This window comes from Rothia sp. HMSC072E10 (assembly GCF_001813965.1).
GTDB classification, from domain to species: domain Bacteria; phylum Actinomycetota; class Actinomycetes; order Actinomycetales; family Micrococcaceae; genus Rothia; species Rothia mucilaginosa_A.
This window is the reverse complement of the sequence record NZ_KV814491.1, coordinates 505,020-548,121: the sequence shown is the minus strand read 5'-3', so window position 1 is coordinate 548,121 and position 43,102 is coordinate 505,020. Positions and strand designations below refer to the sequence as shown.

The window sequence follows — 43,102 nt, the reverse complement described above, 5'->3', positions numbered from 1 at the left end:
GGGGGGGGGAGGAGAGAACCTTGACCGGTTACAGCTCCGCGCCGTTGCTGGCAATCACCTCGCGGTACCAGTGGAAGGACTTCTTGCGGTAACGCTCCAGGGTGCCGGTGCCGTCGTCGTTGCGGTCTACGTAGATGAACCCGTAGCGCTTGGACATCTGCGCGGTGGAGGCGCTAATCATGTCGATGCAACCCCAGGTGGTGTAGCCGAGCACGTTCACGCCGTCCTCAATCGCCTCGCGTACCGCGTGCAGATGCTGGCGCAGGTAGTCGATGCGGTAGTCGTCTTCCACGGTGAGCTCACCGTTCACCTCGACCAGCTCGTCGCGGGCGCCCAGGCCGTTCTCCACGATGAACAGCGGCTTCTGCCAGCGGTCCCAATACTGGTTGAGGACCACGCGCAGGCCGGTCGGGTCAATCTGCCAGCCCCATTCGCTCGCGGGCAGGGTCGGATTCACCACGCCGCCGAGGATGTTGCCTTCGCCGCGCTCGCCTCGTGCCGGGTCGCCGGTCGCGCAGGTGGACATGTAGTAGCTGAACGACACGAAATCCACGGTGTTCTTCAGATCCTCGCGGTCCTGTTCGGTGATGTTCAGCTCCACGCCCTTCTCACGCAGGGCACGCAGGAAGTAGCCGGGGTATGCGCCGCGCACGTGCACGTCACCGAACGCGAAGTTCGCCTGTTCCGCCTGCATGGCGGCGAGCACATCCGCGGGATCGGGGGTGAGCGGGTAGGTGGGCATGGCAAGAATCATGCAGCCGACCTGGGCGCCGGGTGCCAGTTCGCGTGCCGCAGCGGTGGCGCGCGCGGAGGCGACCAGCTCGTGGTGCATCGCCTGGTAGAGGTCGGCGTCGCTGAGCTGCTCTGCCGGGGTGTTGATGCCGCCGGACATGAACGGCAGGTGCAGCATCGAGTTGATTTCATTGAAGGTCAGCCAGTACTTCACGCGCTTGCCGTAGCGGGCGAATACGGTGCGGGCGTAGCGTTCGTAGAAGCCGATGAGCTCGCGGCTGGTCCAGCCGTTGTACTGTTCGACCAGGTGCAGCGGGGTTTCGTAGTGGCTGAGGGTGATGAGTGGCTTCATGCCGTGCTTTTCGAGCTCGTCGAGCACGCGGTCGTAGAAGGCGAGGCCCGCCTCGTTCGGGGTTTCTTCGTCGCCGCGGGGGAAGATGCGCGACCAGGCGATGGAGAAGCGGAACACCTTAAAACCCATCTCTGCGAGCAGGGCGATGTCTTCACGGTAGCGGTGGTAGAAGTCGATGCCTTCCAGCTTGAGGTTGTCCTCGGTGGGTTCTGCGGTGCGCGGGTACAGGCCGCCGGCAGGCAGCACATCCTGCAGGCTGGGGCCCTTGCCGTCTTCGTTCCAGGCGCCTTCGAACTGGTTGGCGGCGGTGGCGCCTCCGAAGAGGAAGCCGTCAGGGAACGCGCCGAGCGGCTGCGGCTCGGTCAGTGCCGGGCTGTTACCGGGCAGGTTGGTGGTCTGGGCGGTGATGTGCTGGTCCTGATGCACGGCGTCCTCCAAGGTGCTTTGGGTCTTTCTTCTACCCTAGCGGAGGGGGTGGGGGATTGCTAGGTTTTGCGCTGTTTGGGACGCTATCGGGCATGCGAAAGCCCGGCGTCCTCACACGAAAATTCACATGAGAATACCGGGCTTTTACGCGGTGCTGCTATACAGCGCTTTTACGCTGAGCTAGGCTTTTACGCTGAGCTAAGCCGCCGCTGGGCCTGAGCCGCTAGTTGGCGAAGCCGAGCGCGAACAGCCACGCGGTACCGACCGCACCCCAGACGACGAGGTTCACGATAGCCGCCATGAAGCCGATCTTGAACCATTCGCCCACGCTGAAGTAGCCGGAACCGTAGTACACGCCTGCCGGGCCGGAGGCGTAGTGGGTGATGCCGCCAATCAGGTTACCCATGAAGCCGAGGAACAGAGCCGCAAACATCGGCGGAACACCGGCAGCAACAGCTGCGCCGAGGAACACGGCGTACAGGGCCACGATCTGGGCGGTGTTCGAAGCGAACATGTAGTGAATGAAGAAGTAGGCCAGAACCAGCACGGTGAAGGCCAGGGGCCAGGCCATGCCGCTGACGCTGTGGGCGGCCTGCTGGCCAATCCAGTCCACGACCTTGAGCTTCTTCAGGTGGTCGGCCATGCCGACGAGCACGGCGAAGAAGATGAGGGTGGACCAGGCGCTGGAGTTCTTCGCCATGTCCTTCCAGGTCAGAACCTTGGTCACCAGCAGAATACCGATGCCGAAGAAAGCGGCGCTGGTGGCGTCAATACCCAGTGCGGTACCGGTCACCCACAGGATTAGCAGCAGCATGAAGGTGCCGAGCATAATCCATTCCTTCACGCTCATGGGGCCCATTTCGTGCAGTTCCTGGCGGGCATGCTCGGGTGCGTCCGGGGTCTTCTTGATGGTCGGCGGGTAAATCTTCGACATGATCCACGGTATGACAATCAACGCGGCAAGACCGGGAACGATGGCGGCCAGGGCCCAGGTACCCCAGTCGAGGTTGATGTTGTGGTCGTGCGCGAACTTCTGCGCCAGCGGGTTACCCGCCATAGCGGTCAGGAACATGGCGGAGGTGATGGTGTTGACCTGCGCCTCGGTCATGAGCAGGTAGGAGCCGAGCTTACGACGCGATTCGGGGGTTTCGTTGGTGGAGCCGTTGACCTCGGAGAGGGAACGGATAATCGGGTAAATCACGCCACCGGCACGCGCAGTGTTGGAGGGAGTGGCGGGGGCGAGCACCAGGTCGGTGATGGCCATACCGTAGGACAGGCCCAGGGAGGACTTGCCGAGCGCACGCACGAACAGCAGCGCGATGCGCTTGCCCAGACCCGTAATGAGGAAGCCGTCGGCGATGAAGAAGGCGGCCACGATAATCCAGATGGAGGAGTTACCGAAGCCGGTCAGCGCCTCATTCTTGGCGGCCATCGTGCCGGTAATCATGGCGACGGCCAGGCCCACGAGAGCCACGGACGGGGTGGGCAACGGCTGGAAAATCAGGCCGAGAATGGTACCGACGAAGATGGCGAGCATGTGCATGCCGCGCGGGTCGACGCCTTCGGGGGCGGGAACGAACCAGATGGCGAGGGTGACGGCTACGATGATGGCAACCTGCACGATAAGTTTCGTGCGCTTGGACTTCGCCGCCTTCACCTCCTCAGCGGATGCGGCGGTGGGCGCCGCTGCGTTGGCGGGGGTGGACTGTGTCATGGTCCGATCTCCTTTGCGAAACGTACAGGTTGGCGCGCTCGGGGAGTGGTTCTCACCGGGCGCGGAGTGCGTTTCTTCTGCGTTGTCATGCTGTGTCTATGTGCTCGGTGCGGCAGTGTGGGGCACCGCACTATAGCACCTTTAATCTTAGCGTTTGGGGGTGCCATGCTAAAGGGGTAAGCCGGCGCATTTGAACAGGTGAGCATTTTTCTGCGCGGGCGTTTTCGCCGCCGCCGGTAAGATAGAAAACGTGCAGATTATTCGAGAAACCACACCCGAGTCGGGTGATATCCTCATCCACCACGAGCAGACGGTGCAGATGCTCCGCGAGGTCGCAAGCGGTCAGCGCGAAGCGACCCTACGCATGTACCAGCCGAACCCCACGGTGGCGTTCGGTCGCCGCGATGAGCTGAACCCCGGATTCGCCGATGCCGTGGCCGCGTGCGAGGAGCACGGCTTCAGGACCCTGGTGCGCAAGGTGGGCGGTCACGCCGCCGCCTACCATCAAGGGTGCCTGGTAGTGGACCACTTCCAGCCGGCCTCCGACGCCCGCAGCGGCAACACGGTGCGCTATCGGCTCTTCGGCTCCATGTTCGCTCAGGCCCTGCGCGAGGTCGGCGTGGATGCGCGCGTGGGCGAGATCCCGGGGGAGTACTGCCCCGGCGAGTACTCGGTGTACGCACAGCTTCCCGAATCCGCCGGCGGTGGGCGCATCAAGCTGGTCGGCACGGCCCAGCGCGTGGTGAGCGGTGGCTGGTGGTTCAGCACGGGCATCGTGGTTTCCGATTCGGCTTCGCTGCGGGCGGTCACCGCGGATGTGTACCGCGCCCTCGGCATGGAGCTCGACCCGGCAACGGTGGGCGCGGCGCAGGATGCGAACCCGAGCCTGCTCATGGAGGACCTTGAGGACGCCATCGTGGAGGCCTACGCGAGCCACGGCTTCAAGTAGGCGGCCCGAGCGGGAACCCCGGAACATCCGTACACAGTAAACGCACTAGAGTAAAGCAAAGGAGCGCATATGCGTTGGGCACAGATTAAAGACGAGAAGGGCAGCCGCGCCGTCTGTTTCTTTGAGGAAACGGTCTACGAGCTGCCGGCCAAGTTGAGCCCTCTGCTCAATTTCTACAGCCGGTTCCGCCTGAACTTTGGCGACCCGAAGAACGCGCTGTCGATTCTGAAGGAGAACGGTGCGACGGTCATGGGTCACGGCGAGCAGCTCTGGGAATCCCTGCCCTTCGTGCGCCCGCTGGATAAGCCCGGCAAGGTCGTGTGCGCGGGCCTGAACTACCGCGACCACGCCGAAGAGATGAACCTGCCGGTGCCCGAGTACCCGGCGCTCTTTGCGAAGTTCTCGAACGCGCTCATCGGCCCCGGCGAGCAGATTCGCATGCCCGCCGACGACGGCACGGGCAGCACGAAGGTCGACTGGGAGGTTGAGCTGGGCCTGGTGGTCGGGGTGCGCCTGCGCAACGCCACCGAGGAGCAGGCGCTTGAGGCGCTGATGGGTTACACGGTCATCAACGATGTGTCGGTGCGCGACTGGCAGGGGCGTTCTTCGGAGTGGTTCCAGGGTAAGAACTGGGATGCGATGACTCCGTTCGGCCCGGTGATTGTGAGCCCCGACGAGGTGGATCCGCTTGCCGGCCTGGAGCTGACCTGCGCGGTAGACGGTGAGGTGCGTCAGCGCGGCTCGACCGCGGACATGCTGTTCAGCCCCGCGTACTTGCTGTCGTATATTTCGCGGTTCATGACCCTGGAGCCCGGCGATATCGTGGCCACGGGTACGCCCGCCGGCGTGGGGCTTTCGCTGCATCCGCGCCGGTGGCTGAAGCCGGGGCAGGAGGTGCGCACCCGCATCGAGGGCATCGGCGAGCTGGTGAATGTCTGCTCGGAGGCGGGCGCGCTGTAGGGGAGTGCCTGCAGGATAGGGACGATGCGGGATCGGTTCGGCCGATACGGTTTCGTGCCGGTTCCTACTGGAAGGCCCGGATTGCAGCCCTTCGCACGGGTCTCTCGAAGGCCTTCAGAACCGAATACTTATGCATCCCATCCGTGTCGGCAGGGCGCGGGTGGGATGCCTTTTTATGCCTTATCTGCCTAGTGGAAACCGCGCAATAGAGATTACATTTCAGGGTAAGAAAAATTGCAGGGATGAATGATTAATCTGTGCGCAAGAGCGGGATTAGGGTGTAAAAACCCTCAACCTTTACCCCGATTTCACCCTCGCGCGAAGGGGTTCGAGGTGTTTGTGGCGGGGTGGCTGCGGGGGTGCAATGGGGCAGGAGTCCCAGGATGTGGCCAGGTGTGAGAAATTCAACATTTGTCATGTCGGGGGTCACAGTGGGCTTGTTTGGTGCACCATTTCGGGGAAGGGTGCGGATTTTTTGTTTTTCGTCGGGAGTTTCCTCTGACTAGGAGGAAGGCTTAGGCACTCCGGTGCAAATTCTTTTGAATCGAACACCGGTAAGTACATTACAGTGCAGTGATAATTCACCCTGAACCTGAACCTTTAGCGACTATATGAGTGGTTGTTATCACATTCTCGTTTTGCGCTTACCCCTCGGGAGTCGGTAGGGTATGGGGATTGTCTGAGAGTTTCCTGGGAATTCCTGCCAGTTTCTCGGGGGCGTCGCAACGCACTCGCAGACGAATATTTCACTCACGTCCGTGTTTGTTCATACAAACGCACTCACTCAAACAAGCCGACACGAACGGAAGAAAAACGCATGACCATTACTGCACCCAAAAACCAGGTACAGAACCCCGCGGTAGCCACTGCTGAGGCCGCCGCGCAGAACTTTACGCAGGCCCTCGCGCTAACCTCCGCGACGGGTCTGGCCGCCGGCTCGGCGCAGAACGCGAACCCGCGCTTTGCCGGCCGCCGCCGTGCATCCCTCGCCGTTACCGCGGCACTGGCCACCGCCATCACCGGCGCCAACCTGCCGGCGACCTTCGCGGCTCCCGCCGCTTCGACCACCGAGTACGGCGCCTCCGGTGGAACCACCTGCGTTGAGGCCGGCCAGAAGAACGTGCCGACCCTCGCAACCCTCACCTCCGTGGCACCCGGCCCCATCTGCTACTGGAACGACGACCCGGCCGCTCAGACCATCAACACCCTGGCACCGGTGAACTCGTCCCTGACTCGGGAAAACCTGATTACCACCGAGAACACCTCGCCCCTGAGTGGCAAGCTCGCCAGCGACTCCTTCGCCGCGCAGAAGCTCACCGGCACCGAAGCCGTTGCCCCCAACAGCAGCGAGATTAGCCGCACCTTCCTCGAGTACAGCGCAGACGCCGGCAACCACCCCGTCACCACCGCCATTAACGCGGGTACCGTCCGTAAGGACCGCTCCCAGACCGTTGGCGCCCACGAGAACATCCCGACCCTCGCGGTGAACTCCGCCAACCCGCACCAGGAGTACGTCGAGGTCGTCTCCCGCGATCAGCGCGTTAACGCCAAGGCCGAGAACAAGCGCATCCTGACCGGCGGCGTGCCGATTCCGGGCTGGCTGGCCGAAGACCACGGCCTCTCGGGTGACCAGTCCCTCGCCCTGTACGACGAGGCGACCGGCATCTGGCGTTCCTACTTCAAGTTCGTGAAGGACGCCGACGCCCAGACCTACACCAGCACCGCCCGCGTACAGGTTGGCGGCGGCAACGCCTCCACCCCCAAGAGCGCCAAGATTCAGTACGAGACCGTGGGCCGCGGCAACGCCGGTCAGACCGTGACTATCAAGGCCCCCGTAAGCATCGACGTGAAGTCCGGCAACGCCCGCACCTCGTACCCGATCGCGCGCGGCGCCAAGTTCCGCCTGGCCAAGAACGTGCCCGGCGCGTCCATCAACGAGACCACCGGCGAGATTACCTACAAGGTGCCTGCAGGAACCCGCGGCACCGTGGATATTCCCGTGGCAGTGGACTACCCTGCGACCTACCACGTCTCCTCGGGTGGCTACATGCTCGCCAAGCCCAACTTCGAGGGCGTGGGCGAGGACAACTACTGGCTGACCCTCAAGAACGGCACCTCCTCGGTCGTGGGCATGGCCAACGAGCTCACTCAGATTGGCGTGGACGAGCTGAAGGCCGGCAAGATCAACCACATGGTCTCCATTACTGCCGCCGACTATGCCGCCATGAGCGCCTCCTTCCCCGCGAAGGGTACCGACGGCAAGCTGGACCTTTCCAAGTACCCGAACGCACCGCGTGCCGGCCAGCGTGGCTTCCTGCCTGCCAGCTTCGACGTGGAGGAGTTCCTGGCCAACACTGGCCACGCGGACGACCAGCTCACCCGCATGATTCTGACCGCGATGAAGGAATACGGCTTCATCCTGACGGACCACAACCTCTTCACCAACGCCTTCAACCTGGAGGCTCCCAGCTCCTACGCGCCCTACGCGCGCCAGGGTAAGAACGTGTACAAGGAAGACCCGCAGCTGGCCGCCATGTTCGCGAACTTCGTGCCCAGCGGCTTTACGGGCAACCAGTTCCCGTGGCAGCAGGTGCAGTGGATGCCGGTGAACTACACCGAGTCCGCAGAGAACGCCGCCCGCCGCGAGGGCCTGCAGGTTCCCGAGACGAACGCCGCCGCCGATGCGAAGGCCGCCACCGACAACGCAGCGGATAACGCCGCCGATAAGGATAAGCAGGGCGCCGCGGAGAAGATTGCACGCCCCGTGACCGCACGTAGCCTGCGTGTTCGCCGCGCCACCGTGCGCACCCCGGATGCGCCGCGCATCAGCGACGCCGACAGCCAGGCGACCGCGGTGAACCAGGCCTCGGGCGCCGTGAAGTTCAGCTTCCCCGCTGACTCCTACGGCAAGACCGGAACCGGCTCCGGCGTGATTTACCAGCCGGCAGAGCATCACGCCACCGTCTACTCGGGTGAAACCGCCGTGGCGCAGAGCGTGCACCAGAGCCACAAGGTCTCCCCGAACTACCGTTACGCCCGTGACTACAATTTCCAGGAAATCGAGCAGACCCCGAACTTCCGCCCCAGCCGCTGGGTGAACAAGGAGAAGGTCAACACCGCTGGTGGCCAGTTCTCCAGCGCCGAGACCGGTATTCGCTTTGCCTCCAACGGCAAGACCGGCACCTACTCGATTGATCTGAACACCCACGAGGTCACCGGCACCACCTGGGACCTGCGTCGCGATAATGGTTCGAAGATTACCGTGAACCGCACCGGCAAGGCACCCGCCCGCATGTCCGACGTGAAGGCGAAGAAGGGGGCAGCCGCGCAGCTGTACTCGATCCCGCTGAAGGTGCACGTTGTGGATAAGAACAGCCCGATTGCCCGTGAGGATTCGGTCTCGCTGTACTCGGGTACCACCCAGAACGTGGCGGTGCTGAACAACGACGAGGCATCCTTCGGCGCATACAGCCGCGGTGAGACCGTGAAGAAGCTGGAGCTGCTGAACCAGCGCGGCCAGGTCGTCAGCTCCTACAGCGACGAGTACGGCACCTACCGCGTGGTGAACCTGCCCGACGGCACCCAGGGCATTGCGGTGACCGCCAAGTCGAAGCAGGGCTTCGCGCCGCTGGTTCGCTACCGCGCGGTGACCGACAAGGGCGTGAAGTCCTCCGAGGGTTACCTGCAGGTGGCAGTCGCTAACCGCTAGCCGGACGCACCAGCAGTATTAGCGCACATAGGGGAGAGGGGCACGTCAAGAAAGCACGCCGCGCAGGCGTAACTTCCTTGACGTGCCCCGCACCTGTACATAAGGTGAAAATACTATGACTAGCCACCACGAAGACCACCACGAAAATTCCGCCGAAGCTAACACCCACCACGCCGACCACTCCGCACAGGCGCACGAGGCGCCCGCCTCCGCACCTCTTTTCGAGGGGAGCGGCCCCAAGGATTGGGAGGAGCAGTTCGGCCCGTCCGTGGCAATCTTCTCGGCGCTCGCGAACCCGCTACGCCTGGCCATTGCGCACCACCTGGTGCACCGCCCGCACAGCGTGAGCGAGCTGCACACCTGCCTGGGCATTTCTCAGCCGCTGGCCTCGCATCACCTGCGCATCCTGCGTGAGGCGCACGTGATTGACCGCGAGCAGCACGGCCGCACCACGATTTATCGCCTGAAGGACCATCATATTAGTCACATTGTGACTGACGTTCACGAGCATACGCGTGAGCATCATGCGGACTAGTCCGCCCTCAAGCTGAGCGTTGCCTGGGAGCCGTTGTAAGATGGTGTGTGTCCGTGCACCAGTACAGTGCGGAATAGTATGCGCACCGGCGGCGCCCCGAGCGGCCGCGAGCGCCTGAGTTAAGGAGACTTATGTCTGCCGCTGATTCTTCAGCAATTGTTATTAGCGTTTCTGGTGAGGAGCGCGAGGTCACCGCGAAGACTGCCGCTGAGCTGTTCGCTGACGACCCGAAGATCGTTGTGGCACGCGTGAACGGCGTGCTCGTTGATCTCTCCCACGAGCTGTCTGCTGGCGATTCCGTTGAGCCGGTTTTCATTCACGAACCGGACGGCCTGAACGTGCTGCGCCACTCTGCCGCGCACGTGATGGCGCAGGCGGTGCAGGAGTACCGCAAGGACGCCAAGCTGGGCATCGGCCCGTACATTACTGACGGCTTCTACTTTGACTTTGATGTTGCCGAGCCCTTCACCCCGGAAGATCTGAAGAAGATCGAGAAGTCGATGATGAAGATCATCAAGTCCGGTCAGCTGTTCCGCCGCCGCGTGGTCACCCACGACGAGGCTGTTGCCGAGATGGCGAACGAGCCGTACAAGCTGGAGCTGCTCTCCCTGAGCCAGGGCCCCGGTTCTGGCGCGGATGCTGCCGAGGGCGCATCCGTGGAGGTCGGCGAGGGGGAAATCACCATCTACGACAACGTGCACCCGAAGACCGGCGAGACCGTCTGGAAGGACCTCTGCCGCGGCCCGCATCTGCCGAACACCAAGCTGATCGCTAACGGTTACGCCCTGATGCGTGCCGGTGGCGCGTATTGGCGCGGTTCTGAGAAGAACCCCATGCTGCAGCGTATTTACGGTACCGCTTGGCCGAGCAAGGACGAGCTGGTCGCCTACAAGGAGCGCATCGCTGAGGCGGAGCGCCGCGACCACCGCCGCCTGGGCCGTGAGCTGGACCTGTTCTCCTTCCCGAAGACCATTGGTCCCGGCCTGCCGGTAATCCACCCCAAGGGTGGCGTGATTAAGCGCGAGATGGAAGACTACGTGCGCACCCGCCACATTCAGGAAGGCTTCCAGTACGTCAGCACCCCGCACATTTCGAAGGAAGACCTGTTCTACACTTCCGGTCACCTTCCGTACTACGCGGACGGCATGTTCCCGCCCATGGAGCTGGATAACGGTCATTACCGTCTGAAGGCCATGAACTGCCCGATGCACAACGAGATTTACCGTTCTCGTGGCCGTTCGTACCGTGAGCTGCCGCTGCGTTTCTTCGAGTTCGGCACCGTGTACCGTGACGAGAAGTCCGGCGTGCTGCAGGGCCTGACCCGCGTGCGCATGATTACCCAGGACGACTCGCACTCGTACGTGACCAAGGAGCAGGCACCGGACGAGGTGCGTCACCTGCTGAAGTTCATGCTGAGCCTGCTTGAGGACTTCGGCATGACCGACTTCTACCTTGAGCTGTCGACCCGCGACACCGAGGGTGATAAGAAGGATAAGTTCATCGGTACCGATGAGCAGTGGGAGGCGGCTACCGCGGTTCTGGAGCAGGTTGCGAAGGAGACCGGTCTGGAGCTCGTTCCGGATCCGGGTGGTGCTGCGTTCTACGGCCCGAAGATTTCGGTTCAGGCGAAGGACGCGATTGGCCGTACCTGGCAGATGTCGACCGTGCAGTACGACTTCAACCAGCCGAGCCGTTTCGGTCTGGAGTACCAGGCTGCTGACGGCACCGTGCAGGAGCCGGTCATGATTCACTCGGCGAAGTTCGGTTCGATTGAGCGCTTCCTGGGTGTGCTGACCGAGCACTATGCGGGTGCGTTCCCGGCATGGCTCTCGCCGGTCCAGGTCATTGGTGTGCCGGTGGCTGAGGCGTTCAACGACTACATGACCGAGATCGCGGACAAGCTGCGTGCGCACGGCGTGCGTGTTGAGGTGGATTACGGTTCGGACCGCTTCACGAAGAAGATCCGTACTGCGTCTACTGAGAAGGTTCCGTTCATTCTGATTGCTGGCGGTGAGGATGCGGAGCACGGCGCTGTTTCGTTCCGTTTCCGCGGTAACAAGCAGGAGAACGGTGTGCCTGTGGATGAGGCTGTGGCACGTATTGTGGAGCATATCCGCAACCGCGTGAACGAAGACCCCAAGCCCAGCACCGAGGCTGCTGAGTAACAAGGGTTTAGGCTTCTAACCTAGCTATATAGAAAACCACCCCCTTTGCGGCGACAAGCTGCGGAGGGGGTGGTTTTTTACGTTTTATGGCGGTTGGACGGGGGAGTGCGGTTGGGTGCAGAAAGTTGTGTCGTGGGCTAGTTTTTAGTCCCAGAGTGCTAGCGTGGTAGTAAGGCGAACGTCCATAGTCATTCAGAAAATGGGTAGCTGGATGGTTCTGAAAATGATGTATCGCTGTTGATTATTGAGGGAGCACGAGTGTATGAAGTCGAATAAGTATGTTCCTGTTGGGATGCTGTTCTTGATTCTGGCAATTATCTTGAACGTAGTGTCAAATGTCAGCGACCTAGTGCTTGGAATTCTCTATGGCATCTCAATAGCGGTATTGATTATTGGACTATCTAATAGTCGAAAATAGGTGCTGCAACTGAGAAAAGGGGGCTGGGGGTCATCCCGGTTTGGCCGCTCAGCTGGGAGTAGCTACATGGAGCTGCCGAGGTGAATTATAAGCAACCAAGGAGGTATATTATGAAAAGTATTAGTTTTCAGAGCATCGGTGCTTTTATCCTCGTATTTTCTCTTTCCTGTCTGTTCTTGACAGTGATTCAGGGAATGGGAAATCTTTGTTCACCAAACGTTCTTATGATTTCCTTAGGTATGGGTTTGGTATCGGCTACCATGTACTTCTTTGCATTCAGGAATCATGACTAGTCAACCGTGCTATCTTAAAACATCTTAGAGGTAGGGCTATTGTCAGCCCTACCTCTCTTTTGTGTGTCTGTGCCATATGGTGTGTCTACGGCAGCGCACTAGGGTTCGTTTGAAATCCTGTACTCGCACCTAGTTGTTCCCAATCTTTTTGCGCGACGGCGGCGGTCAAGCACGGTGCTTGCGCGGGTATACCTGTGCCTTCGCTATTACATAGTCAAAGAGAACCGACCCCTGAATAGTATTATGGAAAGCAACGCCGCTTACGAAGAAGCAACAGCCTTTATCGTAGAAGGTGCATTTGAAAGGATTGAAGAATGGCAAGCATTGAAGTGATGAAGGAACGGGCTCGTATTGCGGGTCGTTTCAACCTGTCTGCTCGCCGAAACCCGGACCACAAGGCACTTGTTGCGCTCGCCGCGCAGAAGGCGAGAGGGGAGTGCCACGTTATCCCTGTGGCTCCCGGTGAAGATGGGGCTGACGTGCTCCAGCGCGCAAGCAAGGTCGCGGGCGGTAAGCCGGTCATTATCGTGACGGAGGTTGACGGGGAGCTTCATGCTCGTCTTGCCAATATTTTATTGAGAATATGTGCAAAAATTTAAAAGGACCTGACAAGCATATTTTGAGAAGCATGTCAGGTCCTTATATTAGTGTTATTTGCTTAGAAATTATGAACATAAGAAGCTATATTGGTTATTAATTGGCTAGCTTCGTGTATCGAAATTTTATGGATGTGTCAAAGGTATGTATTTCTTTTGATTACTGTCGTAGTATTCGCAATTCGAGAAATCATGATTTTTGATTGTTTTTGTTTTTGATAGATTGGGTTTAACATGGAATTTTGTCCTTATGGCTTCCATTTTTTCAATTTCAGGCACCTCCAAAATAAAGCGTGTATAAAAATTAGATCCATTAAGATTTAGTAATGTAATATATTGTGCTTTGATTGTTACCTTTGACTTGCTGTTAATAAAATCGACTCCCTGATGATTAGTGGAACCGTTTATATGGAAGGTGGCATTACATGCAGTCAGGGTTTCAATTTTTTCTGAACAGTCTATATCTAAACCACGATTAAATATTGTATCGATGAAACCCATCTCCTTAATGTTTGCTGCCTTGATTGTCGCCTTTTCATTTAGAATGCAGTCATTAATTTTTACTTCATTAAGATTTTCTTCACTGCAGGATATATTGATTTCTCCATTAAATGTATGCCTGTCGGGTATTTCAAAGGAAGCATTGTCACATTTTTCAATAAGTATGTTCCCTTGGATTGTTGTACGTTGGATTGCTCCTGAATAGTTGGGATCCCTAGAATCATATTTTTGGCCGATAATAATATGGGATTGGGGCGTGTTTTTAAATGATGTATTGGCAGGTAAATCTCCATAAACATATATAGGTAGTTCAACCCCCTTGCTTTTGGGGTCATCACCCTCTGAGTAATAATCTGGTGGACAAAGATTTTTTATTTCTAGTTTTGAACCCTTGGCAAAATGTGAATCTTCGAGCGCAATATTAGATGCAGTTGCTCGAATAATTTCACTCTGAGTGAATTTGCTGGAGGCTAAAATGACTGAACCTTTAAATGTGCAGTGATTAATAATAATTTCTCTTGAGGTATCCTGATTATTATATTCTATAGAAAAGTAAATTTCTAAATCATTTACAAATGTGCAACCGTCGAGATTTATTTTATTAATATCAGCAACATTTTTAAATATAATCGGGTAGGTAAAAGTCGCGCCTTCGAAGTCGAACGTGAAGTCACTCCAATCAGAATAACCGTTGTCTGACTTATTAAGCCTATTATGTATTTCTTTCATGATGATTTTACAGACTGTTTCATGGTGTTTATCACTTGATGGTTTTCCGTACTCTCTGACGTAGGCGCATAATACATTTATTATTGACTGAGCTTCTTGTTTGCTACTGCGATTAGTTTTCTCATCGCCATTAATGTATTCATCAACCCATTCATCTGTAATCTTGCACAGGCTGTGCACCGCAGAAATTGCGGCTGGTGTTTTTTTGGAGAATATAAGTTCAATAGATTTTGTATTTCTCTCGTATCGCGAAGCGTGCATTTTTTGATTTTTTTCATCGATGTTTTTCGATTCATCGATGTTGTTCTTCCTGCGGTTTTCTATATAGCCCAGTAGAACAACTAGTCCGCCACTTATAGTTAGAAGTGATTGGAGTAGGACTGGCCCAGATCCCTCTTTTTGAAAGCTTAGGTTTAGCGCAATTGGTAGAGCAAAAGATATCTCAATAAAGATAGATGCAGCACATATTGTAGATAAATCTTTTCTGTCTGTTTTTGATTTATTGACGAAGTAAATTATTAATGTTATGACGAATAAAACTGCAATTAGTATAAGTATTTCTACTCTTTTTTGACTGAGAGTAGTCAAGGTTTTAAAAAGTTCAAGATTCAAAATAGTTAATCCTTTCTTGAGTAGTGTAATCAGTGACATCTTTGCATTCTGGAAGGAAAATATTGTTGATAATGGATATATTTTATTTTAATACTATCATGAAATATATTTATTTTGTATTAATTTATGGTGTCCAAGAATGAAAATTATAATGAGGGTATATATGATTCAAGGGACCCGGCGGACTATCACATAGGATAGCCCGCCGGGTCCCTTCTTATATGCCGCCGTTACGCGTTCAGCCTTTTAGCGGGTGGTGCGTTCCAGCAGCTGCAGCACGTTCTGGTAGCTGTGGCCGGTCGCCTCCGTCATGCCCTGCTCACAGGTACGGTTAGCCGAAATGTATGCGGCGAACTCCTTCTGCTCGCTCAGCTCAGAAGCCTCAGCCTCCGTAGCGCTCGCCGTCAGCTCGGGGTGCAGCATACCGCGGTCACCCGCGTAACCACAGCAACCCCAGTGCTTCGGCACGTACACGTCGTCACTCATCGCGTTCGCAATCTTCTCAAACGCAGGCTGAGTACCCAGATGAGTCATGGAGCAGGTCGGGTGCAGCGCAACCGACGGCAGGGGAGCAGACACGGTCAGCTTATCCAGCATGTTATCGGCGGCGAACTGCACCGCGTCGTACATGCGCAGACGCGAGTAGTCCGGCTCACCCGGCTTCAGGCCGTTCACGATCTTGTGCTCAAGCGCCTTAATAACCTTCTCGCGCATCACCTCAAGGCCCTCAGTACAGGACGAAGCGTCACACACGACCGGCAGGCGGCCACCGTCAGTAGCCTCCCACAGGGACTTCAGCACGCGGTCGCTCATAATCGAGTAGCCGTCGGTGAAGCCCTTCGACTTCCACGGGGTGGAGCAGCACATCTCACCAATGTTGTCCGGGATGCGGTACTTCACGCCGGTACGCTCGCACAGGCGAATGAACGCCTGAGTTGCGTTGACCGGGTCGTGCTTGCCGTCGCCGTCCACACCGCCGAACATGGAGTTCACGCAGGCGGGGAAGAACACAATCTCAGCGGTTGCGTCCTTATGCGGCTTACGTGCCGGGCCACCAACCGGCAGGTCCTTCTTGTAGGAAGGAACCATGTCGTCACCCATGACCTTGCGGGCAATGCTGGTGGTGCCGTGCACCACGGGGAACGGCAGCTTCTTAGCCACGGTCAGCGACTTGCCGGCGACCTTGTCCATGATGCCCCACTGCTGTGCGGCGATCTTCCAGCCGGTGGCGGCCAGCTTGTCCTGGTTCTCGGAACGCAGGCGGCGAATCAGGTCACCGGTGTTGATGTTCACGGGGCAGCGGGTCTGGCACATGCCGTCCACAGCACAGGTCTCAATGCCGTAGTACTCGTACTCCTTACGCAGGCGCTCAGCGAGCTCGTGGTCGCCGTTCGCCTCAGCGGCGGCAATCTCACGGCGCAGCACAATACGCTTACGGGGGGTCAAAGTCAGGTTACGGGAGGGGCAGACCGGCTCGCAGTAGCCGCACTCCACACAGCGGTCGACTTCTTCCTCAACGGTCTCAGCGACCTTCAGGTTGGTCACGTAGTCGGTGTCCGGCTCAACCAGCAGAACGCCCGGGTTCATGAAGCCCTTCGGGTCAATGAGGCGCTTGATCTGGCGCATCACGTCGAAGAGTTCGTCACCGAACTGGCGGCTCACAAACGGAGCCATGATACGGCCGGTACCGTGCTCAGCCTTCAGCGAGCCTTCGTTACCGAGAATCAGCTGAACCATTTCTTCGGTGAACTCGCGGTAGCGGTCCAGCTGCTTCGGGTCGCGGAACTGCTCGTTCAGCATGAAGTGGATGTTACCGTCCTTCGCGTGGCCGAAGATCACGGAATCCTTGTAGCCGTGCGAATCGAACAGCTTGGTCAGGTCGCTACAGGTGTTACCCAGAACCTCGACGGGCACAACCACGTCTTCGAGCAGTGCGTTGGTGCCGGAGCGGCGGTTACCCGCAACGGTGGTGTACAGGCCACGGCGGGCAGCCCACAGGGCGTTACGCTCAGACAGCTTGCTGGTCATCGACACGGGCGACGCCACGGGCAGGCTCTTAAACATGGGTGCCGCAGCGGCAGCCAGGTCGTTCAGCTCCTGCTCGGAGTTACCCTGGAACTCAACCAGCAGGGCGGCGTGGTCCTTCACGTCAATGGCGGCGAGCGCCTCCGCAGCCTGGCCGGTACGCTGAGCCACGCGGATGCTGGTGGCGTCCATGAGCTCGACGGTGGCCAGCTTGTTGGCAACCAGCTCGGGTACGGAGCGTGCAGCATCAATCAGGTTGTTGAACACCAGCAGGCCGGTGGAAATGTTCTTCAGAATCGGGCGGGTGCGGTAGGTTGCCGAAGCAACAAAACCGAGGGTACCTTCCGAACCAATCAGCAGGTGCTGCAGAATGTCCACGGGGGTCTCAAAGTCGACCAGGGAGTTCAGGCCGTAACCCATGGTGTTCTTCATGGAGTACTGCTGGCGAATCTTTGCCATGGACTCCGGGTTCTCGAGCACGCGCTTGCGCAGGCGCAGCAGGCCCTCGTGAAGTTCAGGTTCGAGGGAGCGCAGCTTCTGGTCGGCATCCGGCTCTGCGGTGTCAATGATGGTGCCGCTGGGGAGCACGAACACCATGGAGTCCAGGGTGTTGTACGTGTTGTAGGCGGTACCCGAAGACATACCGGAGGAGTTGTTAGCGACCACGCCACCGATGGTGCATGCGGACCAGGATGCCGGGTCCGGGCCGAGCTTGTAGCCGTAGGGTGCCAGGTAGTTGTTGACCATCATGATGGTCGCGCCGGGCTGCACGCGAACCTTCTTGCCGTCTTCAAGGACCTCGATCTTCTTGAAGTGGCGGCGGGTGTCGACCATCAGGCCGTCACCGCTGGACTGGCCGGAGAGGGAGGTACCGCCGGAGCGGAAGGTCAGCGGCAGGCCAAGGTCGCCGGCTGCGCGGAAGATGTTTGCGACGTCTTCGGCGGAGTCGGGGCGGACCAGGCCGGCGGGCACGAGCAGGTAGTGGGATGCGTCGTGTGCAATAGCGAGGCGTTCGAGTTCGGAGACGCTCGATTCGACGGCTTCTGCGCGTGCATCGGAAAGTAGACGATTGAGGGTGTCCGCGTAGGGGGACTTGAGTGCTTCGGACGTGTTTGACACAACGGTCATAATCTTGAGCTTCCTTACTGGTGAAGAGCGTAATGCTGTCCTTGTATCCAGTATCTTCCTTTGAACCCCGTCTTTTCTTCTTAGCGTTGGCTAAGCTTGGCGACTATCTGTCACTATATGGGGCGCCGGGTATGCGCCGGGCAGTGATGTGGTTTCCCCTTGTAGCTATTGGCATCCCGTGGGTTTTTGCGTGCACCCGGGGGAGGTGCCTACGCCGCATATGGACCGATTCGGATTTTTTAGATTCCACCCGCCGGACGCTGTAACAATTCGGCAGGTGGCGGTCATTGCGCTTTCGGGGCGCGAACTGGGTGCGAGCTGAGAGGGCGAAGCTCAGAATGAGAGGTGTTTTCTCCTTCGGCTCGCGGCGCTACAAAGCGGGGGAGTAGGGAACGGAGAGCGGTAGGTATTATCGACGGTTAAAAAGCGCGTTAAAAAACGCGGGGCGGAAAGCTGCCTGCCTTCCGCCCCGCGCCGGTGCCCCCCCTGCCGCAAGGGACTGAAAATCTAGGACTCGTCGAAGAAATCCTCGTCTACGCGCGGGAGCTCAGCGTCGTGAGGGTCCAGCGGGCCGATGCATCCGAGGCCACCACACCGCACAGCAGTGGCGACTTACCCGCCGCGCGCACCCCCAGATCATCCAGGAAAACACGACCGCCGGAGGGCACGCTCCGCTCCTGGCGAGTGGTCCCCGCGCAGTACACCCGAATCGGTGCGCCCGAACGGTTCTCCACGGCGGCAGAACTCGTTCGGCCCGTCGCATCGTGAACAAAACCTCGCGTGCCCTGCTGAACAATATCGCCCGAAGACAGCGTCTGGCTCACGAGTGCCAGGCCCTCCGGGGCGGTCAGCTCGCCAGAAGAATCAACGCCCAGCGAGCGCACCGACACCACCCACTGCGCGTCATCGGCCAGGTTCGAGGTGGAGGCAGTCACCCGCGTCGCGCTCAACGACACCCCGGAACCACTCGCGCTCGCGGAAGGAGCCTCCGCGGTATTGCGAACCCACACGCCGCCCATTTCACCCGACTCACCCGCCGGGAACTCCACTGAGGTCCCACCCTCATCGCGCAGGGAAACGCGCATGGGGGCCGTCGGCTCGCCGCGCCGCTCAAACTCAATATAGGAGTACGAGCCGGCACCCGAGGGGCCCTCGAACACGGCCTCATCGACGGGGCCTCGACCCGAGAACAGGCGGTAGCCCTCACGCTCCTCATTAACGGGGGCGACCCCGCGGCTGACCGCAAGCGAACCGTCCACGCTGGCCGAAGCTGAGGCGGAAGAATCCGCGTTCGGCGTGGCGCACCCGCTCAGGGGCACGACGAGGACCGCAGCCAGGGTCAGCGCGATGCCGCGGGTCCGTGCACGGCCCCCGTGCAGGCCGTGCACGGGAAGAGTCGAGGGCGTGGCGGGAAAGGCGGGGGAGAGGAAGCGTGAAAGGGTCATGGGGCACTCCGGTGTGGACTCATAGTCGGAAGGTATCGGCGACGCGCGCTCGCATTTTCTGCTGATGCATGCACCACACATTGTGCCAGTTCTGTGCATACGGTGCAACGAAACCTCGCCGCGTCGGTCCCCGCAGAATCCCCCCGCGGGCCTGCCAATGCACTTGGGGACGCTTGGGAACGCTTCGGGACACTCGGAGGCGCTCCGGGGCCCAAAGGGCGCAGAGTATCATGTCTCCTATGGATAGGACGGCACAGAATCAGGCACAGGACCCCGCGGACAACGACGCGTACGATCCCGCGCGGGACGAAGACTATGAAGAGGTAGTCGAAGAGTACGCCACCAGCGACGAACCCGACGGCACGCACCGCGAGAGCCACCGCATCACCCGCACGAGCCACCACCCGCACACGCAGGGTATTCCCGTCATGCCCCGGTCCGCGCTCGGCATCGGCTCCGCCGAGTCCTCCGCCGAAACCTATACCGACACCCGTACCGAAACCGCCCGTGAGGTACGCGAACCCGGAACGCAGACGACCACCATTCGCACGGTCACCCGCACCGAGACGCACCCCGAGGCCCCGGCACACACTCCGCGAACCCGCCTCTTCCGCACGCTCAGCAAGTACCGCGGCGAGAAGAACCTGGCCGCCTGGGAAGACCGCACCTCCACGCCCATGTTCGTGGCGTCCGTGCTATACCTGCTCGCGTTCGCCGCGCCCATCATGAGCACGCGTATTCAGGAGCCGTACGACGGGTACCTCAACATCATTCAGATGATTCTGTGGGGCCTCTTCGCCGCCGACTACTGCGTGCGCCTGTACCTGGCGCCGCGGCGACTCTACTTCATCACGCACAACCTGATGAACCTGGCCATCGTGCTGCTGCCGGCGTGGCGTATCGTCAGCTTCCTCGCCATGATTCACCTGACCGCCAACCGCCAATACAAGAGGCTCTCCGAACTGGGGATGAAGCTCTTCGGCTACACCGCGATCTTTATCATCATGTTTGCCCTGTCAATCTATTCGGTGGAGTCCTCCGAACCGGGCGCGATGATTCGCGACCTGCCCACCGCCTACTGGTGGACGTTCACGACCCTTGCCACGGTCGGTTACGGCGACGTCTACCCGGTCACCGGCATCGGCAGGGTCATCGCCGTGATCGTCATGCTGTACGGTGTGGGTTTGGTCGCGGTCGCTACCGGTGCGCTCGCGAGCTGGATTATCGAGAAAATCGGGGGAGTGGAGGAGCAGGAGCATCCCGCCACCAAGGCTGACGTGGACGACCTTCGCCTGGAGATTGCGGAGCTTCGGGCACTGCTGGCCCGCGAGTACGCCCGTCGCGATAACCCGGCCTACACGCTTCGGGAAGTGGTGGACGAGGACGGTGTTCGCCCGGTACCCGCGGCGACGGATGCGCCTGCCGCTGGTTGGGGTGGCGGTTCGGGTGCTGAAGGCCCGAGTGAAGAGTGGGCTGGATTCAGTCGCCGGGCTGCCGCCGGCCGCGCTGACTCTGGCGCCGAGGCTGGTCGTGCCACCGGCAGCGAGGTTGCGGTGCGCGAGGATGCATCCGAGCAGGAGCCCGTGGCCCTGCTGGAGGAAACCCGCCAGACCTTCACGATTATTCGTGAGAAGTTCTCATTCCGTTCCCGCAAGTAGCTTCGGGAGACCCTGTTTCGGGGGCCCTGTTTCGAGGGGTTTGGGAGGGTACGAGCAGGTGCTCCCCTCAAAACGTATCGAAGCACCTTGAACGCACTTAATCCAACGGTAAGCAACATTTAATTTACAGCGCATCAAACCCTCATTGTGGCCGCGAGACACCCCGGGTGGCCGGCTCGAAACTATTCCCCAAAAAGTCAGAATGTGAGGAAAATATCACTCAAGATGCCTAGTAGGTCTACACAATAGGTCGTCACTGTGGATACACTATCTACGTGCTGGCGTACGAAGACACCCTGTAGCCCGCGTGCTACGGGGTGTTGTTTTATGTTCGTTTCGTTCCGGCATGCACTCACAACTCTCACTCAAACACTCATATCAATAGGAGCAATCCGTGGCTTCTAAAACCACTCTGGGCGTGCTGGCTCTGACCGGTGCGCTCACCCTGGGCATGTGCGCCTCCGCAACGGCCGGCGCTTCTAGCTCATCGAACGGTGCATCCCTGGCCGCCCGAACGGTCACCGTCGATGACGCCTCGTTCGCCTCCGCTCGTGCCACCCCGGCCGGCGCGGCAACCTCGGAAATTCAGATTATCTCCGAGGTTCCCTCCTCCAGTTCCGAGACCTACGTTCCGCGCGATGACGCATCGCAGACGGAGAGCACGTGGCTACAGCTCGGTGATACCGAGAACTACGTGGCTGCCGTGGTGCGCGGCAATAAGATTACCGTGACCTACCACCTCAACTATGAAGAGATGGCCACGGTCGTCTGGGTCGGAACCTTCGAGGCCGGTCAGGGGGATTACAGCTGGACCTCGGTCGGCGACCGCCGAACGATGGACAGCAACCCGCTGGCATCTTCGGAATCCGAAAAGGAATTTGCCGTGCGCGACGGCATGCTGACCTTCTCCCTCACCTTCCGCGGTGAGACTCGCACGGTGCAGCTGACGAAGTTCGAGGGCTAGGGCCCGTAGCGTTGAGGGGCGCCGGTTTCGTTCTTGTGGACGGGACCGGCGCCCCTTTCTATTCCTATCGCGGGGCTCTCAGCCGGTCCGCACTGCCGACCCGTGGACACCCCTGGTAGGAATGTGAAAACGCTATAGAATGGGACTATGAGCGAGAACACGACCCCCGAGACCGCCGCACCCTCGGTGCAGGATTCCTTCGAGCTACCCGGCGCACCCGACCAGTTCCAGCGCCTGTGGACCCCGCACCGCACCGCCTACGTGAGCGGCGGGCAGAAGGACTACACCGAAAAGACCTGCCCGTTCTGCACCGCCCCCGGCCGCAGCGACGAGGAGTCTCTAATCGTGCACCGCGGCGAGCACGCCTTCGTGATTCTCAACCTCTACCCGTACAACCCCGGGCACCTGCTCGTGTGCCCGTACCGTCACATTCCCTTCTACGACGATGCGACCGAGGCGGAAACCCTTGAGATTGCGCAGCTGACCCAGCTCGCCATGAAGGTTCTGCGCGAGGTGTCGCACAACGACGGCTTCAACATTGGTATTAACCAGGGCAAGGTGGGCGGCGCGGGAATTGCCGACCACCTGCACCAGCACATTCTGCCGCGGTGGAGCGGCGATACCAATTTCCTGCCGATTATCGCCCAGACCAAAACCATGTCGCGCACCCTGGACGACATGCGTTCGGCGCTCGCGGAGGGGCTCGCCCGCCTGAGCTAGGCCGGCCCGTACTTCTTATCTCTCGGGCTCGCGGCGCTTTGAGAGTGTTCTTTCGCGGCGCCCCGCCGGGGCCGGCTCTTTGCTGCTCTGCGGCACTCCTCGGGCCGTTCAAACCGCTAGAGTTGATAGTCATGGATTACCCCAATCTGCTTGAGAACGCCTTCCTCGAGAACACCCTTGACGGTGCCGAGGCCTGCTCCACCGAACCTGCCGCCGGTGTTGGCGGCGAAACCGCTCCGCGCGCCCTCGTGTGGCGGCAGCTGCGCTGGGTGGATCGCCGCCCCGTTCTCGAGCTAGAGGCCGTCGAGGCCGAACCGGGCCAACCCGGGCCTAACGAGGCTGGCCCCGCGGAAGCCGAACTGCCAGCGCGCCCCGCGGGCCGACGCCTCCGGGTGACGCTAACCCCCGGGGCCTACCTGGGTCTGCGCGTGGCCCTCGACGCATCCGGCGCGCCGTACCGCTTCTGCTCCGGCTACACGACCGGCTCGACCGACCCCGGCACCCCCGGAACCCGCCGTCACCCGTGCCCCGAGGCCGCCCGCATCGACCGGGGCCAACAGTGCCCCCGATGCGCCGCCCGCGACGAATTCACCGCCCTGCACAGCGCGCACCTTTACCCCGGAACGCTCACCGAATCCATGCGCGCCTACGCCATGCTGGAGCACCGCCTCTACATCGCCACGTTCCCAGACGGTACCCACAAGGTCGGCACGAGCTCTCTGACCTCGACCCCGCGTCGCCTCGACGAGCAGGCCGTCGCCACGGCCACCTACATTGCGCTTGCCCCGGACGGGCTGACCATACGCCGCGCCGAGGATGCCGTGACCGCCCTCGCCGGAATCGGCCAGGTCAAACAGGTGGCGAGCAAGTACCGCGCCTGGACGCATCCGCTCCCGGGTGCTCAGCTGCGCGCCGCCCACGAGGATGCGGTGGCCCGCGCCCGCGCCGCCCTCACCGAGTTCCTGGTGGGGGAGCCCGACCTGCAGCTATCCGCCCTGGATGAGCCGTGGGTTCCCTCCCTGGCGATGAACCGCCCGTACGCGGCCCTGCGCGCGCGTAACCCGGAACCGCTCGCACCGTGCGACTCGACGTTGGACGGTAGCACAGCCGGGTTCTTCTGCACGGGTGCGGCGGGCCAGTTTGTGAGCGCCCACGTGGGCGATCCCGACGCCGCGTTCCTCGTCAACACCGCCGAGTGGCGCAACCTGCTGGTGGTTCCTGACCGGGGATTCACGCGGGTGAGGGTGCAGGGCTCTCTCTTCTAAAGTCGCCCGCCCGGCAGGGTTCAAGCCCGCCGCGGCCCGTTTTGGCTTGAGCGAACGCCCCCGCCGCACCCTTCAGCGGCACCGTGCGTGTGTACTAAAATGGTAAGCATGTCCAAACCCCTCATTCGCCTTCTGGGTCAGGGCGTGCGCTACGCGACTAAGCTTCGCGGTGGCGGCTCCGCGTTCCCCGGCCTCGTCATGGAAAAATTGCACCCGCAGTTCGTAGCCGAAGAGCTTGCGAAGCTGCCCTACGGCGTGGTCGTCGTCTCCGGCACGAACGGTAAGACCACCACCACGAAGATGGCCGTTCAGCTACTCGAAGCGCAAGGCCTGAAGGTCTTCACCAACCGCACCGGCTCCAACTTTGTGCGCGGTGTGGCCGCCGCCCTGCTGGGTGAGATGACCCTCACCGGCAAGCTTGAGGCCGACATCGCCGTGCTGGAACTCGATGAGGCGCACGCCGTGCACTTCGTCAAGGCCGTCAAGCCCGACTACGCGCTGCTGCTGAACGTTCTGCGCGACCAGCTGGACCGCTTCGGCGAGATTGACACGACCCGCCGCATGCTCGCGACCGTGGCCGCCGCAACCACCAACACCGTGGTGCTCAACCGCGAGGACCCGCGCATCCGCTCCCTCGCCGAGAACGTGCAGCCGGGCGTGAAGGTCAACTACTACGGCCTGGCCGAGTCCCTTCGCTCGTACTTCCCCTCGGATGATGAGATGCGCGGCGGCACCGTCGCGAAGGCAACTCTGCCCGAGGCAGACGTCACCCTCACCGCCTTCTCCGGCACCTCCGCAACCTTCGATGTGGCGGGTGTGGAGCGAGTCGGTGAGATTAACCTGTACGGCATTTACAACATCTTCAACGCGGCTGGCGCTATGGCCCTGACCCGCGCCGTCATGGGCGAGAAGCTCGATGAAGATAAGCTCATCGCAGAGTTGGCGAAGATTACTCCCGCCTTCGGTCGCGGTGAGACCCTGAACGTGAACGGCCGCCCGCTGCAGCTGCTGCTCGTGAAGAACCCCAGCGGCTTCCGCCTGTCCCTGGCCAGCGCGAACGCTGACGACTACGCCACCATGATTACGATTAATGACCAGTACGCTGACGGTCGTGACGTGTCTTGGCTGTGGGACGTCGACTTCGACAGCCTGCGCGGCACCGGCGTGCAGATGGTCTCGGGCGTGCGCGCCTGGGATATGGCGCTACGCCTGGAGCACGACGGCGTGAAGGTCGGCGAGGTCGACGAGAACCTGGCCGATGCGCTCAAGCAGTTCATCGCCTCCAGCGGGGATGCGCCCATGCGTATCTTCTGCACCTACACCGCCATGCTGGCCCTGCGCGAGGAGCTGGCAAAGATTACCGACGTTGAGAAGGTCTCATAATGACGGCAACCCACACTTTTGAGGGCACCCCGGCGCCCGGCCCGAACAACGGCAAGACGCTGCGCATCGTGCAGCTCTACCCGCTGGACATGAACATCTACGGCGACTGGGGCAACACCCTGGCGCTGGCCCGCCGCGCGCAGGCACACGGCTTCGACGTGCAGATTCTGGACCACAACCCCGGCCAGCCCTTCCCCGAGGATGTTGACATCATCCTCGGCGGCGGCGGCCAGGACTCCGGCCAGTCCGTGATTCAGGACGACCTGCACGCCATCGGCGGCACCCTGCGCTCGCTGGCCGAGGACGGCGTGCCCATGCTCGTCATCTGCGGCCTGTACCAGCTGTTCGGCAAGGAGTTCCGCACCCGTGAGGGCGAGGTGCTCAAGGGCATCAACATCTTCGATGCGCACACGGTCGGCGGCGACGAACGCCTGATTGGCAACATCGTGGAGGAGTCCGAGGAGTTCGGCACCGTCATCGGTTTTGAGAACCACTCGGGCCTGACCTACCTGGGTTCCGGATGCACCCCGCTGGCCACCGTGACCAAGGGTGAGGGCAACAACGTGACGGACTCTTACGAGGGTGCACGCGTGCACAACGTCATCGGCACCTACCTGCACGGCTCGCTGCTGCCGAAGAACCCGAAGATTGCGGACTACCTGATTGAGCAGGCCGCAATTCGTCGCTTCGGCGAGTTCACTCCGAACGCGATTGACGACTCGCTGGTGGAGAAGGCGCGCGCCTCGGCCGCGTCTCGCCCCCGCTAGCGGTTCATTGACGTGCTATTCCGGGCGGTGGCGTGCACTCTAAGAGGTGGTGTGCGCCTCCGCTACGGTATAGTTGATTGAGTTATAGTACAGTGCGCGGGGCGTTTCGCCGTGTCCGTGCAGAGGTTTTGACTAAGGGAGATACGAATGTCGGGTCACTCTAAATGGGCGACTACTAAGCACAAGAAGGCTGCTATCGACGCTAAGCGCGCGAAGGCTTTCGCGAAGTTCATTAAGGCAATTGAGGTTGCAGCACGTATGGGCGGCGCTGATATTGCCGGTAACCCCGCTCTTGACCTTGCTGTGTCGAAGGCGAAGAAGAACTCCGTCCCCAACGACAACATCGACCGCGCTATCAAGCGTGGCGCCGGCCTGACCGGTGAGACCATCGACTACACCGAGATTATGTACGAGGCACGCGGCCCGCAGGGTACCGCCCTGTACATCGAGTGTCTGACCGATAACCGTAACCGTGCAGCGTCTGAGGTTCGCCTGGCTGTGACCCGTAACGGCGGCACCATGGCAGACCAGGGTTCGGTTGCGTTCCTGTTCGAGCGTAAGGGCGTTGCTGAGGTCACCAAGACTGATGGCCTGACCGAGGACGACGTTCTGATGGCTGTTCTGGATGCCGGCGCCGAAGAGGTCCTGGACGAGGGCGATATCTTCACCGTCATCTCCGCACCTACCGACCTGCCCGAGATTCGTAAGGCTCTGGACGAGGCCGGCCTGGAGTACAACAACGACGACCCGGTCTTCCGCCCGACCATGCAGGTCGACCTGGACGCCGAGGGCGCCAAGAAGTTCCTGAAGCTGGCAGACGCCATCGAGGAACTGGACGACGTGCAGAACGTCTACTCGAACGCTAACGTCTCTGACGAGGTTGCTGCTCAGCTGGAAGCCGAGTAGTCACCGCCCGAGCGCGCCACTTCTGAGCGTGCACTGAAGCCACTTCCCGGCCGGCCCACCGCGCGTGGACCCGGCGGGAGGTGGCTTTTGAACGTTATGCCGGTCAGCGCCCGATCTAAACGCCCGGCCTAAACACTTGGCCTAAACACCCGGCCGTGCTCCGGCTGGCGGCCCCGCGAACTGCGGTATCGCAACCTTACCCCGCGAAGACCCAGTGAAGACCATGTGAAGACCCCGCGAACTTTGGAAGGAAAGCACACGTGAACGCTGCATCCGCCGCGCGCGATAGCATGCGCGAAAACCATACGGTCGCCGCCGTGGACCGCGTGCCGGGGGCGACCCGCATCATGGGCGTGGACCCCGGCCTCACGCGCTGCGGCTTCTCAATGCTCGACATGACCGCCGACCGTAAGGCGCACTTCGTGAACGTGGGCGTGGCGGGCACCGACCCGGCCCGCACGCTGGACCAGCGCATCCTCTGGATTTTCAACGCGGCCTCGCACTGGCTGGACACCTACCGGCCCGACGCCCTAGCGATTGAGCGCGTCTTTGCGCAGGAGCAGGTGAACACGGTGATTGGTACGGCGCACGCCTCGGGCGCGGTGATTTCTGCCGCGGCGATGCGCGGCGTGCCGGTGTTCTTCCATACGCCCTCCGAGGTGAAGGCGGCGGTGACCGGCAGCGGTCGCGCGGATAAGGCCTCGGTGGGCCGCATGGTGACCCGCATTCTGGGCTTGAACGCCATGCCGAAGCCCGCGGACGCGGCCGATGCGCTGGCCATCGCCATCTGCCACGGCTGGCGCGGCGGCGGCATCGGCTCGGGTATTAACATGTCGGCGCAGACGCAGACGCACCAGGGATCGCGGCCCGCGAAGGCTCGCCGTGCAGGTTCGCTGACCCCCGCACAGCGCGCCTGGATGGAGGCGGAGGCTAAGGCCCGCCGCTAGGGGTGCCGACTCGTTACCCTTCGAGCAAACCCCTTCGAACGTACCGGGAGCCGTATTCGCTAAAGAATTCGAATATCCCTTGATTTCAGAAGAAATATTCTAATATACTGATAGTATCTTCCCGTGGCATACCCGCCGGCCCCGATGCGCGCCGGCGGCACAGCAGGCCGCGAGGGGAGTGCAGTATCGTTCGCCCCGGCGCGGGGCGTTGAAAGGTGGAGAGAATGATTGCATCGCTGACCGGCCGCGTGGCCCAGGTGGGGCTTGACCACGCGGTGATTGACGTTAATGGTTTCGGCATGCTGGTGCACGCCACCGCACGCACTCTCTCTAAGCTGCGCACGGGGGAGGAGGCCACCGTGCTGACCACCATGATCGTGCGCGAGGAATCCATGACCCTCTACGGTTTTTCGGAACCGGCTGAACGCGAGGTCTTTGACATGATGCTCTCGGTCTCGGGCATCGGCCCTCGCATCGCCCTGGCGGTGCTGAGCGTGCACACCGCCGCGGAGGTGGAGCGAGCCGTGGCCACCGGTGACGACAAGGCCTTCACGAAGGTTCCGGGCATCGGCCCGAAGGGTGCCCGCCGCATCGTGCTGGAGCTTGCCGGCAAGCTGATTCTGAGCGACGGTCAGACCGACGAGCTGCCGCTGAGCCAGGGCATCGTGTGGAAGCCGCAGGTGCTGGATGCGTTGACCTCCCTGGGCTGGAGCGAGAAGGACGCCTCCGCCGCCATCGACGCGTACGTGAAGCACAATCCCTCCGCCGAGAGCGAGCCGGTGGGCGTGGCTCTGCGCGGTGTGCTCGCATCCCTGGGTACGCAGAACACGGTGGGTCGCCACTAGGGCCGCTCGCCGAGCCCTTGGCTGACCCCGGCCGATTTTGGCGCGCCCGTTACCTCGCGCCTCACTCACTCCACGAAAGAAGAATTTTATGACCCAGAACCCCTACGATTCGCAGGCCGCGGCATCCCCGGTTTCCGGCGGGTATTTCCCCGGTCAGGTGCCCGGCGTCCCGGGTGCGCCCGCGCAGCGCCTGGTCGCGATGGAAGAAGAGCCCGAAGAGAAGATGATTGAGGCGGCCCTGCGCCCCAAGTCCCTGGACGACTTCGTGGGTCAGCGCCGCGTGCGCCAGCAGCTTTCCCTCGTGCTGGAGGCCTCGAAGATGCGCGGCCGCAGCGCCGATCACGTGCTGCTTTCGGGCCCTCCCGGCCTGGGTAAGACCACCCTGGCCATGATTATCGCCGCCGAGATGGACGCGCCCCTGCGCATCACCTCCGGCCCCGCGATTCAACATTCCGGGGATTTGGCGGCGATTCTGTCTTCGCTGACCCCCGGTGAGGTGCTGTTCCTCGACGAGATTCACCGCATGAGCCGCCCGGCCGAGGAAATGCTCTACATGGCGATGGAAGACTTCCGCGTGGACATCGTGGTGGGTAAGGGTGCCGGCGCGACCTCCATTCCGCTGGAGCTTCCGCAGTTTACCCTGGTGGGTGCAACAACCCGCGCGGGTCTGCTGCCCGGGCCTCTGCGCGACCGCTTTGGCTTTACCGGTCACCTGGAGTTCTACTCGGTTGAGGAGCTGGAGCTGGTGCTGCGCCGTAGCGCCGGCCTGATGGACATGCAGATTACCTCCGAGGGCTTCACCGAGATTGCGGGTCGCTCCCGCGGCACACCCCGTATCGCGAACCGCCTGCTGCGCCGCGTGCGCGACTGGGCCCTGGTGAACGGCGTGGACCGCATCAACGCGCGTGATGCCGCGACCGCCCTGGACATGTACGAGGTAGATTCGCGCGGCCTGGATCGCCTGGACCGCGCCGTGCTGGAATCGCTCATCCACAAGTTCGGCGGCGGGCCGGTTGGCCTGTCCACCCTCGCCATTGCGGTGGGGGAGGAGACCGAGACCGTGGAGACCGTGGCGGAGCCCTACCTGGTGCGCGAGGGCCTGATTGGTCGCACCCCGCGCGGTCGCGTGGCCCTGCCCGCGGCCTGGGAACACCTGGGTCTGGAGGCCCCCGAGATTCAGCTCTAGAGCCGCACCGGCCAAGACATACAGAGCAAGTAGCCCGTGGGAGGTATCGCCCCTCCCGCGGGCTCTTCTGCAGGCTCTGTCGGCGCCGCCGAGCCCTGCCGGCGACATAAAATTACGCCACGGGCTGGACAAAACTCAGGTAAACCTCACAAAAACGCTGGTTCGGTGCGCTAAAGCTCCTGCTCTCGCGTAGGATGGATACGTACTGTATCTACGATTCCACGCCTTTTAGCACGCTCAACCCGCACGGTGAGCGGCGCAGGTGCGGATGTGAAAGTGAGACCATGGATTTTAACCTCCTGATTATGATTGCCATGATGGCGCTGCTGGCATGGATGATGTTCTCCGCCCAGAAGCGTCAGCGTAAGCAGATGGAGGAACTGCGTGCAATGCAGCAGTCTCTCGTCCCCGGCACTCAGGTCATGACCGGTTCCGGCTTCTACGGCACCGTCGTCAGCACCGATTTCGATGACAATAAGATTCAGCTGGAGCTGGCCAAGGGCGTTGTTATCACCGTGGCGCTGAACGCCATTATGAGCATCGTTGAGGACGAGGCTCCCGCCGCACCCCTGACCGAGGACGTCGAGCCGGCATCCGCGGAATCTCAGGCTCCCGCGGAAGGCGGCGTCTCCGAGGACTCCTCGAAGACCGCCCAGTAACTTAAGACCGAACGACCCGGCGCCGCGCACTCGGCGTCGGGTTTTCGCGTCCGCTAAGGAATCTGTAGAACACCAAATCTACACACGAAAATACTCATAGAAGGAACATTATGGCTAAGCGTTCACCGCTTGCAGCCGCGCGAGGGGCGCTCCTCTCGATGGTCCTGCTCATGGTTGTGATGGCTGCCGGCATCTTCGGCAGCACCTACTCGGGAGGCTCCTGGGCACCGAAACTGGCCCTGGACCTCTCGGGTGGTACGCAGATGATTCTCTCCCCGAAGGTCAACGGATCATCGGACGGGAACGTTACCCAGGAGCAGCTGAACCAGGCGGTTGAGATTATTCGTCAGCGCGTTGACGGCGCCGGCGTGTCTGAGGCGGAGGTCACCACCTCCTTCGGCTCGGGTAACAACGTGGTCGTCTCGGTTCCCGGCACGATTAGCTCCGAGACCCGCCAGCTGATTCAGGCATCCGCAAATATGACGTTCCGCCCGGTCCTGGTGGCCGGGGACGGTGCCGCGGTCGCCGAGGGATCCCGCACCGCGGACGACAAGCTGCCCAAGCCGACCGCCGAGCCGACCGACGGTTCGGACCGCAACTGGATTACCGCCGACCTGTACAAGCAGTACGAGGCGAAGGACTGCACCGCGGCCCGCAGCGAGGACGCGGATAGCGCCGACCCGACCAAGCCGATGGTGGCCTGCTCCGCCGACGGCAAGGAGAAGTACATTCTGGGTCCCGTGGAGCTGAATGGTAGCGATATTTCTACCGCGAGCCATACCCAGGAGACCAGCGGCCAGGGTGTGACCACCGGTCGTTGGGCTGTGACCATTCAGTTCAACGATGCCGCCCGCGAGAAGTTCCAGAACATCACCTCCCGCCTGAACGCGATTCGTGTCCAGAACTCTTCTGATGCGCGTGCTCGCTTCGCGATTATGCTGGACGGCAAGGTGCTGTCCGCCCCGATTTCGCAGGCCGTGATTTCTGACGGTAAGCCGCAGATTACCGGTAAATTCACCGAGCAGGAGGCTAAGGCTCTCGCCGATCAGCTCAAGTACGGCGCCCTGCCGATTAGCTTCACGATTCAGTCGGAGCAGCAGATTTCTGCAACCCTGGGTTCGGAGCAGCTGCGCGTGGGTCTGCTGACCGGCCTGATCGGTCTGCTGCTGGTGTTCATCTACTCGCTGTTCCAGTACCGCCTGCTGGGCTTCGTGACGATTGCGTCGCTGGTGGTTGCCGGCATCATTTCGTACGAGGCGATTGCCCTGCTGGGTTGGGCCCTGAACTACCGCCTGTCCCTGGCGGGCGTGGCCGGTCTGATTGTGGCGATTGGTGCGACGGCCGACTCGTTCATCGTGTACTTTGAGCGTATCCGTGACGAGATTCGTGCGGGCCGCACGATTCCCTCGGCCGTGAACCACGGTTGGAAGCGCGCATCCCGCACGATTCTGGCGTCGAAGGCCGTGAACCTGCTGGCCGCCGTGGTGCTGTACGTGGTGTCTGTGGGTTCGGTGAAGGGCTTCGCGTTCACGCTGGGCCTGACCGCAATCGCCGACCTTCTGGTGGTTTACCTGTTCACCCACCCGGCGCTGACCCTGCTGGCGAACACCCGCTACTTCGGTGAGGGCCACCGCCACTCGGGCCTGTCGCCTGAGTCGCTGGGTTCCACGCCGCTGTACCGCGGTGCCGGTCGCATCCGCACCCCGGAGGAGAAGCAGCTGAGCATCGCCGAGCGTCGCCGTGCGGAACGTGCGGCTGAGGATTCGGCCTCCGACGACGCCGCTTCCGCTTCGGACGAGAAGAAGGAGAGCTAGGCATGGCTACCGATGTGAAACCTAATGCTTTTGCCCGCTTCGGTAACGACCTGCACTCGGGTGCCCGCTCGTACCCCTTCGTGGGTAAGCGCCGCCTGTGGCTGGCCTTGGCCGCGCTGCTGATGGCCGTCTCAGTTCTGATTCCGGCGGTTGGCGGAGGCTTCAACCTGGGTATTGATTTCCGCGGCGGTTCGGAGTTCGTGGTCTCGAAGACCGCGCACGTCGATGTCGCAACCGGCGAGCGCGTCATTCACGAGAAGGCGAAGGATGCCTCCGAGGTTCACGTGACTAACATTGCGCCGGGCACGATTCGCGCGCAGATGAGCAAGCTCAGCGACGACGAGACCCTGCAGGTGAAGAAGGCCCTGCAGGAGGCGTACGGTGTCTCTGAGAATGACGTGACCTCCTCGTTCGTGGGCCCGACCTGGGGTGCGGATGTGACTCGACAGGCCTTCTGGGGCCTCGTGGTGTTCGTGATTCTGGCCCTGGTGGGCATGGCCTTCTACTTCCGCACCTGGAAGATGTCGCTGGCCTCGATTGCGGGTCTGTTCTTCACCGTGGTGGTGACGGTCGGCCTGTACGCCGCGTTCGGCTTTGAGATTACTCCGAGTGCAATTATCGGCTTCCTGACGATTCTGAGCTACTCGCTGTACGACTCGGTGGTGGTGTTCGACAAGATCCGTGAGAACACGGACGGCGTGCTGGAACGCCGCGACACGACCTTTGCCGAGCAGATTAACCTGGCCGTGAACCAGACGCTGGTCCGCTCGATTAACACCGCAATCGTGGGTGTTCTGCCGGTGGGCGCGATCCTGTTCATTGGTGCGTTCATGCTGGGTGCGGGTACGCTGCAGGACCTGTCGCTGTCGCTGTTCGTGGGTATTCTGGTGGGCATGTTCGGTACGCTGTTCGTGTCTGCCCCGCTGTACGCGACGCTCCGCCTGGGTGAGGCTAAGATTCGTGAGCACACCGCGAAGGTTGAGAACGGCGACTTCAAGGACGACGAAGAGGCTGAGGAGTCTGACTCTGAGGGCTCCGAAGACTCTGGCAATGAGGGCTCCGAGGATTCCGCGGAGGCACCCGCCAAGAAGTCGGTCAAGAAGCCGGCCCGCGCGACGATTGAGATTCATCGCGTGAACGTAAGCGAGTAGCCCGCGTTCTCGCCGATGCTGGGGGAGTCGATACCGAAAGGTGTCGGCTCCCCTTTAGCGTGCCCGGTTTAGCCTGCCCGGGCGTGTGCGGTTGGGGCGTGTCAAAACGCCGCATAGTTTGGTGCCTTCCGGGCCGCTGGGTACGATAAGAATAGAAGAAGCTGTGCGCCCGCGTGTGAGCCAGCCAACCGGCCCGGTGGTAGCTTTCAACGATGAGGAACCCGAGCGCGCGGCTGATTATCGTGAGCCCGAAGGAGCCTGGAATGAGTGCAGAACCTGCCGTGAACGCCAACGCTGAGACCCCCGCGCCGAACGAGGCTGCCCAGGTGAAGCCCTCCCAGCCCGCGCCGAAGCAGGCCGAAGCCAGCCGGGCAGAGGCTCGCCAGAACACCGCCGCGCATCCTGTTGCGGAAGCCGAGGACAAGCCTGCGGTTCGCCCCGCCGGCCCGATTCCCCTGCCCGAGCCGGATGCATCCGTCGCGAAGAAGCACCGCGGCTCGCACCGCGTCATGGCCGCCGGTGGACGCAGGCCGAACCGCCTGGTCTTTGGTGGCCGCACCACCATGCAAACCTCCGACGCGAACGGCGAAACGATTCACTTCTCGCCCATGATCGCGCCGGTCGTGCGCGCGGTGCGCCGCTACCATCCCGACGAGGATATCCGCGTGCTGCAGCGCGCCTACGAGGTGGCGAACCACTACCACGAGGGCCAGAAGCGTAAGAGCGGCGACCCGTACATCACCCACCCGGTGGCTGTGACCGCGATTCTTGCGGAGATGGGCGCGACCGGCCCCGTGCTCGCCGCCGGCCTGCTGCACGACACGGTGGAAGACACCGACTACACGATGGAGCAGCTCACCGAGGATTTCGGCGAGGAAGTCGCATACCTGGTCGATGGCGTGACCAAGCTGGATAAGATGACGTACGGTGAGAACGCCTCCATCGAGACGATTCGTAAGCTCGTGCTGTCCATGAGCAAGGACATTCGTGTGCTGCTCATCAAGCTTGCCGACCGCCTGCACAACGCCCGCACCTGGCGTTTCGTGCCGCAGGCTTCCGCCGCGAAGAAGGCAGAAGAGACCCTGAAAATTTACGCGCCGCTCGCGCACCGCCTGGGCCTGAACACGATCAAGTGGGAGCTGGAGGACCTCTCCTTCGCCGCCATGAGCCCGGAGATTTACGCCGAGATGGTGCGCATGGTCGGCGAACGCACCCCCGCGCTCGAAAAGTTCCTGAACGAGGCGCGCACCAAGATTACGGACCGCCTGAAAGAGGTGGGCATCGACGCGACCGTGACGGGCCGCCCGAAGCACTACTACTCGATTCATCAGAAGATGAAGACGAAGGGCCGCAGCTTCGACGAGATTAACGACATTCTCGCGGTGCGCATCATGGTTGAGGAAGAGGCGGAGTGCTACACCGTGCTCGGCCACGTGCTGTCCCTGTGGCCGTCGATGACCGGCCGCTTCAAGGACTACATTAAGAACCCGAAGAACAACAACTACCAGTCGCTGCACCTGACCGTGTACGGCCCGGGTAACCTGCCGCTTGAGATTCAGATCCGCACGTACAAGATGCACGAAGAGGCTGAGTACGGTGTGGCTGCGCACTGGCGCTACAAGGCGGCATCGCGCGGTGAGAAGGTTGCGCCTCGCGCAGGTGCACCCGCGAAGGACCCGAAGGAGCCGGGCACCCAGACCTCGGCGATGATGAACGTCGGCATCCTGCAGTCTATTGCCGAGATTTCGAACTCCAACCCGGAGTCGGAGAAGTTCTACGAGTCGCTCGCTGACACCCTCGACACCGACGAAATCGTGGTTCTCACCCCCAACGGCGAGGCAATCGCCCTGCCCAACGGCTCCACCCCCGTGGACTTCGCCTACGCCATCCACAGTGAGGTCGGCGACCGCACGGTCGGCGCGAAGGTCAACGGCCGCCTGGTGCCGCTGCACACGGTCCTGCCCACCGGCGCCACCGTGGAGATTATGACCACGAAGAACGAGGACGCCGGACCCAGCGAGGACTGGCTGAAGTTCGTTCGTTCCTCGCGCGCTCGCACGAAGATCCGCCAGTACTTCGCGAAGGAACGCCGCCTGGAGGCGCTACTCGCAGGCCGCGAAATGCTCACTAAGAGCATGCGTAATAGTGAGCTGCCGCTGCAGAAGATGATGAGCCCGGAGATTATGACTCAGGTGGCTCAGCTGCTGCACAAGAACGATGTGGCGTCGCTGTACCGTGCGATTGGTGAGCACGAGATTGCGCCGAAGCAGGTCATTGACACCCTCGTTGAGGTGCACCGCGGCGACGAGCCGGCACCCGAGGTTGAGGTCAGCGACTTTGACGAGACGCTGCTGAAGTCGACCCGCAAGGCGATTGGCGATAACGGCGTGATTGTGCCGGGTGCTGAGGGTGTGCTGACGAAGATTGCGCGTTGCTGCACCCCGGTCCCGCCGGATGACATTATCGGCATTGTGACCCGCTACAACGGTATTTCGGTGCATCGCCGCGACTGCCCGAACATGCGTAACGCTGACGAGGAGCCGCGCGTGACCACGGTCGAGTGGGCGTCTTCGCCGTCCGCTACGTACCGTGTGCAGATTCAGGTGGAGGCGCTGGACCGTAAGGGCCTGCTGAGCGACCTGATTCGTGCGATTTCTGAGTCGGGCGTGAACATTCTGGATGCGCGCGTGCACACGTCGGAGGATCGTACCGTGGTGGACCGCTTCGCCCTGGAGCTGGGGGACCGCTTCATGCTGGAGCACGTGCTGAACGTGGTCCGTAACGTGACGGGCGTGTACAAGGCGTACCGCCTGACCGGCGCGAAACCCTCGGAGGCGTAGGCTCTTCTTTACGCTGAGAAGCCACATGTGTTTCGAACACATGTGGCTTCTCGCCGTTAAGCGGGGGAAGGGATGGCGCGGCATCGACCCGGCTCTACGCTGCTGGTTAGCCCTTCTGCACAGCGCCGATTTTCGGTCATGGGTTAGTGACTTTGGCAGGGGGGTAAAACCCCAGCTCAGAGTCACTAACCCATGATCGAAGTCCGTAACTCATGACTGAATTTCCGCACGGTGTGTGGGAGGCGGGGCAGCAGCACTCAGGAGGCAAGCCCGTCCGCACCTAATCTTCCGGGCGGCGGGGGAGTTTAGTGGGAGTGCGCCTCCAGAACATCCCTCGTCGCACAATATTTTCTGGTTTTTCTCCGGCGTGGGCGGTGCAGCCCCTTATCTTGTCAGGGGCGCCCCGTACCTTGGTGGTAGAGAACAACGACGCGTTCTCATTCCTCCATCGAGCAACCTAAGGAGAAACCCATGTACACGGATGGCTACTACAGCGATGAAGACTTCCGCACCTTCTGCTCCGGTCAGGACGCCGCCAGTATTGACGACTTCTTTACCGACAACGGCGAATACCTTATGGAAAATCTGCCCGAAGTCACCGACCGCGAGTTCCTCGCCGGCCTCCGCTACGGTAACTGCTGCGATGCTCTCTGCCAGAGCGGATACGCCTTCGACGAGGCGGAAGATGCTCTCCGCGACATGTACGCGCTCGCCGTCTGAGCCGGGATGCGGCGGAGCCGCCGGGGGAGTAGGGCCCTGCATTTTGACGGTGCGATGGTCTGACAGAAGTGGCTTGCGTTACCGTAAGAGTATAGGCATCGTTGCGGTAGGCAAATGTTGTTTGATAGCGAAAATAATGTATTGCGGTTTTTGACTGTCATAAACCGCAAAAGAGTGCAAAAGATGGCAAACATCCTGTAGGGTGGTTCTGGGACTCATAGTGATGCGCCGGTGCATCGATAATGCGAGGTACCTAGTCTGGGTGCTTTTGGATACGTTGATGTATCTAAAGAAAGCTTCTCGACTAGCACATACACACCATCACCGACGATTGGAGCACCCCTAATGGGACCTGAATCCGTTTTGACCCGCCGTGCACTGCTGAGCGGCGGCACATTCTTCGGCCTGACCGGACTGCTTGCGGCATGCGGTCAGCAGGCCGCTAATGAGGCTGCCGGCTCAACTTCTTCCGCCACGCCGAGCGAGACTGCTTCGGCCTCGGCTTCGGCTACCGAGGCGTCTTCGGGCTCGGCAACCCCGAGTCCGGTCATTACCCGCGGCTACTCCGGTGGCTCGAAGGCCCCCGACGGCGAGTACCGCAAGGCAGATGAATATGGTCCTGCACAGAACGTTCCTCTCCCCAAAGCTAGGCCGCAACAGTACCCTGAGACCTTCGCTGGCCTCCGCGAGATGATGCGTGACTGGATCAAAGCCCGAAACTACGGTATCCAGACGGGCGATATGCAATACGTGAGGCCGTACATGCTGGATACCTTCAAAAGCGATATTGAATTCCTCAACTCCATCGAAAAGCTTTACAAAGAAGGCGGCTGGGTTATCGAAGGAACCTCAGAATACCAGGCCGAAAGCGACCTCATGTATGACGAAGAAGCCAAAGAATATTGGGTTCTCACCCGGCGCTTGTGGACTTACGGGCTCTATATTCACCCTAATGGAAAAATGCGTAAACGTACTAATACTGGTAATGAAAATGAGACTTTCATGTTTCGATACCGTTATAAGGATGGTTACTGGTATTTGTCTGAGTATCGCTCGAATGAGGAGCTCCGCAAAGAGGGGCTCATTAAATAATGGAAAATAAGACAGTTCGAGTATTCTGCGTTTCAATCACTTTTGCTCTGGCAGTCAACCTTTTTCCTCCGACGTACGCTCTGGAAGATACTTCAGATTCCAATAGTCACAGCGTCGTAGATATAGCCAATGAAGACGGCTATGCAACAGCAGATACCGATGAGGAAGTGAGTCTGTCCCCTGCCCCTGCCCAGGAAAATACTGCTGTATCTAGTATCAGAATGACCGCAGAGGAGCAAGAAGCTGCCTTTAAAGCGACTCATCGTCTCATGCGTGACGCTAGGGGAGATGAATACTACGCTTCAACCACTAATAAAGACTCCTGTACTACTCCCGATAACCGACCAGGGCAGTATTCTCGCACCCGCATGATGCTCGACGACGGCAACGACTACACCGGATACTACAGCCCCTCGGGCCTCGGTACCTTCTGCATCCCAGCAGAATCCCGCACCCTAACCGCCAATAACCCCGGAGAGCCCCGCAAGCCAAGTCCTGCCGAGATGCTTCAAGAAATTGAAGACAAATTCGCTCACACCGACATCCGACCCCCTATCCTCAAACAGTCCTATAACTCCGGTAACGGTACCGGCAGGGCTAAGGGCGACCCGAATGTTTATAAGGGCGACAACATCAACTTCTACGCTGAAGCCCCGACCGCTTCTTGGGAAGGTGAGCTTTCGGTAGGTCACGTTGAAATCGAGTCTTACCCGGTACAAATGACCGTCCAGTACGGCAACGGTGACGAGGGCAGCTTCTACACCATCGGCGAACCTATTTACCCGAAGTCAGGCTCGAAAGCACGACCGACTGCGACCAGTTATGTGTATAAACGTTCGGGTAACTTCCATGCGTACGCAACGGTTTCTTATGCTGGCCGGTACCGCGTCAATGGTGGCCCGTGGCAGGCTCTGCGTACTGTCGTTAAGAAGGATACTGTCGACCCACTGCTGATTCGTGTGTGGTGGGTTGATGTGGGACGCGTGGCCGGCACCTGCGATGAAGACGACACTCGTTGGGGTTGCCAGAATGACCCCACGATGGGTAAAAAGGATAACCCGAACCCGCGCCTGCGCAAGGCTGATATCCGTACCGGCCAGCGCTGGCATCTAAACGACAGCGGTGACGGGGATACGGAGTATTCGTTGCATCGTTCCTGGCCTGATATGTAAGCGGTTTTCCCACCGCGTATGGCAACGCAAGAGCATCAGCGAGACCCGCTTGGCCTGGGTCATTCCGCGGAGACTGGTTTCCAGTAACGGGTTAGTGACTTTAGGCAGGGATAAAACCCTGGTTTAGAGTCACTAACCTATCGCTGAATTTCCTACCCATGAACCGATTTTCGCGTGCCTTGACTAAGCGATTCACCAGCCCTTTCTCAGCTGTTAGGGGGGCTTCCCTGTGGCTGGTAAGTCTTCCGGTTTCTAGCCATCCTCCACCACTCCCGCAGGCACGAAGAAGCCCGGAGCACTAGCATCCAACAGCCAGCGCCCCGGGCACTCGTCGGCTAGACCCTAGTTGCCGAAGCCCTGCAGGGTTGCGGCCCAGGCGCGGCGCGCCTCCAGAGCTTCCTTGGCCTTGGCGATCTTCTTGGAGTCGCCGCCCTTCTCAGCTGCGGCGAGCTCTGCTTCCAGCTCGGCGAGGGAGTCCTCGATCTGCGCGAGCAGGGAGTTCGCGCGTGCCGCCTTGGCGGGGTCGTTGCGCTTCCACTTGGCCTCTTCGGCGCCGTTGATTTCGTCCTGAATACGGCGCAGTTCGCCGTCCACACGGCGCAGGTCGTTGCGGGGCACGCGGCCTGCCGCATCCCAGCGATCCAGAATCTTCTCGAAGGCGGCCTTTGCTGCCTCAATATCCTCAACGGGCAGGAGCGTGCGGGCCTCCTCCAGCAGTGCCTCCTTGACCTTCAGGTTTTCGGCGTAGACCGCGTCCTGCGCGGCCTCAGCCTCGTGGCGGGCGTTGAAGAACACGTCCTGAGCGGCACGGAAACGAGCCCACAGCTTGTCGTCCTCACGGCGGTGACCGCGCGGAACCTGCTTCCAGGCACGCATCAGCTCACCGTACGCGCGGGAGGTCTCAGACCAATCGGTCGAGGTGGACAGCTCCTCGGCGCGAGCAATCAGCTCTTCCTTCGCGCGCTTGATGCGTGCGTTGCGGTCGTCCAGCTGGGAGAAGTGTGCGCGGCGGTTGCGGTCGAAGGTGGTGCGGGCGGCGCGGAAACGCTTCCACAGCTCGTCCTCCACGCTCTTGGCCAGGTGAATCTCACGCTGAGCCTTCTTCCACGCCTCGAACAGCTCGTTCATGCGGGTATGCGAGTTCTTCCAGTGAATCTGGTCGGGGTCCTGGCCGGCAATCTGCTCGGCCTCGGCCACAATCTCTTCACGCACGGCCAGAGCACGTTCGCGGTTCTCGGTGCGGGCCTGCTGCTGCTTCTCGCCAAGTTCGGCGATCTGCTCAGCGAGGGAGACGAGGCGCTTCTGCAGACCGGAGTAGTCACCGACCATGTTGCGCACGCCAATCTGCGAGCCGATGGAGGCGATGCCCTTCTGCAGATCCGCGGCGGGGGCGTTATTGGCCAGGCGCGACTCGAGCAGGGCGACCTGCGCCTCAACGTTTTCAAACTTACGGGCGAAGTAGCTGAGCGCTTCATCTTCGGATGCGCCGGGCAGCTGACCTACGGCGTACTCTTCGCCATCGACAATGACGAAGACGTGGCCGTCCTCGGAGACGCGACCGAACTGGCGGGCCTTCTCGAGGTTTACAGTGTCGTCGGATTTGGTAGTCACCGCTATAACTCTTTCACTCGGGGGTGCCGGATGCGGGGAGCGCCTTCGCGCCGCCTCGCCGAGGCGTGGGCCGCGACATTCCGCGGGGCACCCGTTGGGTTGTGCGTGTGCACCTCCTAAGCATAGCCGGTACGGGCCTCGCGTGAGTAGTGTCCGGTCGTGTTGTGTTCGTGGCGAACCGCCCGCCGCCGCGCATGTGGGCTCCGGCTATTCCGTTGAGCCGCTACCTGCGTTGCCTCCGTTGCCACGCATGCGAACCGTCCGCCGCTACGCGTGCCCGCGGGTGCTTCGGCTTGAATCGACCAACGTGCCCCTGCGGAGGGCCGCCGCCGGCATCACTCACACCGGGCGTTTGGGCGTTCCCGCCGACCCGCGCCCCGCATCCGGCGAATGCGGGAACCCCCGCCGTGCGTGCGGGTGTTGGTATGATGATAGATATGCCCGGCACCGTAGAGCGCCGGGGTTTTGTTGTCGAGTTCTTTATCAAGGAGTAGAGCGCATGGCTCGCAAGGCGTCGCTGTCTGGTTTCCCCGAGTATCTTCCGGCTGAACGACTGGTTGAGAACCACGTTCTCGACACCCTGCGTGAGACTTTTGAGCTGCACGGTTTTTCCCCGATTGAGACTCGTTCGGTAGAGACCATCGAGCAGCTGCTGCGCAAGGGCGAAATCGACAAGGAAGTGTACGCCATCTCGCGCCTGCAGGAGGACGACTCCGCGAAGGCCAAGGAGAAGCTGGCGCTGCACTTTGACCTGACCGTGCCGTTTGCCCGCTACGTGGTGGAGAACGCCGGCTACCTGAACTTCCCGTTCTCGCGTTACCAGATTCAGAAGGTCTGGCGTGGCGAGCGCCCGCAGGAGGGCCGCGCCCGCGAGTTCACCCAGGCAGATATTGACGTGGTTGGCGACGGCGAGCTGCCGTTCCGTTACGACGTGACCCTCGCGCTGGTCGTTGTCGATGCGCTGTCGAAGCTGCCGATTCCCGATTTCAAGCTGCGCGTGAATAACCGCAAGCTGGCCGAGGGCTTCTACCTGGGCCTGGGCCTGACCGACACCGCGGCCGTGCTGCGCTCCATCGACAAGCTGGAGAAGATTGGTCCCGAGCGCGTGGCCGAGGAGCTTCAGTCCGAGGCCGGTGCGAGCGCGGAGGCTGCCGCGGCCGCCCTGGAGCTGGCTCAGATCCGTACCGAGGATGCATCCTTCGTGGAGCAGGTGCGTGCACTTGCGGCTAAGTATTCGGTGGAGCACGAGCTGCTGGACCAGGGCCTGGCTGAGCTGGCCGAGGTCATTGAGGAGGCGTCCCGCCGTGCGCCGGGTAAGGTGCTGGCTGACCTGTCGATTGCTCGCGGCCTGGACTACTACACCGGCACCGTGTACGAGACCGTGCTGGTCGGCCACGAGTCGCTGGGTTCGATTTGCTCGGGTGGTCGCTACGAGTCGCTGGCCTCGAACGGTAAGAAGACCTACCCTGGCGTTGGCCTGTCTATCGGCGTGACCCGAGTGGTGGCTCGCATCCTCTCGCAGGGTTTTGCGCAGGCAAGCCGTAAGGTGCCTTCGGCCGTGTTCGTGGCCCTGACGAATGATGAGGGCTGGTCCGCCGCGAATGATGTTGCGGATGCACTGCGCGCCCGCGGCATCGCGTGCGAGGTTTCGGCGAACGCCGCGAAGTTCGGCAAGCAGATTAAGTACGCCGAGAAGCGCGGTATTCCGTTCGTGTGGTTCATCTCTTCGGATGAGTCGGGTGCCCCGGTTCACGAGGTGAAGGATATCCGTTCGGGTGAGCAGGTGCCCGCCGATCCGGCTTCGTGGATGCCGCCGGCTGAGGACCTGCACGTTCAGATTGTGCGTGCTGAGGGCCTGTAAACATTAGGGCTGTAATACCTGCGGTGCTTGGCCGCGGTAATATTTGGCTGCTGTATTATCTGGCCGCTGTAAGTCTGTCGTTTACCCGCCCGGTGGGGAGGATGTTAGCCTCCCTGCCGGGCGGGTTTTGCATGGTCTAGTGGCGGGGGAGTCTAGTAACTCGGTGGGTGGTTTAGTAACCCGGTGGATGGGCTAGTCGCGTTTGGGATGGTTAAGACCCACCCCAAACGCGACTAAACCACCCACAAACCG

General features: G+C 60.9%; 30 protein-coding genes. 24 read left to right on the top strand and 6 right to left on the bottom strand.

The window, feature by feature from the left end; all coding sequences use genetic code 11:
- Nucleotides 1-28: 28 nt before the first annotated feature.
- The gene (locus HMPREF2944_RS07530) at nucleotides 29-1,510 is read right to left on the bottom strand and encodes a glycoside hydrolase family 1 protein (RefSeq protein ID WP_070682530.1); all 1,482 of its coding nucleotides are present in this window, start codon (nucleotides 1,508-1,510) and stop codon (nucleotides 29-31) included.
- A 223-nt stretch (nucleotides 1,511-1,733) separates the two neighbouring features.
- Nucleotides 1,734-3,224: an anion permease gene (locus HMPREF2944_RS07525; RefSeq protein WP_070682090.1), complete on the bottom strand. Its 1,491-nt coding sequence runs from the start codon at nucleotides 3,222-3,224 to the stop codon at nucleotides 1,734-1,736.
- A 250-nt stretch (nucleotides 3,225-3,474) separates the two neighbouring features.
- Between HMPREF2944_RS07525 and HMPREF2944_RS07520 the strand changes: the two genes are divergently transcribed.
- The 6 genes from HMPREF2944_RS07520 to HMPREF2944_RS07490 all read left to right on the top strand — a co-directional run bounded on the left by HMPREF2944_RS07520 (nucleotide 3,475) and on the right by HMPREF2944_RS07490 (nucleotide 12,852).
- Nucleotides 3,475-4,173, top strand: a complete 699-nt coding sequence (locus HMPREF2944_RS07520; protein WP_070682087.1) for a lipoate--protein ligase family protein — start codon at nucleotides 3,475-3,477, stop codon at nucleotides 4,171-4,173.
- Between the two features lie 69 nt (nucleotides 4,174-4,242).
- Entirely contained in the window at nucleotides 4,243-5,133 is an 891-nt protein-coding gene (locus HMPREF2944_RS07515) for a fumarylacetoacetate hydrolase family protein (RefSeq protein ID WP_070682084.1), read from the top strand.
- An 817-nt stretch (nucleotides 5,134-5,950) separates the two neighbouring features.
- Nucleotides 5,951-8,842, top strand: coding sequence for a Rib/alpha-like domain-containing protein (locus HMPREF2944_RS07510; protein WP_246826289.1), 2,892 nt, complete (start codon nucleotides 5,951-5,953; stop codon nucleotides 8,840-8,842).
- A gap of 115 nt (nucleotides 8,843-8,957) precedes the next feature.
- Nucleotides 8,958-9,377, top strand: a complete 420-nt coding sequence (locus tag HMPREF2944_RS09420; RefSeq protein ID WP_070682081.1) for an ArsR/SmtB family transcription factor — start codon at nucleotides 8,958-8,960, stop codon at nucleotides 9,375-9,377.
- Nucleotides 9,378-9,508: 131 nt separating this feature from the next.
- Nucleotides 9,509-11,542, top strand: coding sequence for a threonine--tRNA ligase (thrS, locus tag HMPREF2944_RS07500; RefSeq protein WP_070682078.1), 2,034 nt, complete (start codon nucleotides 9,509-9,511; stop codon nucleotides 11,540-11,542).
- A gap of 1,025 nt (nucleotides 11,543-12,567) precedes the next feature.
- Nucleotides 12,568-12,852 carry an aminotransferase gene (locus HMPREF2944_RS07490; RefSeq protein WP_070682075.1) on the top strand — a complete coding sequence of 95 codons (285 nt, stop codon included), beginning with the start codon at nucleotides 12,568-12,570 and terminating at the stop codon, nucleotides 12,850-12,852.
- A gap of 123 nt (nucleotides 12,853-12,975) precedes the next feature.
- Here the strand turns inward: HMPREF2944_RS07490 and HMPREF2944_RS09190 are convergent, their stop codons facing one another.
- From HMPREF2944_RS09190 to HMPREF2944_RS07480, 3 genes are all read right to left on the bottom strand, one after another.
- On the bottom strand, nucleotides 12,976-14,730 hold the full coding sequence (locus HMPREF2944_RS09190) for a hypothetical protein (protein ID WP_141755750.1): 1,755 nt from the start codon (nucleotides 14,728-14,730) through the stop codon (nucleotides 12,976-12,978).
- Nucleotides 14,731-14,937: 207 nt separating this feature from the next.
- Nucleotides 14,938-17,844: an FAD-binding and (Fe-S)-binding domain-containing protein gene (locus HMPREF2944_RS07485; RefSeq protein ID WP_070682072.1), complete on the bottom strand. Its 2,907-nt coding sequence runs from the start codon at nucleotides 17,842-17,844 to the stop codon at nucleotides 14,938-14,940.
- Between the two features lie 533 nt (nucleotides 17,845-18,377).
- Nucleotides 18,378-19,289, bottom strand: a complete 912-nt coding sequence (locus HMPREF2944_RS07480) for a hypothetical protein (RefSeq protein ID WP_070682069.1) — start codon at nucleotides 19,287-19,289, stop codon at nucleotides 18,378-18,380.
- A 230-nt stretch (nucleotides 19,290-19,519) separates the two neighbouring features.
- Here HMPREF2944_RS07480 and HMPREF2944_RS07475 point away from each other — a divergent pair, with 230 nt between their 5' ends.
- The 17 genes from HMPREF2944_RS07475 (at nucleotide 19,520) to HMPREF2944_RS07395 (ending at nucleotide 39,378) form a co-directional block, all read left to right on the top strand.
- Nucleotides 19,520-20,947, top strand: a complete 1,428-nt coding sequence (locus HMPREF2944_RS07475; RefSeq protein ID WP_246826288.1) for a potassium channel family protein — start codon at nucleotides 19,520-19,522, stop codon at nucleotides 20,945-20,947.
- Nucleotides 20,948-21,341: 394 nt separating this feature from the next.
- Nucleotides 21,342-21,911, top strand: coding sequence for a hypothetical protein (locus HMPREF2944_RS07470; RefSeq protein ID WP_070682066.1), 570 nt, complete (start codon nucleotides 21,342-21,344; stop codon nucleotides 21,909-21,911).
- Between the two features lie 147 nt (nucleotides 21,912-22,058).
- Nucleotides 22,059-22,631 carry an HIT family protein gene (locus HMPREF2944_RS07465; protein ID WP_070682064.1) on the top strand — a complete coding sequence of 191 codons (573 nt, stop codon included), beginning with the start codon at nucleotides 22,059-22,061 and terminating at the stop codon, nucleotides 22,629-22,631.
- Nucleotides 22,632-22,762: 131 nt separating this feature from the next.
- Nucleotides 22,763-23,896, top strand: a complete 1,134-nt coding sequence (locus HMPREF2944_RS07460) for a hypothetical protein (RefSeq protein WP_070682061.1) — start codon at nucleotides 22,763-22,765, stop codon at nucleotides 23,894-23,896.
- Between the two features lie 99 nt (nucleotides 23,897-23,995).
- The gene (locus tag HMPREF2944_RS07455) at nucleotides 23,996-25,279 is read left to right on the top strand and encodes a Mur ligase family protein (protein ID WP_070682057.1); all 1,284 of its coding nucleotides are present in this window, start codon (nucleotides 23,996-23,998) and stop codon (nucleotides 25,277-25,279) included.
- A complete protein-coding gene (locus HMPREF2944_RS07450) occupies nucleotides 25,279-26,046 on the top strand; it encodes a type 1 glutamine amidotransferase (protein WP_049332453.1) in 768 nt (255 codons plus the stop codon). Before HMPREF2944_RS07455 ends, HMPREF2944_RS07450 begins: the two co-directional genes overlap by 1 nt.
- Before the next feature lie 147 nt (nucleotides 26,047-26,193).
- Nucleotides 26,194-26,952 carry a YebC/PmpR family DNA-binding transcriptional regulator gene (locus tag HMPREF2944_RS07445; protein ID WP_012903452.1) on the top strand — a complete coding sequence of 253 codons (759 nt, stop codon included), beginning with the start codon at nucleotides 26,194-26,196 and terminating at the stop codon, nucleotides 26,950-26,952.
- A 290-nt stretch (nucleotides 26,953-27,242) separates the two neighbouring features.
- Nucleotides 27,243-27,899: a crossover junction endodeoxyribonuclease RuvC gene (ruvC, locus tag HMPREF2944_RS07440; protein ID WP_049343020.1), complete on the top strand. Its 657-nt coding sequence runs from the start codon at nucleotides 27,243-27,245 to the stop codon at nucleotides 27,897-27,899.
- Between the two features lie 224 nt (nucleotides 27,900-28,123).
- Nucleotides 28,124-28,744 (top strand): Holliday junction branch migration protein RuvA, encoded by a 621-nt coding sequence (gene ruvA, locus HMPREF2944_RS07435; RefSeq protein ID WP_044150401.1) that lies wholly within the window; start codon nucleotides 28,124-28,126, stop codon nucleotides 28,742-28,744.
- Nucleotides 28,745-28,943: 199 nt separating this feature from the next.
- A complete protein-coding gene (ruvB, locus tag HMPREF2944_RS07430; RefSeq protein ID WP_192830500.1) occupies nucleotides 28,944-29,930 on the top strand; it encodes a Holliday junction branch migration DNA helicase RuvB in 987 nt (328 codons plus the stop codon).
- A 284-nt stretch (nucleotides 29,931-30,214) separates the two neighbouring features.
- Nucleotides 30,215-30,589, top strand: coding sequence for a preprotein translocase subunit YajC (yajC, locus tag HMPREF2944_RS07425; protein WP_070682052.1), 375 nt, complete (start codon nucleotides 30,215-30,217; stop codon nucleotides 30,587-30,589).
- Between the two features lie 110 nt (nucleotides 30,590-30,699).
- Nucleotides 30,700-32,403, top strand: coding sequence for a protein translocase subunit SecD (gene secD / locus HMPREF2944_RS07420; protein WP_070682049.1), 1,704 nt, complete (start codon nucleotides 30,700-30,702; stop codon nucleotides 32,401-32,403).
- 2 nt (nucleotides 32,404-32,405) lie between these two features.
- Nucleotides 32,406-33,554 (top strand): protein translocase subunit SecF, encoded by a 1,149-nt coding sequence (secF, locus tag HMPREF2944_RS07415; protein WP_049332443.1) that lies wholly within the window; start codon nucleotides 32,406-32,408, stop codon nucleotides 33,552-33,554.
- Nucleotides 33,555-33,817: 263 nt separating this feature from the next.
- Nucleotides 33,818-36,394, top strand: coding sequence for a RelA/SpoT family protein (locus HMPREF2944_RS07410; RefSeq protein WP_246826287.1), 2,577 nt, complete (start codon nucleotides 33,818-33,820; stop codon nucleotides 36,392-36,394).
- 471 nt (nucleotides 36,395-36,865) lie between these two features.
- Nucleotides 36,866-37,114, top strand: a complete 249-nt coding sequence (locus tag HMPREF2944_RS07405; RefSeq protein ID WP_070682046.1) for a hypothetical protein — start codon at nucleotides 36,866-36,868, stop codon at nucleotides 37,112-37,114.
- Nucleotides 37,115-37,459: 345 nt separating this feature from the next.
- A complete protein-coding gene (locus HMPREF2944_RS07400) occupies nucleotides 37,460-38,206 on the top strand; it encodes a DUF6318 family protein (protein WP_070682043.1) in 747 nt (248 codons plus the stop codon).
- A gap of 368 nt (nucleotides 38,207-38,574) precedes the next feature.
- Nucleotides 38,575-39,378 carry a hypothetical protein gene (locus HMPREF2944_RS07395; RefSeq protein ID WP_070682040.1) on the top strand — a complete coding sequence of 268 codons (804 nt, stop codon included), beginning with the start codon at nucleotides 38,575-38,577 and terminating at the stop codon, nucleotides 39,376-39,378.
- Between the two features lie 342 nt (nucleotides 39,379-39,720).
- Here HMPREF2944_RS07395 and HMPREF2944_RS07390 read toward each other — a convergent pair whose 3' ends face one another.
- Entirely contained in the window at nucleotides 39,721-40,989 is a 1,269-nt protein-coding gene (locus tag HMPREF2944_RS07390; protein WP_070682037.1) for a DUF349 domain-containing protein, read from the bottom strand.
- Nucleotides 40,990-41,488: 499 nt separating this feature from the next.
- On the opposite strand from HMPREF2944_RS07390, the gene hisS reads away from it, so the two are divergent.
- Nucleotides 41,489-42,850: a histidine--tRNA ligase gene (hisS, locus tag HMPREF2944_RS07385; RefSeq protein ID WP_070682034.1), complete on the top strand. Its 1,362-nt coding sequence runs from the start codon at nucleotides 41,489-41,491 to the stop codon at nucleotides 42,848-42,850.
- Nucleotides 42,851-43,102: the final 252 nt, after the last annotated feature.

Coding starts and splice junctions, on each gene's coding strand:
- HMPREF2944_RS07455 (WP_070682057.1), top strand. CDS start 23,996: ATGGTAAGCATGTCCAAACCCCTCATTCGCCTTCTGGGTCAGGGCGTG.
- HMPREF2944_RS07400 (WP_070682043.1), top strand. CDS start 37,460: ATGGGACCTGAATCCGTTTTGACCCGCCGTGCACTGCTGAGCGGCGGC.
- HMPREF2944_RS07485 (WP_070682072.1), bottom strand. CDS start 17,844: ATGACCGTTGTGTCAAACACGTCCGAAGCACTCAAGTCCCCCTACGCG.
- hisS (WP_070682034.1), top strand. CDS start 41,489: ATGGCTCGCAAGGCGTCGCTGTCTGGTTTCCCCGAGTATCTTCCGGCT.
- ruvB (WP_192830500.1), top strand. CDS start 28,944: ATGGAAGAAGAGCCCGAAGAGAAGATGATTGAGGCGGCCCTGCGCCCC.
- HMPREF2944_RS07395 (WP_070682040.1), top strand. CDS start 38,575: ATGATGCTCGACGACGGCAACGACTACACCGGATACTACAGCCCCTCG.
- HMPREF2944_RS07410 (WP_246826287.1), top strand. CDS start 33,818: ATGAGTGCAGAACCTGCCGTGAACGCCAACGCTGAGACCCCCGCGCCG.
- ruvC (WP_049343020.1), top strand. CDS start 27,243: ATGCGCGAAAACCATACGGTCGCCGCCGTGGACCGCGTGCCGGGGGCG.
- HMPREF2944_RS07445 (WP_012903452.1), top strand. CDS start 26,194: ATGTCGGGTCACTCTAAATGGGCGACTACTAAGCACAAGAAGGCTGCT.
- HMPREF2944_RS09190 (WP_141755750.1), bottom strand. CDS start 14,730: ATGTCACTGATTACACTACTCAAGAAAGGATTAACTATTTTGAATCTT.
- HMPREF2944_RS09420 (WP_070682081.1), top strand. CDS start 8,958: ATGACTAGCCACCACGAAGACCACCACGAAAATTCCGCCGAAGCTAAC.
- secD (WP_070682049.1), top strand. CDS start 30,700: ATGGCTAAGCGTTCACCGCTTGCAGCCGCGCGAGGGGCGCTCCTCTCG.
- HMPREF2944_RS07525 (WP_070682090.1), bottom strand. CDS start 3,224: ATGACACAGTCCACCCCCGCCAACGCAGCGGCGCCCACCGCCGCATCC.
- thrS (WP_070682078.1), top strand. CDS start 9,509: ATGTCTGCCGCTGATTCTTCAGCAATTGTTATTAGCGTTTCTGGTGAG.
- HMPREF2944_RS07405 (WP_070682046.1), top strand. CDS start 36,866: ATGTACACGGATGGCTACTACAGCGATGAAGACTTCCGCACCTTCTGC.
- HMPREF2944_RS07465 (WP_070682064.1), top strand. CDS start 22,059: ATGAGCGAGAACACGACCCCCGAGACCGCCGCACCCTCGGTGCAGGAT.
- HMPREF2944_RS07510 (WP_246826289.1), top strand. CDS start 5,951: ATGACCATTACTGCACCCAAAAACCAGGTACAGAACCCCGCGGTAGCC.
- ruvA (WP_044150401.1), top strand. CDS start 28,124: ATGATTGCATCGCTGACCGGCCGCGTGGCCCAGGTGGGGCTTGACCAC.
- HMPREF2944_RS07450 (WP_049332453.1), top strand. CDS start 25,279: ATGACGGCAACCCACACTTTTGAGGGCACCCCGGCGCCCGGCCCGAAC.
- secF (WP_049332443.1), top strand. CDS start 32,406: ATGGCTACCGATGTGAAACCTAATGCTTTTGCCCGCTTCGGTAACGAC.
- HMPREF2944_RS07460 (WP_070682061.1), top strand. CDS start 22,763: ATGGATTACCCCAATCTGCTTGAGAACGCCTTCCTCGAGAACACCCTT.
- HMPREF2944_RS07480 (WP_070682069.1), bottom strand. CDS start 19,289: ATGACCCTTTCACGCTTCCTCTCCCCCGCCTTTCCCGCCACGCCCTCG.
- HMPREF2944_RS07515 (WP_070682084.1), top strand. CDS start 4,243: ATGCGTTGGGCACAGATTAAAGACGAGAAGGGCAGCCGCGCCGTCTGT.
- yajC (WP_070682052.1), top strand. CDS start 30,215: ATGGATTTTAACCTCCTGATTATGATTGCCATGATGGCGCTGCTGGCA.
- HMPREF2944_RS07490 (WP_070682075.1), top strand. CDS start 12,568: ATGGCAAGCATTGAAGTGATGAAGGAACGGGCTCGTATTGCGGGTCGT.
- HMPREF2944_RS07475 (WP_246826288.1), top strand. CDS start 19,520: ATGTCTCCTATGGATAGGACGGCACAGAATCAGGCACAGGACCCCGCG.